This window comes from Rhizorhabdus sp. P4_G5, from assembly GCF_056401065.1.
Genome location: NZ_JBFUKB010000007.1, coordinates 112,955 through 169,257 on the forward strand (window position 1 = coordinate 112,955; position 56,303 = coordinate 169,257).

General features: G+C 66.4%; 55 protein-coding genes (2 of these 55 running past the window's edge). 30 read left to right on the forward strand and 25 right to left on the reverse strand.

The window, feature by feature from the left end:
- The 6 genes from AC1DQK_RS14330 to AC1DQK_RS14355 all read right to left on the reverse strand — a co-directional run.
- A protein-coding gene (locus AC1DQK_RS14330; RefSeq protein ID WP_477871628.1) for an enoyl-CoA hydratase-related protein crosses the window boundary here: on the reverse strand, positions 1-377 show its 5' portion. 361 nt of this gene lie to the left of the window's left edge; only the first 377 of its 738 coding nucleotides appear in the window; it begins with the start codon at positions 375-377; its stop codon lies off the left edge, out of view.
- A 14-nt stretch (positions 378-391) separates the two neighbouring features.
- Positions 392-1,960, reverse strand: coding sequence for an AMP-binding protein (locus AC1DQK_RS14335; RefSeq protein WP_477871630.1), 1,569 nt, complete (start codon positions 1,958-1,960; stop codon positions 392-394).
- Positions 1,957-2,094 (reverse strand): hypothetical protein, encoded by a 138-nt coding sequence (locus AC1DQK_RS14340; protein WP_477871632.1) that lies wholly within the window; start codon positions 2,092-2,094, stop codon positions 1,957-1,959. Before AC1DQK_RS14340 ends, AC1DQK_RS14335 begins: the two co-directional genes overlap by 4 nt.
- A complete protein-coding gene (locus tag AC1DQK_RS14345; RefSeq protein WP_477871634.1) occupies positions 2,091-2,222 on the reverse strand; it encodes a hypothetical protein in 132 nt (43 codons plus the stop codon). The genes AC1DQK_RS14340 and AC1DQK_RS14345 overlap by 4 nt, the downstream gene beginning before the upstream one ends.
- Positions 2,219-3,694, reverse strand: a complete 1,476-nt coding sequence (locus AC1DQK_RS14350) for an aldehyde dehydrogenase (RefSeq protein ID WP_477871636.1) — start codon at positions 3,692-3,694, stop codon at positions 2,219-2,221. Before AC1DQK_RS14350 ends, AC1DQK_RS14345 begins: the two co-directional genes overlap by 4 nt.
- 83 nt (positions 3,695-3,777) lie before the next feature.
- Positions 3,778-4,578: an SDR family NAD(P)-dependent oxidoreductase gene (locus tag AC1DQK_RS14355; protein ID WP_477871638.1), complete on the reverse strand. Its 801-nt coding sequence runs from the start codon at positions 4,576-4,578 to the stop codon at positions 3,778-3,780.
- Between the two features lie 178 nt (positions 4,579-4,756).
- Here AC1DQK_RS14355 and AC1DQK_RS14360 point away from each other — a divergent pair, with 178 nt between their 5' ends.
- Positions 4,757-6,442 carry a GMC family oxidoreductase gene (locus AC1DQK_RS14360; RefSeq protein WP_477871640.1) on the forward strand — a complete coding sequence of 562 codons (1,686 nt, stop codon included), beginning with the start codon at positions 4,757-4,759 and terminating at the stop codon, positions 6,440-6,442.
- Between the two features lie 7 nt (positions 6,443-6,449).
- On the opposite strand, the gene AC1DQK_RS14365 is transcribed toward AC1DQK_RS14360, so the two are convergent.
- Positions 6,450-7,211, reverse strand: a complete 762-nt coding sequence (locus tag AC1DQK_RS14365) for an SDR family NAD(P)-dependent oxidoreductase (RefSeq protein ID WP_477871642.1) — start codon at positions 7,209-7,211, stop codon at positions 6,450-6,452.
- 151 nt (positions 7,212-7,362) lie between these two features.
- On the opposite strand from AC1DQK_RS14365, the gene AC1DQK_RS14370 reads away from it, so the two are divergent.
- Genes AC1DQK_RS14370 through AC1DQK_RS14385 form a run of 4 tightly spaced genes read left to right on the forward strand, consistent with a single transcriptional unit; the run spans position 7,363 to position 12,213 of the window.
- Entirely contained in the window at positions 7,363-8,562 is a 1,200-nt protein-coding gene (locus AC1DQK_RS14370) for an acyl-CoA dehydrogenase family protein (RefSeq protein ID WP_477871644.1), read from the forward strand.
- A gap of 10 nt (positions 8,563-8,572) precedes the next feature.
- Complete coding sequence (locus AC1DQK_RS14375) at positions 8,573-9,700, forward strand: acyl-CoA dehydrogenase family protein (RefSeq protein WP_477871646.1); 1,128 nt, start codon at positions 8,573-8,575, stop codon at positions 9,698-9,700.
- A gap of 45 nt (positions 9,701-9,745) precedes the next feature.
- Positions 9,746-10,957 (forward strand): sulfotransferase, encoded by a 1,212-nt coding sequence (locus AC1DQK_RS14380; protein WP_477871648.1) that lies wholly within the window; start codon positions 9,746-9,748, stop codon positions 10,955-10,957.
- The gene (locus AC1DQK_RS14385) at positions 10,954-12,213 is read left to right on the forward strand and encodes a hypothetical protein (protein ID WP_477871650.1); all 1,260 of its coding nucleotides are present in this window, start codon (positions 10,954-10,956) and stop codon (positions 12,211-12,213) included. Before AC1DQK_RS14380 ends, AC1DQK_RS14385 begins: the two co-directional genes overlap by 4 nt.
- Before the next feature lie 6 nt (positions 12,214-12,219).
- On the opposite strand, the gene AC1DQK_RS14390 is transcribed toward AC1DQK_RS14385, so the two are convergent.
- From AC1DQK_RS14390 to AC1DQK_RS14400, 3 genes are all read right to left on the reverse strand, one after another.
- Entirely contained in the window at positions 12,220-13,206 is a 987-nt protein-coding gene (locus AC1DQK_RS14390) for an alpha/beta fold hydrolase (RefSeq protein WP_477871652.1), read from the reverse strand.
- A 31-nt stretch (positions 13,207-13,237) separates the two neighbouring features.
- Positions 13,238-14,203: a TauD/TfdA dioxygenase family protein gene (locus AC1DQK_RS14395; RefSeq protein ID WP_477871654.1), complete on the reverse strand. Its 966-nt coding sequence runs from the start codon at positions 14,201-14,203 to the stop codon at positions 13,238-13,240.
- 102 nt (positions 14,204-14,305) lie between these two features.
- Positions 14,306-15,049, reverse strand: a complete 744-nt coding sequence (locus AC1DQK_RS14400) for an enoyl-CoA hydratase/isomerase family protein (RefSeq protein WP_477871656.1) — start codon at positions 15,047-15,049, stop codon at positions 14,306-14,308.
- 92 nt (positions 15,050-15,141) lie between these two features.
- Here AC1DQK_RS14400 and AC1DQK_RS14405 point away from each other — a divergent pair, with 92 nt between their 5' ends.
- The 11 genes from AC1DQK_RS14405 to AC1DQK_RS14455 all read left to right on the forward strand — a co-directional run bounded on the left by AC1DQK_RS14405 (position 15,142) and on the right by AC1DQK_RS14455 (position 27,037).
- Complete coding sequence (locus tag AC1DQK_RS14405; RefSeq protein WP_477871658.1) at positions 15,142-16,296, forward strand: serine hydrolase domain-containing protein; 1,155 nt, start codon at positions 15,142-15,144, stop codon at positions 16,294-16,296.
- The gene (locus AC1DQK_RS14410; RefSeq protein ID WP_477871660.1) at positions 16,293-17,888 is read left to right on the forward strand and encodes a GMC family oxidoreductase; all 1,596 of its coding nucleotides are present in this window, start codon (positions 16,293-16,295) and stop codon (positions 17,886-17,888) included. Before AC1DQK_RS14405 ends, AC1DQK_RS14410 begins: the two co-directional genes overlap by 4 nt.
- A gap of 31 nt (positions 17,889-17,919) precedes the next feature.
- Complete coding sequence (locus tag AC1DQK_RS14415; protein WP_477871662.1) at positions 17,920-18,567, forward strand: TetR/AcrR family transcriptional regulator; 648 nt, start codon at positions 17,920-17,922, stop codon at positions 18,565-18,567.
- Positions 18,568-18,749: 182 nt separating this feature from the next.
- Positions 18,750-19,973: a cytochrome P450 gene (locus tag AC1DQK_RS14420; protein WP_477871664.1), complete on the forward strand. Its 1,224-nt coding sequence runs from the start codon at positions 18,750-18,752 to the stop codon at positions 19,971-19,973.
- Between the two features lie 42 nt (positions 19,974-20,015).
- A complete protein-coding gene (locus AC1DQK_RS14425) occupies positions 20,016-20,549 on the forward strand; it encodes a MarR family winged helix-turn-helix transcriptional regulator (protein WP_477871666.1) in 534 nt (177 codons plus the stop codon).
- A 74-nt stretch (positions 20,550-20,623) separates the two neighbouring features.
- On the forward strand, positions 20,624-21,916 hold the full coding sequence (locus tag AC1DQK_RS14430) for a cytochrome P450 (RefSeq protein ID WP_477871668.1): 1,293 nt from the start codon (positions 20,624-20,626) through the stop codon (positions 21,914-21,916).
- 26 nt (positions 21,917-21,942) lie between these two features.
- Positions 21,943-22,800: a metal-dependent hydrolase gene (locus AC1DQK_RS14435; protein WP_477871670.1), complete on the forward strand. Its 858-nt coding sequence runs from the start codon at positions 21,943-21,945 to the stop codon at positions 22,798-22,800.
- Between the two features lie 3 nt (positions 22,801-22,803).
- Positions 22,804-23,910 carry an epoxide hydrolase family protein gene (locus tag AC1DQK_RS14440; RefSeq protein ID WP_477871672.1) on the forward strand — a complete coding sequence of 369 codons (1,107 nt, stop codon included), beginning with the start codon at positions 22,804-22,806 and terminating at the stop codon, positions 23,908-23,910.
- Positions 23,911-24,021: 111 nt separating this feature from the next.
- On the forward strand, positions 24,022-25,755 hold the full coding sequence (locus AC1DQK_RS14445) for an N-acyl-D-amino-acid deacylase family protein (protein WP_477871674.1): 1,734 nt from the start codon (positions 24,022-24,024) through the stop codon (positions 25,753-25,755).
- A 36-nt stretch (positions 25,756-25,791) separates the two neighbouring features.
- Entirely contained in the window at positions 25,792-26,346 is a 555-nt protein-coding gene (locus AC1DQK_RS14450) for a nuclear transport factor 2 family protein (RefSeq protein ID WP_477871676.1), read from the forward strand.
- A gap of 10 nt (positions 26,347-26,356) precedes the next feature.
- Entirely contained in the window at positions 26,357-27,037 is a 681-nt protein-coding gene (locus tag AC1DQK_RS14455; RefSeq protein WP_477871678.1) for an SDR family NAD(P)-dependent oxidoreductase, read from the forward strand.
- A 9-nt stretch (positions 27,038-27,046) separates the two neighbouring features.
- On the opposite strand, the gene AC1DQK_RS14460 is transcribed toward AC1DQK_RS14455, so the two are convergent.
- The gene (locus tag AC1DQK_RS14460; protein ID WP_477871680.1) at positions 27,047-27,940 is read right to left on the reverse strand and encodes a LysR family transcriptional regulator; all 894 of its coding nucleotides are present in this window, start codon (positions 27,938-27,940) and stop codon (positions 27,047-27,049) included.
- Positions 27,941-28,127: 187 nt separating this feature from the next.
- Here AC1DQK_RS14460 and AC1DQK_RS14465 point away from each other — a divergent pair, with 187 nt between their 5' ends.
- Positions 28,128-29,300 (forward strand): DUF1214 domain-containing protein, encoded by a 1,173-nt coding sequence (locus tag AC1DQK_RS14465; protein ID WP_477871682.1) that lies wholly within the window; start codon positions 28,128-28,130, stop codon positions 29,298-29,300.
- Between the two features lie 55 nt (positions 29,301-29,355).
- On the opposite strand, the gene AC1DQK_RS14470 is transcribed toward AC1DQK_RS14465, so the two are convergent.
- From AC1DQK_RS14470 to AC1DQK_RS14485, 4 genes are all read right to left on the reverse strand, one after another.
- A complete protein-coding gene (locus tag AC1DQK_RS14470) occupies positions 29,356-30,258 on the reverse strand; it encodes an NADP-dependent oxidoreductase (protein ID WP_477871684.1) in 903 nt (300 codons plus the stop codon).
- A 2-nt stretch (positions 30,259-30,260) separates the two neighbouring features.
- Entirely contained in the window at positions 30,261-30,566 is a 306-nt protein-coding gene (locus tag AC1DQK_RS14475) for a hypothetical protein (RefSeq protein ID WP_477871686.1), read from the reverse strand.
- A 3-nt stretch (positions 30,567-30,569) separates the two neighbouring features.
- Positions 30,570-30,800, reverse strand: coding sequence for a biotin/lipoyl-containing protein (locus AC1DQK_RS14480; RefSeq protein WP_477871688.1), 231 nt, complete (start codon positions 30,798-30,800; stop codon positions 30,570-30,572).
- 88 nt (positions 30,801-30,888) lie between these two features.
- Positions 30,889-32,070, reverse strand: a complete 1,182-nt coding sequence (locus AC1DQK_RS14485; protein ID WP_477871690.1) for an acetyl-CoA C-acyltransferase — start codon at positions 32,068-32,070, stop codon at positions 30,889-30,891.
- 154 nt (positions 32,071-32,224) lie between these two features.
- Here AC1DQK_RS14485 and AC1DQK_RS14490 point away from each other — a divergent pair, with 154 nt between their 5' ends.
- From AC1DQK_RS14490 to AC1DQK_RS14515, 6 genes are all read left to right on the forward strand, one after another.
- Positions 32,225-32,995: an enoyl-CoA hydratase/isomerase family protein gene (locus AC1DQK_RS14490; RefSeq protein WP_477871692.1), complete on the forward strand. Its 771-nt coding sequence runs from the start codon at positions 32,225-32,227 to the stop codon at positions 32,993-32,995.
- Entirely contained in the window at positions 32,992-33,360 is a 369-nt protein-coding gene (locus AC1DQK_RS14495; protein WP_477871694.1) for a Zn-ribbon domain-containing OB-fold protein, read from the forward strand. The genes AC1DQK_RS14490 and AC1DQK_RS14495 overlap by 4 nt, the downstream gene beginning before the upstream one ends.
- Positions 33,357-34,508: a thiolase gene (locus tag AC1DQK_RS14500; RefSeq protein WP_477871696.1), complete on the forward strand. Its 1,152-nt coding sequence runs from the start codon at positions 33,357-33,359 to the stop codon at positions 34,506-34,508. The genes AC1DQK_RS14495 and AC1DQK_RS14500 overlap by 4 nt, the downstream gene beginning before the upstream one ends.
- Before the next feature lie 200 nt (positions 34,509-34,708).
- Complete coding sequence (locus AC1DQK_RS14505; RefSeq protein ID WP_477871698.1) at positions 34,709-35,479, forward strand: SDR family NAD(P)-dependent oxidoreductase; 771 nt, start codon at positions 34,709-34,711, stop codon at positions 35,477-35,479.
- A complete protein-coding gene (locus AC1DQK_RS14510) occupies positions 35,479-36,357 on the forward strand; it encodes an SDR family NAD(P)-dependent oxidoreductase (RefSeq protein WP_477871700.1) in 879 nt (292 codons plus the stop codon). The genes AC1DQK_RS14505 and AC1DQK_RS14510 overlap by 1 nt, the downstream gene beginning before the upstream one ends.
- Positions 36,294-37,307 (forward strand): SDR family NAD(P)-dependent oxidoreductase, encoded by a 1,014-nt coding sequence (locus AC1DQK_RS14515; RefSeq protein WP_477871702.1) that lies wholly within the window; start codon positions 36,294-36,296, stop codon positions 37,305-37,307. The genes AC1DQK_RS14510 and AC1DQK_RS14515 overlap by 64 nt, the downstream gene beginning before the upstream one ends.
- 18 nt (positions 37,308-37,325) lie before the next feature.
- On the opposite strand, the gene AC1DQK_RS14520 is transcribed toward AC1DQK_RS14515, so the two are convergent.
- Positions 37,326-37,541 carry a hypothetical protein gene (locus AC1DQK_RS14520; RefSeq protein WP_477871704.1) on the reverse strand — a complete coding sequence of 72 codons (216 nt, stop codon included), beginning with the start codon at positions 37,539-37,541 and terminating at the stop codon, positions 37,326-37,328.
- 206 nt (positions 37,542-37,747) lie between these two features.
- Here AC1DQK_RS14520 and AC1DQK_RS14525 point away from each other — a divergent pair, with 206 nt between their 5' ends.
- Entirely contained in the window at positions 37,748-38,680 is a 933-nt protein-coding gene (locus AC1DQK_RS14525; protein WP_477871706.1) for an SDR family NAD(P)-dependent oxidoreductase, read from the forward strand.
- Positions 38,681-38,715: 35 nt separating this feature from the next.
- Here the strand turns inward: AC1DQK_RS14525 and AC1DQK_RS14530 are convergent, their stop codons facing one another.
- Complete coding sequence (locus tag AC1DQK_RS14530; protein ID WP_477871708.1) at positions 38,716-39,798, reverse strand: phosphotransferase; 1,083 nt, start codon at positions 39,796-39,798, stop codon at positions 38,716-38,718.
- A 31-nt stretch (positions 39,799-39,829) separates the two neighbouring features.
- The gene (locus AC1DQK_RS14535) at positions 39,830-40,648 is read right to left on the reverse strand and encodes an SDR family NAD(P)-dependent oxidoreductase (RefSeq protein ID WP_477871710.1); all 819 of its coding nucleotides are present in this window, start codon (positions 40,646-40,648) and stop codon (positions 39,830-39,832) included.
- A 114-nt stretch (positions 40,649-40,762) separates the two neighbouring features.
- Between AC1DQK_RS14535 and AC1DQK_RS14540 the strand changes: the two genes are divergently transcribed.
- Entirely contained in the window at positions 40,763-41,746 is a 984-nt protein-coding gene (locus tag AC1DQK_RS14540) for a GlxA family transcriptional regulator (protein WP_477871712.1), read from the forward strand.
- Between the two features lie 26 nt (positions 41,747-41,772).
- On the opposite strand, the gene AC1DQK_RS14545 is transcribed toward AC1DQK_RS14540, so the two are convergent.
- From AC1DQK_RS14545 to AC1DQK_RS14555, 3 genes are read right to left on the reverse strand one after another with little or no spacing between them, the layout of a single operon-like run.
- Positions 41,773-43,425 (reverse strand): FAD-binding protein, encoded by a 1,653-nt coding sequence (locus AC1DQK_RS14545; RefSeq protein ID WP_477871714.1) that lies wholly within the window; start codon positions 43,423-43,425, stop codon positions 41,773-41,775.
- Complete coding sequence (locus tag AC1DQK_RS14550) at positions 43,425-44,747, reverse strand: aromatic ring-hydroxylating oxygenase subunit alpha (protein WP_477871716.1); 1,323 nt, start codon at positions 44,745-44,747, stop codon at positions 43,425-43,427. The genes AC1DQK_RS14545 and AC1DQK_RS14550 overlap by 1 nt, the downstream gene beginning before the upstream one ends.
- Before the next feature lie 26 nt (positions 44,748-44,773).
- On the reverse strand, positions 44,774-45,967 hold the full coding sequence (locus AC1DQK_RS14555; protein ID WP_477871718.1) for an acyl-CoA dehydrogenase family protein: 1,194 nt from the start codon (positions 45,965-45,967) through the stop codon (positions 44,774-44,776).
- Between the two features lie 164 nt (positions 45,968-46,131).
- On the opposite strand from AC1DQK_RS14555, the gene AC1DQK_RS14560 reads away from it, so the two are divergent.
- The 4 genes from AC1DQK_RS14560 to AC1DQK_RS14575 all read left to right on the forward strand — a co-directional run bounded on the left by AC1DQK_RS14560 (position 46,132) and on the right by AC1DQK_RS14575 (position 51,197).
- Positions 46,132-48,243, forward strand: coding sequence for a 3-hydroxyacyl-CoA dehydrogenase NAD-binding domain-containing protein (locus AC1DQK_RS14560; RefSeq protein WP_477871720.1), 2,112 nt, complete (start codon positions 46,132-46,134; stop codon positions 48,241-48,243).
- A gap of 48 nt (positions 48,244-48,291) precedes the next feature.
- A complete protein-coding gene (locus AC1DQK_RS14565; RefSeq protein ID WP_477871722.1) occupies positions 48,292-49,125 on the forward strand; it encodes an enoyl-CoA hydratase/isomerase family protein in 834 nt (277 codons plus the stop codon).
- Positions 49,126-49,130: 5 nt separating this feature from the next.
- Positions 49,131-50,099 (forward strand): 3-hydroxyacyl-CoA dehydrogenase NAD-binding domain-containing protein, encoded by a 969-nt coding sequence (locus tag AC1DQK_RS14570; protein ID WP_477871724.1) that lies wholly within the window; start codon positions 49,131-49,133, stop codon positions 50,097-50,099.
- A 111-nt stretch (positions 50,100-50,210) separates the two neighbouring features.
- Positions 50,211-51,197 (forward strand): phytanoyl-CoA dioxygenase family protein, encoded by a 987-nt coding sequence (locus AC1DQK_RS14575; protein WP_477871726.1) that lies wholly within the window; start codon positions 50,211-50,213, stop codon positions 51,195-51,197.
- A 37-nt stretch (positions 51,198-51,234) separates the two neighbouring features.
- Here AC1DQK_RS14575 and AC1DQK_RS14580 read toward each other — a convergent pair whose 3' ends face one another.
- From AC1DQK_RS14580 to AC1DQK_RS14595, 4 genes are all read right to left on the reverse strand, one after another.
- Entirely contained in the window at positions 51,235-52,368 is a 1,134-nt protein-coding gene (locus tag AC1DQK_RS14580) for an acyl-CoA dehydrogenase family protein (protein ID WP_477871728.1), read from the reverse strand.
- Positions 52,369-52,374: 6 nt separating this feature from the next.
- Positions 52,375-53,559 (reverse strand): acyl-CoA dehydrogenase family protein, encoded by a 1,185-nt coding sequence (locus AC1DQK_RS14585; protein ID WP_477871730.1) that lies wholly within the window; start codon positions 53,557-53,559, stop codon positions 52,375-52,377.
- Between the two features lie 73 nt (positions 53,560-53,632).
- Positions 53,633-54,607 carry a zinc-dependent alcohol dehydrogenase family protein gene (locus AC1DQK_RS14590; protein ID WP_477871732.1) on the reverse strand — a complete coding sequence of 325 codons (975 nt, stop codon included), beginning with the start codon at positions 54,605-54,607 and terminating at the stop codon, positions 53,633-53,635.
- Between the two features lie 15 nt (positions 54,608-54,622).
- A complete protein-coding gene (locus AC1DQK_RS14595; RefSeq protein ID WP_477871734.1) occupies positions 54,623-55,465 on the reverse strand; it encodes an IclR family transcriptional regulator in 843 nt (280 codons plus the stop codon).
- 135 nt (positions 55,466-55,600) lie between these two features.
- Between AC1DQK_RS14595 and AC1DQK_RS14600 the strand changes: the two genes are divergently transcribed.
- Positions 55,601-56,303, forward strand: partial view of an IclR family transcriptional regulator gene (locus AC1DQK_RS14600; protein WP_477871736.1) — the 5' portion only. Its footprint extends 116 nt past the window's final position; 703 of the gene's 819 nt are visible here — the first part of the coding sequence; the start codon lies at positions 55,601-55,603; its stop codon lies beyond the right edge, outside the window.

Sequence of the window (56,303 nt, forward strand, 5' to 3'; positions counted from 1 at the left end):
TCGGCGAAGCGCGCATCCTCACTCGCCAGGATGAAGTCGCAGCCGAGCGCCAGTTCCAGGCCGCCCGTGTAGGCCGCGCCGTTGACGGCAGCGATGATCGGCTTTCCGAGTTCGGGGATGGAATTGATCAGCGCGGTAACGCGATGGCGCGGTGCGTCGGGTGCGGCGAAAGCCTTGAGATCGAGACCCGCGCAAAAGGCCGGCGGTTGCCCGGTGATGATCGCGGCGCGCCAGCGCGGCTCGTCGCGGAAGGCGGCCAACGCTCGGGAGAGGGCGTCGCACAATTCCCGGTCGATGGCGTTGCGTTGGGCCGGCCGGTCGAGGGTCAGCAGCAGTACGGCCTCGCCCGCAGGCTCGATCAGCAGCGTCTGGGACATGCCGGGCTGATTCCCTATCTCAGCAACTCGCGAAGCGCGAACTTGATCACCTTGCCGGTGGAGTTCATCGGCAATGCATCGACGAAGGTGATGCCGCGCGGCACCTTGTAATTTGCGAGGTTGGCCTTGCTCCAGCCGATGATCTCCTCGGCGGTGATGGTCGACCCAGCCGATCGCACGATGAACGCATGGCCGACTTCGCCGAGCCGGGCGTCCGGCACGCCGATGATGGCGGACTGGTGGATGCCGGGCAGGCCGGTCATCTGTTTCTCGATTTCGGCCGGATAGACGTTGAACCCGCCGACGATGTACATGTCCTTGAGCCGGTCGGTCAGCTTCAGATAGCCTTCGGCATCGAATATCCCGACATCGCCGGAGCGCAGCCAGCCATCGGCATCGAGCGTCGCCCGCGTCGCCTCCGGATTGTCCAGATATTCGATCAGCAGCTTGTCGTCGCGGATCAGCACCTCGCCTGGTTCGCCCACCGCCGCCGCCCGGCCATCCGCGCCGACGATCTTGATCTCGGTGCCGGCAATGGCGGCGCCGACGGTGTAGGCCACGCGCTCGACCGAATCGCCGGGACGGGTATGGGTCGCCGATCCAGCGCATTCGGTCATGCCATAGCCGGTGGTGATCTCCGCGATCCTGGTCTCGGCCCGCAGCCGCTTGATCAGCTCGATCGGCACCACGGTCGCCCCGGTCGAAAGGAAGCGATAGCTGGAAATATCCCAGTCGCGCCAATGCGGATGCGCCAGCACCTCCTGAAAGACGGTGGGCGGCGCCGGCATCACCGAGATGCGGTTGTTCGCGATCAGGTCCAGGATCGACGCGGCATCATAGGCGTCGGGCCAGTAGACGGTGCTGCCGGTCATCAGCCCCGCCACCCAGCCCGCCTTGTATGACGCGTTGTGCGAGAAGGGGCCGAACACGCAATAGCGGTCTTCGGCGGTCTGGCGCGAGATGTTCACCCAGGCGCGGCCGCCGCCCAGCGAGCGACGATGGTCGAACAGCGCGCCCTTGGGGGCTCCCGTCGTGCCCGAGGTGAACATGATGTCGGCCAGCGTGTCGGGCGTGACGCCTGCCTCCCGCTCGGCGAGGGCCGCGTCGCTGGTCGCATGGCCGCGCGCGATGAAGTCGGCCCAGCTTTCCTCGCCCGCCCCCAACTGGTCCGGCGCGCCGCGCAGCACGATGATGCGGCGCAACGAGGGCATCGTCTCGCTGCGCAGCATTTCCGGATAATAGCGGCCCAGGAAATCGCCGATCGCAAAAAGACGGGAAACCCCGCCTCGCCGGATGATGTCGGCCACCTCGCCGCCCTTCAGCCGCGTGTTGAGCGGTACCATAACGCCGCCGGCGCGCTGGATGCCCACCGTGGCGGCGACCCATTCCCACATGTTCGGCGCCCATAGCGCGGCGCGGTCGCCCGGCACGGCGCCGTCCGCCATCATCGCCTTCGCGACCTCGTCGGCGCGGCGGTCGAGATCGCGGTAGCTGATGGCCCCGTCGACGGAGGACGACAGCGCTGCCCGGTCCTTGTAGCGCGCTGCTGCGTCGCGCAGCAGCGCGGTTATGGTCCTGCTCACAGTCGCACCTCATCCAATGTCGAGACGGCGACCGCCAGCGGCTGCCGCATCGGGCCGAAGGCGAAGCCGAACAGGTTCGAGGACAGTATCGTCGGGGCGCCGAAGCGTCCGCGCATCGCCGGCGGCGCGATCATCTGCACCGCCGCCAGCGTCGGATCCGGAGATCGTTGACGCCCAGATCGGCGCGCATTTCGAGTATCAGCACCGACACATGGTTGTCGGGCCAGCCGTCATGCGCCTGTGGTGCGGCGGGGGTGCTCATACCCGCAGATGCGAGGGCAGCTCGGACATGAAGATCGCCTTGACTTCGGTCAGCCCGTGCAGGCCCTCGATCCCGCCTTCGCGGCCGACGCCCGATTGCTTGAAGCCGCCATAGGGCAGGGTATAGTCGATCACCCGTCCGTTATGGCCGAAATTTCCGGTCCGGATGCGCCGCGCCATCGCATAGGCGCGATCGGGGCTGTCGGTGAACACGCCGCCGGACAGGCCATAGATGCTGTCGTTGGCAATCGCGATCGCCTGCTCCTCGCTGTCATAGGCGATGATCGTGCCGACCGGGCCGAATATCTCTTCCCGGGCGATCGCCATGTCGTTGTTCGCATCGGCGAACAGCGTCGGTTCGATGAACCAGCCTATGTCGAGATTCGCAGGGCGGCGGCCGCCGGTCACGAGCCGGGCACCCTCGGCCTTGCCCTTGTCGATATAGCCGAACACGCGGCCATGCTGGGCACGGGTCACCAATGGCCCCATCTGCGTCGCCTGATCGAACGGATCGCCAACCTGCACCGCCTGCATGGCGGCGGCGATCGCCTCGGTCAGCTCGGCCTTGCGCGCCGCAGGGACGAGGATGCGGCTGAACGCGGCGCATTGCTGCCCGCACAGGCCGACGAGGTTCGGCATGATGCCGGCGACCACCGCCTCGACCTTCGCGTCATCGAGGATGATCGCCGCCGACTTGCCGCCCAGTTCGGTGGTGACGCGCGCCATGCGGCTGCCGCAGACCGAGGCGATGTGCAGGCCCGCCGCGGTCGACCCGGTAAAGCTGACCTTGTCCACCTCGGGCTTGCGGACCAGATAATCCGAAACGTCGCGGTCCGCGGTCAGCACGGAGAAGACACCCTCCGGAACGCCGGCAGCGGCGATGCACTCGGCCAGGATCAGCGCCTCGAGCGGGCTTTCCGGCGACGGCTTGGCGATCACCGTGCAGCCGGCGGCCAGCGCCGGGGCGACCTTGAGCAGCATCGTCGCCAACGGCGCATTCCACGGCGCGATGGCGACGACGACCCCTGCCGGCTCGCGCACCACGATGCAGTGGCCGCCAAGGATGGACGGGCGGACGTCCTCGAAGCCTTGTTCGGCGAGGTCGGCATAATAGGTGAAATAGCCGGCGAAAAAGGGCGCGCTTTGCGACGACTGGGCATAGGGGATGCCGACCTGCAGCGACCAGGCCCGCGCGAAATCATCGGCGCGTTTCAGCACTTCATCGGCGATCCGGCGCAGCACCGCCGCGCGCTCGGGACCCGACGTCCGCGGCCAGGGCCCATGATCGAATGCATGGCGGGCGGCCGCGACCGCACGATCCATGTCCGCCGTCGTCGCCCTTGCGACCCGCCCGACGATCTGCTCGGTCGACGGCGAGACGATGTCGATACCGCCTTCGCCCGATGACAAAGCCCAGTCGCCGCCGATGAACAGCTTCTCGGGATTGGCAAGATTTACCAGCATGTCGGTCATCGGGGGTCCTTTTTGGGCAGGCGAGGCTGTGAGGCGGCGCAGGGCCGCGATCTCCGCCGCATCACGGGATAGGGTGCCGGTGCTCACTCCAGCGATCCGCCTTCGACGAGCACCGGCAAAGACAGGATGTTGGCGATGCCGCCATCGACCGGCAGCATGTGGCCGGTGACGAAGCGCGATGCTTCCGAGGCGAGGAACTGCACCGGGCCGACGATCTCGGAGGGATCGCCGAAACGGCCGAACGCGATGGCATCGCGGAAGATCTTGGCGCGCTGGGGATGGCCGGCGGTCGGCGCCGCCATGTCGGTCTCGAAGATGCCCGGCGCGATGGCGTTGCAGGTGATGCCGTGCGGTGCCAGATCGGCCGCTACCGCGCGTGTCAGGCCGAGCACGGCATGCTTGCTGGCGACATAGGCCGACAGGTTGGGGCGCCCGGTGTCGGCCACATAGGAGGCGAAATTGATGATCCGCCCCCATTTCCGCGCGACCATCGGCTTGGAGAGCTCGCGGCACAGCAGGTAGGCCGCCGAGACGTTGACGTCGAAGGTCCGCTCCCAGTGATCGAGCCGCGATCCGTGCAATGCGCCCCATTCGGCGATGCCGCCATTGTTGACGAGGATGTCGATCGCCGCGTCTTCCCCCAGCAGTCGGGCCGCCGCCGCTTCGACCGCCGCGAGATCCGCGAGATCGAAGGCGATGAAGCGCGCCTTGCCGCCCCGCGCCAGGATTTCATCGGCCACGCCCCGGAGCTTCCCCTCGTCGCGCGCGGCGAGGACCAACGAGGCACCCGCATCGGCCAGGCCGAGGGCGATCGCCCGCCCCAGCCCGCGCGACGCGCCCGTGACCATCGCAGTCCGCCCCTCGAGCGAAAAAAGCCCCGTCATGCGCCTCGTCCCAACTCATCGAATATACCAGCGGGGTCCGACATAGCGTTCCCTTCGTCAACTTGCAGATGGCCCCGGCGCATCCATCATATTGGCGATGTCCGCAGCCGCGCGCTCAATATGCTTGAGCATTCCCGCACTCTCGCGGCACACCGCGTGCGGATAAGGAGAACGGGGCATGGCGGGCGGAGCCGTTGGGCGCGTCGAGGCTGAAGCCGAGGCAGACTATGTGATCATCGGCGCCGGATCGGCGGGCTGTGTCCTGGCCGATCGCCTGAGCGCCGGCGGCCGCTATCGGATCGTCGTGCTCGAAGCCGGCGCCGACGATCGACCGAGCCGCAACCTGCTCGATCCGGCGCAGGCGATCGCGGACGTCAACATCCATCTTCCGGCCGGTTTCACCCGGATGCTGAAGGACCCGAAGGTCAACTGGAACTACATGTCCGACCCGGACCCCGGCACCAAGGGGCGGCAGCATGCCATCCCCCGCGGGAAGGTGCTGGGCGGTTCCTCCTCGATCAACGGAATGCTGTGGGTGCGCGGCCTTCCCGAGGACTATCAGGGCTGGCGCCAGCTCGGCTGCGACGGCTGGTCGTGGGAAGATGTGGAGCCCTATTTCCGGCGTATCGAGCATCAGCATGGCGAAGGCCAGGTGGCCGAGGCGGAGCCGGGCCCACTGCACATCAGCGACGTGCCGATCCGGCATGCGATGCTCGACGTCATGACCCGCGCGTTCGAGGAGGCGGGTGCGCCGGTCAGCAACGATCTCAACGGCACGACTCGCGAGGGAGTCTCGCGCGTGCGGCTCAACACCCGCCGCGGGGTGCGCGTGTCGACGGCGGTCGCCTATCTCCATCCCGCGATGAAGCGGGCCAATCTCTCGGTTCTGACCCGCGCGCACGTCTCCCGCATCCTGTTCGAAGGCAAGAAGGCGGTTGGCGTCGAATATGTCCGCGACGGCCTGTGCCGGCAGGTGCGCGCACGGCGCGAGGTGATCCTGGCGGGCGGCGCGATCGCTTCTCCCCAAATGCTCGAGCTGTCGGGAATAGGCGATGGACGGCGGCTGCGCGAGCTGGGCATCGAGGTGATCGTGGATCGCCCGCAGGTGGGCGAAAACCTGCAGGATCATTATGCGGCGATGGTGCGCGCCCGGCTCAAGCCCGGCACCGCCGGCTTCAACGAAATGTCGCGCGGGCTGCGCCTGATGGGGCAGCTGGTGCGCTATGCGTTTACGCGCAGCGGCCTGCTCGCGCTCGGCGGATCGAACCTGACCGCCTTCCTCAAGTCCGATCCTGCGCTCGACCTTCCCGACATACAGTTCTTCGCCAGCCCGGCGACGGTCGATTTCGAGGGGCTGGCGAACAATGGCGTGATGTCGATGGAGCGCGAGCCGGGCATGACGGTGGGCGGCTATGTGATGCGCCCGCGGTCGCGCGGGTCGGTTCACCTCAAGACGCCGGAGTTTCGCGATCACCCTTCGATCCGGCCGAATTTCCTGGCGGACGAGGCCGACCAGCGCGCCCAGGTCGCATCGCTGCGCTGGGCGCGGCGGATCATGCACAGCCCCGCTCTCGCGCCCTATTTCGGGCATGAACTGACTCCGGGAGCGGCGATCGACAGCGATGCGGCGCTGTTGGCCTTCGCGCAGTCCAGCGGATCGACCGGCTATCACCAGAGCTGCACCTGTGCGATGGGGCCCGGCGCGGATGCGGTCGTCTCGCCGGCGTTGCGGGTCAACGGCGTGGAAGCGCTGCGCGTGGTCGATGCGTCGGTGATGCCGAATATCGTTTCCGGCAACACCAATGCCGCCACCGTGATGATCGCCGAAAAGGCAGCGGACATGATCCTCGCCGCCGCACGCTGATCCGGGTTCAGGTCGCGCCGCCAAAGCGTTCGGCCTGGACCTGTTCGCCGAACAGCAGCAGCGACTGATCCGTCGGAAGCGCCGCCCAGATCTGCCGCGCGGCCGCATCGATATCGAGCACACCCTCGCCGCGCTCGATCCGCCCGCGCAGCGCCGACGCGACCGGATAATCATGGTCGGCCAGCGCTGCGACCTGTCGCGTCAGGCCGGTGTCGACAAAGCCGGGCCTGACCGCCGTCACCCAGATATTGTGCCGTTCGCGCTGGATGAGTTCGCGTCGAACGACCCGCACCCACATCTCGAGCGCCGCCTTGCCCGCGCAATAGACCGACTGGCCTTCATAGGGCGACCGTGCGGACGCCGAGGACATCATCACCAGGCCCGCCTCGCCGTCGAACCCGCTGTCGATCACGGCGCGCACAAAGGCTTCGCCAAGGCGGATCGGTGCCGCCATGTTCGCGGTCACGTCGCGGGCATAGTCCTCGGCGGGCACTTCGCCGGCGAAGCCGGTCAGCCCCTTGAGGTGAGCATTCTGGATGAAGATCGCGCGCGCACCGCGAAAGTCGCGCAGCGTTGCGGCGAAATGGGTGCCGGCCGCGTCCCAGCTCGATGGTTCGGCAAGATCGAGATAGCGGCTCTCGATCGCAGGGTGGGCGCGGCGCGACAGGTTGATCACTCGCGCGGAGGGGTAGGGGACATTGCGCGACAAGCCGAGGCCGATCCCCTCGGTCGCGCCCGAAATCCACACAAGGCTGTCCTTGTCCTGCATCAAGCCATTGCGCCGGTCGCGACGGATTCTGTCAAACCACGGGCGCGCTCCATCGCATTGATGATGGAGCTGGCCGCTCGCCTTGCGTGGCGATGGGGCCGGCGGCATGTGCAGGGATGCACATGTTCGCGTCCAAGCGCCGGAGTATTCGATGGAACTGCGTTACGATCCGCAACTGGAGGATTTCCGCAAGGAGGTCAGGGGGTTCATCGACGAGGTCCTGCCGCCGGAGATCAAGCAGCGCCAGCGCACCAAGATCCAGAACAACGCGACCATCGAGGACCAGCAGGAATGGATGCGCATCCTCAATGCCCATGGCCGCGCGGTGCCGCACTGGCCGGTCGAGTTCGGCGGATGCGGCTGGACGCCGCAGCAGCTGTTCATATTCAACGAGGAGCTCTACGCCGCGGATGCACCGGAGTTCGACTGGGGCGGCACCCACATGCTGGGACCGGTGATCTTCACCTATGGATCGCAATATCTGCGCGATCGCTTCCTGCCGATGATCCGCGAGGGCCAGACCTATTGGGCCCAGGGCTTCTCCGAGCCAGGTTCGGGTTCCGACCTCGCATCGCTGCGCACCTCGGCCGAACTCGTGGGCGACAAATATATCGTCAACGGGCAGAAGATCTGGACCAGCGGCGCCGCCCATGCGCGCTGGGGCTTCTTTCTGGTTCGCACCGACAAGACGGTGAAGCCGCAGCGCGGCATCTCCTTCCTGATCATCAGCATGGACAGTCCCGGCGTCACCGTGCGCCAGATCCCACAGATCAATGGTGAAGCGCATCTCTGCGAGGTGTTCCTGGACAATGTCGAGGTGCCGGCCGACCAGCTCGTCGGCGAGCCCGGCATGGGCTGGAGCTATGCCAAATTCCTGCTCGAGCATGAACGGACCACATCGAGCTTCATCTACTGGAGCAAGCGCGAGCTCGATCGTGCGAAGCAGATTGCCCGGTCGGAAAGCACTGGCGGCCGCAGGGCCTGCGACGATCCCGCATTCCGCGCACGCTTCGCCAGGGTGCAGGCCGACCTGCTGGCCCTCGAATGGTCGGTGCTGCGCGTTCTCGCCCATGAGGATATCGGATTCCCCGAGGCCGCCGCCGCCTCGGTGCTGAAGATCCGCGGCTCGGAGTTGCAGCAGGAGATCACCATGCTGCAGGTCGACGCGCTCGGCGCCCAGTCGCTGCGCTATTTCGAGCCGACGCCGCAGGCCCCGGCGCCGAGCGAAATCTGGCCTGATTATGTCCCTGGCCGGACCACCGCAGCGCTGATCGCACGCGCCGCTACGATCTACGGGGGCTCGAAACAGGTGCAGAAGAATATTCTCGCCAAGCTGGCCTACGGGCTGTGAGGTCCGCTCGATGAACTTCGCCAAGTCCGACATCCAGACCATGCTGCTCGACAGCGCCGAACGGCTGCTCGCCGACAGCTCCGGCGTCGAATATTGGCGCGAGCAGCGCCATGGCCCGCTCGGCTTCGATGAGGCCCGCTGGGCGCAGTTCGCCGAACTCGGCTGGCTCGCGCTGCCGCTGCCGGAGGCGGCGGGAGGGCTCGATGGCAGCATAGAGGACGTTGCCCTGCTCAACATCGCGCTCGGCAAGGCGCTGGCCACCGAGCCCTATGTCAGCGCGGTAGTGCTGGTCCCGCAGATCCTGCGGCATGCCGCCGACGAGGCCCGCGCGACCGAACTGATGGGCGAAATCGCCGCCGGCACGTTGCGGATCGCCGTCGCCCATCTGGAGCCTGGCGCCGACCCGCTGGCGCCCGGAGTGGTCGCAACCGTCGCGCATCGCGCGGCGGACGGTTTCGTCCTGTCGGGTACGAAGCTGATGGCCCTCGATTGGGCGGGCGCCGCTCAGCTCATCGTCTCGGCCAGCATCGATGGCGAGGATGGGACCGCGCTGTTTCTGGTTCCAGCCGACGCGCCCGGCCTCGAATCTGACGGCTATCCGCTGATCGACGGTACGCGCGCGGCGGATATCCGCCTTGCCGGGATCGCTGTTCCGGCGGATGCCCTGCTGGTCGGCGGCAACCGCGGCGAGGCGGTGCTCGACGAGGCGGTCCATCGCGCCAGCGTGGCGCTGATGGCGCAGGCGGTGGGCGCGATGGAGGCGTGCATCAAGATCTGCGGGGATTACGCCAAGGAGCGCAAGCAGTTCGGCGTCGCGATCGGCTCGTTTCAGGCGATCCAGCACATCCTGGCGGACATGTTCGTGGCGGCGCACCAGGCGCGCTCGATGCTCTATCACGCGATCGCCAACAGCGACCGGCCGAGCGCCGCGCGCGCCGCCGCCCTGTCGGCCGCCCGCATCGTCGTCGGCGAAGCCGGGCAGCTCGTGTCGCGCAACGGCATCCAGGTGCATGGCGGTTACGGACTGACCGACGAATATGCGGTCAGCCATTATTTCCGGCGGCTGATGAGCCTCGAGAAACACTATGGCGACCTGATCCGCCATGTCGAAAGGTTCGGCGACAGCCTCTTCGCGTGAAGATGGCGACGCGGCGAGGATCGCCGCGATGAAGGAATGCCCGTGATGCGAAGCAGATCACCCGGGAACAAGGCTGGCGCCGACGATGCCGGCGCTGCGATCGACATCGAGCGGCTTTTCCACAGCGCGCAGATCATCAGCGGCTCCTTCGACACGCTGGATGACGGATTGCGCGGGCGCGTCGGCAAGCTGGTGTCCTGGCTCAACGAACAAGGCCCCCTCGACGAGGGGCGCAGGGAGGACGTCGAACTCCAGCTGCGCAAGCTGCTCGTTACCCGGCTCCGCCTCGCCTCCGACCGCAAGCGGCTTCCGGCCATCGCCGACGAGCGGGTCGAAAGGCCGATCTTCGTGATCGGCTTCGCCCGGACCGGAACCACGCTGATCCATTCGCTGCTGGCGGAGGACCCGAATGCGCGCGCGCCGCTCTGGTGGCACACCCACGATCCCTCGCCGCCGCCGGGCGAAGTGCCGGTCGTGGACGAGCGGATCGAATATACCGCCAGGGATCTCGATAAGCTGATCGCCCAGACGCCAGGCCTGCTGACCATGCATCCTTATTGGGACAAGCGCGGCCACTGCCTGATCGAGGACGAGGAAATCTTCACCCTCGATTTCCAGAACGCCTATCCGACCCTGCTCTATCGCGTGCCCGCCCTGGCGATGATCCTCGATGCGGGCAATATCGGCGGGGCCTATCGGTTCCACCGCGAGTTCCTCCAGCATCTCCAGTGGCGGCAGGAGCCACGGCACTGGGTGGTGAAGGGCACCTACCATCAGTTCGTCCTGGAAGAGCTGTTCGAGGCCTATCCCGACGCCCTGTGCATCTGGCCGCATCGGGATCCGATGGAAGTGCATCCGTCGACGATGGCGATCACGGCGGTACTCTATGGCGGCATCACCAACTGGACCATGGATTTCAGGGAGCTCGGCCCTGCCTTCGTCCAGAGCATCGCCCAGTCGGTCGCCGCGGCGATCGAAAGCCCGTTGATCGATGACCCGCGCATCCTGCACGTCGATTTCCGGGCGCTGACGCGCGATCCGATCGCGATCGTCCGCAAGGCCTATGCCGAATGGGGGCTCGACTATGGCGAGGCCTTCGAAGCGCGAATGAAGGCGTGGCTCGCCGATCCGGCCAACGCCCCGGACCGCTACGGCCGCTACCGCTATGCGATGGAACCCTATGGCCTGACGCCCGAACTGATCGAGACGGCCTTCGAAGGCTATTCCCGGCGTTTCCGGCTGGGGAAGTTCGCGTGACATCGGCAGGCCCGGTCAATCCGATCGCCAATGCCGGGCAATTCGCCGCCGAGGAGGAGGTGCGGCAGATGTGGGCGTTGCCGCAGACGCGTGACGCGCGCGATGCCGCCGCCCGGCTCTGGCGCGTCGGCCATGGCACCGACATTCCCGAGGGCCTGCTCGGAAGCTTCGATGCCGCGATGGATGGCTGGATCAGCAACTATCTCTTCAAGGCGGCGGCGATGGACCCGATTGCGCCGCGCCTCGTCCGCAATTTCATGCCGGGCTATCGCTGGCAAGGCGGCGATGTGCCCGACGCGCGGATGGGCGGCGACAATCCCGACAATTGCTACCGGCTTGCCGGCATCGCCCATGGCGGACGCTATTGCATCATCGGCCGCGTGGTGGAGCGGCAGCCGGCCCATGCCTCCTTCACCCTGGTGGAGAACTGGGGAACATCGAGCACCCTGCAGACCCTCGAGCTGCCCGGGATCGACATCGACGAGGAAGGCCGTTTCACGATCACCATCGACGACCAGCCGGCCGGCGGCCGTCGCAACCACATGACCACCAGCCCCCGCGCCAAATTCCTCTTCATCCGCGACAGCATGATGGACTGGGCGCGCGAGACGCCGCTCGATCTCGCGATAGAGCGGCTGGACAGGCCGGTCGCACAGCCGATGTCGCTCGAACAGCGGCTCGACGAGGCGCTGCGGCGGATGCGCGAGGATGTGCCGCTCTACTACTGGTTCTTCCGCCTTTCAGCGGGCAAGCCGATCAACAGCATGGCGCAGCCCGCCGGCGTCGCGGGCTATGGCGGCCTCGTCACCCAGGCCAGCAGCCTGGGGCGGTTGCATCTGGAGGACGACCAGGCGGCGATCGTCCGGTTCGATCCGGCCGGCGCCTGCTACAGCAGCTTCCAGATGGCGATGTGGTGGTATCGTTCGATCGACGCGCACCGGCTCCAGACCGGGCTTTCCGCCGCCCAGGCGGAGCCGAACGCCGATGGCACGATCTCGCTGCTGGTGTCGGCCCGCGATCCGGGGGTCGCCAATTGGGTCGATACAGGCGGGTGCAAGGACCTGCTGCCGATGATCCGCTGGCAGGGCATTCCGGCGACGCCGCTGCGCGAAGGCCCCCGCCATTGGCTCGACATCGTCGCGTTCGGTGAGATCGATCGGCATTTTCCCGCTGCGGCAGGGCGGATCGACGCCACCGAGCGGGCGGCTCGGCTGGCGATGCGGCGGCGCGACTGGGATCGCCGGACCACCGTCTGACCGGCGCTACCGTTCAGTCAGCATTCGTGTCCAGAGGTGGAGCCGTGCCCACAGCATCGCGCGCGTCGAGGCGAAGTTGTGCATGTGCGCCATGCGCGGCACGATATAGACGCTAATGTCGGGCGAGGCCGCATAGGCGGCAGGCTCGGCGCGCGGGTCGGGGCAGGTGTCGCGCTCGCCCAGCCCGACCAGCACCGGTACTGTGATGCGCGCTGCGTCTTCGGTAAAGCAGCCCGGCGTCATCATCTGCACCGCACAATGCGGGATGGTGAGGCTACCGAACACAGGCGCGGTGCGGCGGATCGGATAGCCGCCGACCATGTCGGCTTCCAATATATCGGCCGGCACATCCTCCCAGTGGAAGGGATAGACATAATCCACGCCCTCATGGCTGGTGGTCAGGTGGCTCTGCGTGCCGTCTCCAACCCGAATGGCCTCGAAGCGCGCCTTGCCGCGCTCGAACGCCTGGGTGTCCGGCTGCGGCAGGGCCGTGTGGATCGCGCTGACGCCGCAGGGCGCGATCGCGTCGAAGGTGGCGAAGCGTCCCTGCGCCAGGATCGTGACGCCGCCGCCCATCGACTGGCCCATGCCCATGCGGAACAGGCTGGGACAGGCCGGGAAGCCCGAATCGAGGCTGCCCTGCTCTAGCATCGCCGCGATCTGCCTGACGCAGCTGTCATGGGTGGCGGCGAGGGTCTGGAAGCTGATGCTCGAGAGGTCGGGAATGCTGCTCTCGCCCACGCCGACATGATCGATCGCGACGTAGATCGTCCCGCGCGCGGCGTGCCAGGCGGCTTCGTCATAGCCGGCATGGCCGGGAAAGCTCAGATAGTAATAAGCGCGCGAATAGCCGCCGCCCGGTACCGCGAAGATCGCCACCGGACGCTTGGGCAGCGCCGCCGGATCGGGGAGGAAGATGGACACCGCCATCTCGATCGGCTCGCCCAGCCCGGCCGCTTCGCTTATGTCGATCCGCCGCTCGATCCGCTTCATGCTGTCTCTCCCGACGCTCCCTGGTGCGGCATCAGTCGACCAGCCGCTTCACCGCGCGGTCGCGATCGAGCGTGGGATCGAGATAGCGGCCGACCTTGTAGTCGCCCATGATCGTCGTGCGCCGGGCGCGGCGCGCGCAGTGCAGCGGCACGCCATTGGCGCCATGGATCACCCGCCAATTATCCCAGACCACCATGTCGTTCTTCTGCCAGTCGTGGAAATAGGCATGGGTCGGATCGACCAGATGCGCGGCGACTTCCTTGAGCAGCGCATCGCTTTCGTCCGGCGCCATGCCCAGGATGTAGCGGGCGTGCATCGGCGACAGCTTCAGCACCTTCCGCCCCGTTTCCACCTGGCTAATCACCATCGGATGGACGACCGGCGGAAAATCATAGGACGGTTCCTTGGACGGCCGGTCGCGCGGCAGCGCCCGGATGTCCTCGGGAAATCCATATTGGCCCGACACGAAATCCGGGTTGAACTGATAGACGACCTCGAGCCCCTCGATCCGCTCGCGCAGTTCGGGCGACAGCCGTTGATAGGCGCCGATCGCATCGATGAAGCCGGTCTGACCCATTTCGGGCGACGGCTGCTCCATCCGCAGCACCGCGCCGCGTACGATGGTGGGCATGAACGACTGGTCCCAATGCCAGCCCAGCCAGCCGGCCCGGTCGATCCCGCCGACATTGTAATGCTGCTGGAAACGGGGCGCGCCGTCATTCGGATCATAAGCCAGCGTCATCATGAACTTATTGTTCGGATCGTTCATGTCGCCGGTGGCCGCGGGCTCCATCTCGCCGAAGATCCGGCTCAGCCGCATCTGTGCCTCGTCGTCCTGGTCTGCGCCGCGGAACAGCAGGATGCCGGCATCGATCCAGACATCCCGTATCGCCTGTTCCGTCTCCGCATCGATGGGACGGCTGAGGTCGACGCCCATGATCTCCGCGCCGAAGCCCGGCGCGAGCGGACGAGTCGACAATTTTTCCCGGGTAAGCATGCGACGGCCTCTCTCTCTTTTATCTCGAGCGAAGTATATCATCTGCGGTTTGGCGGTATAATCCCCTGTCTTCCGAAGATACTTTTCACGGATGCTGAATAATTAGTCGCGCCCGGCGAGGATCGCCATGCCCTCGAGCATGAGGCCCGGCCCGAGATCGCGCGCCACCTGCTCGCGCAGCCTGGTGGTAAGGGCGATCCGCGCATAGCGCATCGCCAGTGCCGGCCGCGCCGCGATCGAGCGGGCATGTTCCCACGCCCGGTCGAGCAGGCGCTCGGGTGGGAGCACTTCGCCGACGATGCCGAGCGTCAGCGCTTCCTGCGCGCCGATCTCCTGTCCCGTCAGCAGGAAATAGCGGCCGCGGTTCGGCCCGAGCAGCATCGGCCAGATCGTGTGGACGCCGTCGCCCGGCACAACGCCCGCGATGCCATGGGCCTTGTCGGCGAAGATCGCGGTGTCCGAGGCGAGTACGATATCCGCGAGCACCGCCAGCTCGGCATGAATGAAGGCCGGGCCGTTGACGGCCGCGATCACCGGTACCTCGATCGCCAGCAGATTGTTCAGCAGGCTGCGTCCTTCGCGATAGATCACGTCCCAGGTCGCCGCCGACATGGCAGGCGGCGTCTCCCCCTCCGTGTCGAACTCGGCGCAGAAGGCGTCGCCGGTGCCGGTCAGGATCAGCGCCCGCAGGCTGGCATCGGCGGCAATATCCGCGAAGGCCAGGCCCAGTTCGCGATGCAGCCCGCCCCAATATCCCCAGCGCGCCGCTTCACCCTTGTGATGGATTCGCAATTCCAGGATGTCGTCGACCCGGCGCAGCGCGATTGTGCGGTAATTCTGGTCCATGGCGTCGTCTCCCCGGCCGTTCGGTCGCTGTACTATGTAGTAATTACTTGATAGTTGCGCGCAAAGGAAGACAAGCCAGAGGAGAGGATCGGATGGCCGTGACGAACGCCGTGACGAACAAAGTCAACGATGCCGTGCAGCGCACGCTCGATTCGCTGGTCGCCGATGGCAGGGAGATCGGCGTGCAGGTGGCGGCATGGCTCGGCGAGGAGCAGGTCGTCGATTGCTGGTCGGGGCTCGCCGACCGCGAGACCGGCCGCCCGGTCGACGGCGACACGCTGTTCAACGTCTTCTCGGTGTCCAAGGCGGTCACCGCCACCGCGCTCCACATCCAGGCGGAGCGTGGCCTGGTCGATTATGACGCGCCGGTCGCCAGCTACTGGCCCGATTTCGCCCAGGCCAGGAAGGCCGGCGTCACCGTCCGCCAGGTTCTCAGCCATGTCTCGGGCGTCCTGCGCATGCCGCCGGACATAACGCCCGAGCTGATGACCAATTGGGACTGGATGTGCGCGCGCATCGCGGAGATGCCCGGAGCCTATCCGGCCGGGAGCCGATCCTCCTACCAGTCGATGACCTTCGGCTGGCTGATCGGCGAGGTGGTCCGCCGCACCGATCCGAAGCGCCGGCCGTTCGGACAGTTCATCCGCGAGGAGATCGCGGAGCCGCTGGGCGCCACCGACCTGTGGTTCGGTATCCCGGCCGAGGCCGAACCGCGCATTGCCAGACTCGATGATGTCGCGGTCTATGTCGCGCCCGACGGCAATGCGATGCGCGAGGCACAGCCGCTGATCGTCGATCTGATGCCCGATCCCTTCGAACGCCCCTATGTGCGGCGCGCCTGCATCCCGGCAGTCGGCGGCATTTTCAACGCCCGCAGTGCGGCGCGCTTCTGGGCGATGCTCGCCAATGGCGGGCAATTGGGCGGCGTCCGCCTCCTGTCCGAGCAACGGGTTGCCAGCTTCGCGGCGCCGCGTCCGCATTTCGAGGATCCCGATCCGGTCTTCTTCGGGATGAGGGTGCCGATCGGCTGGGCCGGCTACTGGCTGGGCGGCGCCGATGCTCCCCCGGTGTCGAGCCCGCGCAACATGCGTGCGCTGTGCCACCCGGGCATGGGCGGATCGATCGGCTGGGCCGATCCCGACCTGAAGCTGGCGGTCGCCTTCTGCCATAACCGCATGTTCGACACGGTCGAGATCGACCAGGACAGCCGAACGCTGATCGGCGACGTGATCCGGGGCATGCTGTGAGCTGGGATTATATCATCGTCGGGGCGGGTTCGGCCGGCTGCGTCCTTGCCGAGCGGCTGTCGGCGGATTCCCGCAACCGGGTCCTGCTGCTCGAAGCGGGGCCGGAGGACCGCAGTCCCTTCATCCACATGCCGCGCGGCGCGGCCAAGCTGTACGGCGATCCCCGGCATGTCTGGTATTTCCCGACGGAGGCGCATGGCGACATACCCGCCGAAGTCTGGATCCGCGGCAAGATGCTCGGGGGTTCCTCCTCGGTGAACGGGATGATGTATTTTCGCGGGCAACCGCAGGATTATGATCATTGGGAGGCGCTCGGCGCCAAAGGCTGGGGCTGGGACGCGATGGGCCCGGCGTTTCGCGCGATCGAGCGGCACGAACTGGGCGGAGACGAGGTCCGCGGCGGCGAGGGCGCGCTCGGCATCAGCATCGAGCGCGAGCGTAGCCCGCTGACCGAGGCATTCATCGCGGCGGGCGAGCAGATGGGGTTGCCCCGTGTCGAGGATCTCAACCGGCCCGAGCAGGAAGGTGTCGGCTATGCGCCGCGCACGATCTGGAAGGGTCGGCGGCAGAGCAGCTCGCAGACGTTCTTGAAGCAGGCGCGGCGCCGCCCGAACCTGCGCGTCGTCACCGATGCGACGGTCGATCGGATCCTGTTCGAGGGCCGTCGCGCTGTCGGGGTGGAGGCGATCGTCGGCGGCCGTGCGCAGGTCTTCGCTGCGGAAGGCGAGGTCATCCTGTCGGCAGGGGCGCTGATGTCGCCGCAATTGCTGCAGCGGTCCGGCGTGGGCGACGCCGGCATGCTGCGCGGTCTCGGCGTGACGCCGGTCGCCGACAGCCCGGGCGTCGGCGAGCATCTGCTCGAGCACCGGCTGATGATGATGCAATATGATATAGCCGTGCCCTACAGCCATAATCCGCGCCTGCGGGGCCTGCGTCTCGTCGGCAATGTGCTGCGCTATTATCTGAACCGCACCGGTGCGATGGCGGTCGGCTATGGCACCGTCGGCGCCTTTGCCCGCGTGCTGGCCGAATCCGACACGCCCGATATCGAGCTTCTGCTCTCGCCGGTGGTGGTGACGCCCGATGCCAAGGGCAATTTCATCCCCGATCGCGGGCACAGCATCCAGCTGTTCGGTTATCCGTTGCGCTCGCGCAGCGAAGGCTGGGTGCGGATCGCCTCTGCCGATCGCGACCAGCCCGCGCGCATCCAGGCCGGATATCTGACCCACCCCTATGACTGCGCCGTCACCGTCGGGATGCACCGCTATATCCGGCGATGGATGGAGCAGCCCGCGATCAGGTCCATGGTGGTCGGCGAGCGCGAGCCGAGCCGGTCGCTGCAGACCGACGAGCAGATATTGTCCGCCTTCCGGCGCCAGGGCCAGGCCGGCTATCACGCCTGCGGCACCTGCCGGATGGGCGATTTCGACGATGCGGTGCTCGACCAGCGGCTGCGCGTCCGCAACACCGAAGGGCTGCGGGTGGTCGATGGCTCTATCATGCCGGCCATGGTGTCGGCGAACACCAACGGCCCGATCATGGCACTCGCCTGGCGCGCGGCCACGCTGATTCTCGAGGATGGCAAGCGGTAAGCTGCTGGACTTGGCCCGGCCGGAACTGTTTATGGCCACCATGACCGAGACCGCGACGATCGAGCCATCCGAACCCAGGCCCCGCCGCCGGCGGCGGACGCGCGAGGCCGTGACCGAACGCATCCGCGATGCCGCGCGGCAGCTGTTCGCCGAACGCGGTTACGCCTTCGCCACGACAAAGGAGATCGCCCGCCTCGCCGACGTCAGCGAGACGCTGCTGTTCCGCTATTATGGCGACAAGGCGAGCCTGTTCGAGGATGTCGTGACGGCACCGTTCAACCGGCTGATGGAAGAGTTCGTCGCCCGTCACCCCGATCCGAAGGATCCGGGTCGCGACACCGATGCGCGACGCTTCGTCCGCGACGTCTATGCGCTGTTCGAAGAGAATCGGGAGATGTTCCGCGCGCTGCTGTTCCAGATGCCGGGGGACAATCGCGGACAGCCTGAGATGCTGTTCAGCGGCCTCGACGATTTTTTTGCGAAGTCCAGCGCCTATGCGGCCGAGGACGGCAGGCCGGGGATGGATTATCCGATTTCGGTCCGTCTCGGCTTTGGCATGATCGCGTCGGCGGTGCTCTTTCAGCCTGCGCTCTTTTCAACGGGAACCGACCGGTCGGAGCTGATCACGGCGCTGGAGCAGATGATCGCTCATATGATGTGGCAACGGCCTTCCGATTGACAGGCGCTCCGCGCTGGATTCATGTAGTGTTCACTCCATATGGATGTGTGAGCCATGGGAGTCGCGATCATCACCGGTGCCGACAACGCCCCTGGGGCGCGGCTTGGCCCCGGTCAGCTGGCGCTGCGCAGGCGCGATGAAAGCGCCAGAGCTGCGGCCTGAACGAAGGCAGGAGGAAAAGCATGCAAGACATGATGGACAGCGGCCTCGCCCCCCGACCAGACCATGTCCCCGCCGAGCTTGTCCGCGATTTCAACTTATATGATATCCCCGGCGCCGGCGACGACGTGCAGGCGGCGTATCGCGCGGTGCAGCAGGCCTCGCCGGATATTTTCTGGACGCCGCGCAACGGCGGCCATTGGGTTGCTACAAGGGGCGAGGACATCGTGGCCATGCAGCGCGACTACGCCCGCTTTTCGCACAAGCACATCGTGCTGCCGCCGATGCCGGAGGGGACTCCGCGGCAGATCCCGCTCGAGATGGATCCCCCCGAACACGCCCGTTATCGTCGCCCGCTGATGCAGGCGCTGCTGCCGTCCATCGTGTCGGAACTGGAATCGACGGTGCAGCAGGTGGCGATCGACGCCATCGAGCGGCTGCGGCCGCTGGGCGGGTGCGAATTCGTCGAGGACTTCGCCAAGGTCCTGCCGATTCATGTCTTTCTTCAGCTTGTCGAGATACCGCTCGACGACAAGGCCTATCTGCTGGAGCTCGCCGAGGATTCGGTGCGCGGGCGCGAGGCCGAGACGCGCACCCGGTCCCAGCAGCTGATGGGCGCCTATCTGCTGCCATGGATCCGCGCGCGCCGCGACAATCCGGGCAAGGACCTGCTCAGCAAGCTGGTCAATGTCGACATCGGCGGCGGACGCATCTCCGAGGCGGAAGCGATATCCTATGCGTCGCTCGTCCTGTTCGGCGGGCTCGACACGGTCGCCGGCATGATCGCCTTCATCGCCCGCTTCCTGGCGCAGAACCCCGAGCAACGCCGCCAGCTCGTGGCGCGGCTGGACGACGAGGCCTTCGTCAAGGCCGCGATCGAGGAACTTATCCGCCGGCATGGCCTCGCCAACACGGCGCGTGTCATTGCCGGCGACTTCGACTATAAAGGGGTCCGGTTCCGCGCAGGCGATCGCATCCTGCCCGCCAACCTGCTGGTCGGCGTGGACGATCGGCTCAACCCCGATCCGCTGACGGTCGATTTCACGCGCGAGAATCCTGTCCATGCCGCCTTCGGCAACGGCCCTCATGCATGCCCCGGCGCCGTGCTTGCCCGACGCGAGATTCGCATCTTTCTGCAGGCATGGCTGAGCCGGATACCCGAGTTCCGGATCAAGCCGGGTACCCGGCCGGTGCTGGCGACCGGGCTGGTCAACGGCGTATTGCGGCTCGACCTGGTCTGGCCCTGAGCCGGGCTGACATGCGCATCGGGGGGTGGCACAACCGGGTGCATGCCTAAGAAGCCGATCGATGAACTGGAGGCAGGGCGCGACTATTATGCGCGGCTTCTGCCGCAGCTCGATGTCGAATATTTCGCGACGATGTGGCACCTGTTCACCGTCGGCCATCTGGTCGCCACCGATCTCGACCAGATCGCGCGCACGCTGGGATACAGCATCGCCGACATTCTATTGCTGGGCTCGCTTGGCCGCGACCGGAGCCGGGCGCTGCGCGCAACCGACCTGACATCGATCCTCCACGTTTCGAACGCCGTGCTGTCGATCCGGCTGGTCCGCCTCGAGAAGGCCGGCCTCCTGACGCGCGACCGCAGCAACGCCGATCGCCGCGCCTTCGAGCTGCAGCTTACCGATAAAGGGCGCAAAGTCATCGCAGATGCGATATTGCTGATCGCCCGTGAAGCGAAGATCGTGCGTATCTTCCGCCGCCTCCGCCCGGCAGATAAGGCCGTTTTCAGCCGGATATTGGGCGACATGCATGAAAAGCTCGACCGCGACTTCATCGGCGTGCCGCATTCGGATGATTAGGTCCCTAAACAACATCCCGTTCAGTCGGCGCCCCTGACGGCGTAAAAATCTCGCCAGCTTCGAAGGATGACGAGATGACGGGAGTAGCGCAGATGACAGTACCGGAATCCGCAGAATCGCGGTTGAAGACGCGCGCGGATCTCGCTTTCGATCCGCTCGATCCGGAAACGGTGCGCGATCCGGGACCAGCTTACTCCAAGCTGGCCGAGAAATGCCCATTCTATCATTATCAGGGCGACGAATATCAGTTTTACATCACCAGCGACTATAAGGAGATCCGCGACAAGATCCTGTCCGACAATCCCTATTGGTCGTTCAAATGGGGTGATGGGCCGGTCGACTGGAGCGAGTTCAGCGATTTCGGCATCCTGACCGATCCGCCCTTTCACCTCGAATATGTCTCCGCCCTGCGCAAGGGCATGACGCCGTCGCGGATGAAATATTACCAGCCAGAAGTCGAGCAGATCGCCGAGGAACTGGTCGCGGATCTCGAGCGCCGCGAGGACAAGAGCGGCAATTTCCACGACCTCTTCGCGCTCCCCCTGCCCGCGCGCACGATGTGCTTCATGCTGGGCGCGGATCAGGCGATGTACGCCAATTACAAGCGCTGGGCCGACGAGCTGCAGTCGCTGCTGTTCAACGACAAGAACCCGAACGCCGAACAATCGCTGATTGCCGAGATCATGCCGCACTTCACGGGGCTGATCGAGCAGCGCAAGCAGCTGCTGCGCGAGGCGGGCATCACCGATCCGACCCTTGAGCATTGGGGTACGGTGCTGCCGTTCGATTATATTTCGCTTGGCCTTGTCAGCAGGGTCGAAGGGCGGCGTTTCGACGATCAGGAACTGTTCCAGATCTGCACCGCTTTCCTGACCGGCGGTCAGGAGACCACCACCAGCCTGCTGACCAACGTCCTGTGGCGGCTGCTGGAGGTGCCCGAGCGCTGGGAGCAGCTGAAGGCAAATCCTGATCTGGTCGAGAACGCCATCGAGGAAAGCCTGCGCTTCGATCCGCCGATCAACGCGCACTTCCGGACCAGCCTGTGCCCGGTGACCATGCATGGCGCCGAGCTGCCGGAGCGCAGCAAGCTGATGTTTTCGATGATGGGCGCCAATCGCGATCCGGCCATCTTCGAGGATCCCGATATGTTCAAGATCGATCGCCCGCTCAACCAGGTCAAGCGGCATCTCTCTTTCGGCTATGGCGTGCATTTCTGCCTCGGGGCGCCGATCGCCCGGCTGGAAGCCCGGATCGGCCTGCGCAAGCTGATCGAGCGGCTGCCCAGGCTACGTCTGACCGGCGAGACCGAGCGGATCGATAGCTGGATGTACTGGGGGCGCCGCCAGCTCCCCGTCGCCTGGGGTTGAGCGGCGGACATGACAGGAAAGAGAGCATGGCGATGAAAGCCCGCTTCCCCAAGATAGATTATTCCGGGATCCGCCCGCATTGGGCGCCGAACCGCGAGTTCGCGCATAATGTGAACGCCTCCTCGACGATCCCGGTCTTCGTCGAGCCCTGGCTTATCAAGGTGATGATGAAGGCGAAGGCCGTGCTGCCGGCCAGCGAGACCCGGCTGCACCGCGAGATCGACATCTTCATCGCGCAGGAAGCGCAGCATTACCGCCAGCATGCCGGCTTCAACCGCAACATCCGCGAAGCCTATCCGGAGATCATCCCGCACGAACAGCGGATCGAGCGCGAATATGACGAGATGCTGGAGCATCGCTCGCTGAAATATTGCGTCGCTTACTCCGAAGGTTTCGAGTCGCTGGGCGCGCCCGCCGCCAAGATGTGGTTCGAGAGATATGATCCCTATCTCGAAGGCGCCGACTATGAGGCCGTCGCGCTCTGGAAGTGGCACATGGCCGAGGAATATGAGCATCGCGAGGTCTGCTTCCGGCTGTTCCGGGCGCTCTATGCGCGCAGCTTGTGGGGGCGTTTCTGGAATGGCTGGCTGTACCGATGCTATGGCTTCGTCCGCGTGGTCCGCCATCTCGGCGACTATAGCAGGCGCGTCTCGCAGTCGATGATCGACGCGGACCGCCGCGCCATGAGCGCCGAAGAGCTGGAGCGGTCGGAAGCGAGCCTGAAAGCCTTCCAGGCTTTCATGAAGCGCAACACCGGCCCCGAGCTGCTGAAGATTTTCTCGCCCTTCTACGATCCGGCGCACAAGCCCGAGCCGCGGGGCCTTCGCGACTATCTGAAACGATTTGAGAAAGGCGGCGACATGGGCCGGCAACAGGCGGCCTGATCGGTGGAACCCTTCCGCATCGATGTCCCCCAGGCGAAGCTCGACCGCATCGCCGCGAAGCTGGCGCTATGCGAGGTCGGCTATGCGCCAGCCGATGATGCCGATTGGCGTTACGGCACAGACGCGCGATGGCTGGCGGGGCTGCTCGACCATTGGCGCACCGGCTATGACTGGCGCCGCTGCGAGGCGGAGCTCAACAGCCTGCCGCATTTCCGGACCCGGATCGACGATGTCGATGTCCATTTCATCCATGTGCGCGGCACCGGGCCGGCCATGGCCTTCCCGATCCTGCTAACCCATGGCTGGCCTGGATCGGTGCTGGAGTTCATGGGCGTGATCGAGCCGCTCACTGCAATGGGCTTCGATCTCGTCATTCCGTCCCTACCCGGTTACGGTTTCTCCAGCCGCCCGCCTCGCCCGATCGGGCCGGCCGGCGTCGCGCGCATGTGGCGAGAGCTGATGATCGACAAGCTCGGCTATGCCCGCTTCGGCGCACAGGGCGGGGACTGGGGATCGGCGGTGACGGCCTCGCTGGGCGCCGATCATGGCGACGTGGTCGCCGCGATCCATCTCAACCTGTTCATGGCCCCCGCATCCACGGAGGGCGATGATGCCGAGACGACTGCCTATCGCCAGGCGATGTCCGCGGTACAGCTGCGCGAGTCCGCCTATATGATGGAGCACGCGACCAAGCCGCAGACGATCGGCCTCGCCCTGGCCGACACGCCGATCGGCTTCGCCGGCTGGGTGGCCGAGAAATTCCATGGCTGGGGCGACACGGGCGGCGCCATCGAGAGCCGTTTCTCCAAGGACTGGCTGCTCGACAACATCATGGTCTATCTGGTGAACGACGCCGTCCAGTCGGCAATCTGGATGTACCACAGCATCTTCACGGAGCAGCGGCCGCACCGGCGCATCGAGGTGCCGACCGGCCTGGCCCTCTATCCGCGCGAGTTCATGCCTTATCCTCCGCGCAGTGCTGCCGAACGCGCCTTCAACGTCGCCGACTGGCAACAGATGGCGTCGGGCGGCCATTTCGCGGCGCTGGAGGAGCCGGTGGCCTTTGCGGCGAATGTCGGAAGCTTTTTCGCGCAGTTATCACAGGGCTGAAGGCTGAACTGATGCGTTTGTGCGGTGGTCGAACAAAGAATAGTCTTGGCGCAAAGCGTGGCGGCCGCGGCGATGATCCGATGGGCCGCCTTGACATGAAGGAGCGGAAACATGCCTGATTTCGATATCGTCATTCGCGGCGGAACGCTGTTCGACGGCAGCGGTGGGGCACCCTTCATGGCCGATGTGGCGATCGCCGACGGGCGCATCGCGGCCATGGGCACGATCGATGGCCTGGGCGCCGAGGAGATCGACGCCCGCGGCAAGATCGTCACGCCAGGCTTCGTGGACATCCACACCCATTATGATGGACAGATCACCTGGGAGAACCGGCTCGCCCCCTCGTCCGACCATGGTGTGACCACGGTCGTCATGGGCAATTGCGGGGTCGGCTTCGCACCCGTGAAACCCGGCGACCATCAGCTTATGATCAAGCTGATGGAAGGGGTGGAAGACATTCCCGAGGTCGTCATGGCCGAAGGCGTGCCGTTCAACTGGGAAAGCTTCCCCGACTATCTCGACGCGCTGGAAAAGCGGCATGGCGACATCGACTTCGCTGCCCAGCTGCCGCACAGCCCGCTGCGCGTTTATGTGATGGGCGAGCGCGGCGCACAGCTCGAACCGCCGACCGATGAGGATCTTGCCGAGATGCGGCGGCTGACCCGCGAAGCGATCGAAGCGGGTGCGATCGGCGTCACGACATCGCGCAGCTATGCGCACCGTTTCCGCTCCGGGGAGCTGGCACCTTCGGTGCCGACGGAAGACCAGGAAGTGCTGGCGCTGGCCGCCGGCCTGCATGACGCCGGCAAGGGCGTGTTCCAGATGGTGCCCAGCTATGACATCACCGCGCGCCAACGCTTCGACCTGCTGCGCGAGATCGCCACGACCTCGGGCCGCCCGGTCTCGTTCACCTTCATGCAGACGCCGCAGAACCCCGGCGACTGGCGCGAGATCCTCGACGATCTCGAACAGGCCAACAAGGAAGGGCTCGAAATCCGCGGCCAGGTGATCCCGCGCCCGACCGGCGGCTTGCTGGGCCTGGAATTGTCGCTCCATCCCTTCTCGCTCAACCCCAGTTTCCGCGAGATCGAGCATCTGCCGCTCGACCAGAAGGTGGTGCGGATGCGCGACCCAGAGTTCCGCCGGCGGTTGATCGCAGAATCGCCGGAAGATCCGCAGCCCTTCTTCAAATATATCGTGTCCGATCTCGACGCGCTGTTCGTTCTCGGCGATCCGCCCAACTATAACCCTCGTGCGCAGGACAGCATCGCCGCCCGCGCCCGCGCCCAGGGAGTCGATCCCAGGGAACTGATCTACGACGCGCTGCTCCAGCGCGACGGCCATGAAGTGCTCTATCGCCCGATGGGCAATGCCGAGGGCGAGAAATTCGAAAGCTCCGGCCGCCATCTGCTCAACACCCCGCATACCGTGCCGGCGCTCGGCGATGGTGGCGCGCATTACAGCATGATCTGCGACGCCGCCTATACCACCTATATGCTCACCTACTGGGTGCGCGACGCGGAGCCCGACCGCAAGATCGAGCTGCCCTACGCGATCCGCAAGCTCGCCTATGAGCCGGCGCAGACGGTAGGCCTCGGCGACCGCGGGCTGCTGAAGCCGGGCTACAAGGCCGATGTCAACGTGATCGATATGGAACGGCTGCACCTTCATGCACCGCACGCCACCTATAATCTGCCGGCCGGAGGGCGCCGGCTGTCGCAGCGCGCGGATGGTTATGAGGCGACGATCGTCAGCGGAGTCGTCACCTATCGCAACGGGGTGGCGACCGGTGCCCTGCCGGGGCGGCTCATCCGCGGCGCCCGCGCGGCGCCTGCCGCCGCCTGACTGTTGCTCCTACTGCCTCCCATCGAAGGAAACGCCATGTCCGATACGCAGCTGACGCCCGAACTCATTGCGTTCGTGCGCGAGCAAAAGGATCGTGCCGATATCCTGCAATGCCTGCACCGCTACACGCGCGGCGTGGACCGCCACGACCGCGAACTGATGCTGTCCGCATATTGGCCCGACGCGTTCGACGAGCATGGCGTGGCAGAGGGAGGCGCGGCCGAGTTCGTCGACTGGGCGCTTGGCTGGCATCGCGAATATCAGACCCTGCATCAGCATATCATCGCCAATCATGTGCTGGATCTCGATGGCGATACCGCCCATGGCGAGACTTATTATATCTTCTGGGGCGAGAATCGCATGGGGCCGCCCACCCTCGCTTTCGGCCGCTATGTCGACCGGTTCGAAAGACGCCACGGCGAATGGCGGATCGCGCACCGCGTCTGCGTGAACGAGAAGGCCGGTCTTTTCATGGAAAACCGGCTGCCCGAAGCTGCCGAGCAGCTGCTCCACAAATCCGGTCCCAGCCGCCGCGACAAGGGGGACATATCTTATGTCCGGCCGTTGACGCGCCAGCGCGGTGGCGAATAAGAGAGCGGCCATGGCACGATCAATCATAGTCACCGGCGGGTTCGGCACCTTGGGACGCGCGGTTGCGGCCGCGTTCGCGGCACAGGGCGATCAGGTCGCCCGGATCGATTTCGCGGCCTCCGCGCCGGAGCAGCTGGATGGCGCGCTGGACCTGGGCGGAATAGACCTGACCGATCGTGCGGCGGCCGAAAAGGCCGTGGCGGCGGTGGCCGATGCGTTCGGCGGGATCGACGTGCTCGTCAACATCGCCGGCGGCTTCGTCTGGCAGACGCTGGCGGATGGCGGCAGCGACACCTGGAACAGGATGTTCGCGATGAATGCGACCACCTGCGTCACCATGACCAAGGCCGCTCTTCCCGAATTATCCAAGTCCAAGCAGGGGCGCATCGTCAACATCGGCGCAGGCGCTGCGGTGGCCGCCGCCGCCGGCATGGGCGCATATGCCGCTTCGAAGGCGGCGGTCCACAAGCTGACGGAGAGCCTGGCCGCCGAACTGGATGGCAGCGATATCACCGTCAACGCGCTGCTGCCCAGCATCATCGACACGCCCGTCAATCGGGCCGACATGCCCGATGCGGATTTCGGCAAATGGGTTCAGCCTGCGGCGCTCGCCGAGGTGATCCTGTTCCTTGCCTCTCCCGCTGCCCGGGCGATCAGCGGAGCGCTGATCCCCGTAACCCGCGGCGGCTGAGCCGACCGTTCAAAGGCGCCAGTCGACCCGCTCGGTCAGGAAATCCATCACGGCGCGGACATAGGGCAGCGCATAGCGGTCCTTGGCACTCATCAGCACCACTGGCAGGGTCGGCCTGGTCCAGCTTTCCAGCACCGGCTGCAGCCGGCCTGTCCGCAGCTCCTCATGCGCGAGCATCTCCAGATTCTGCGCGATCCCGAGCCCCGCGCAGGCGGTCGCCATGATCGCCGCGCCATCGTTGAAGGTGAAAGCGGCCGGCGGCCTTATCCGCAGGCGCTTTCCGTTCTGGATGAAGCTCCAGGGATCGCCGCCCGGCCCCTCGACGCTGGCATAGAGAATGCAACGATGATCGTTCAGATCCTCGGGCGCCGCGGGCGTGCCGTTGCGCTCCAGATAATCGGGCGCGGCCAGGCAGACGAGCCGGGTCGCGCCCAGCGGCACGCTGATCCAACCCGATAACGGGGCCTCGCCGACCCGCAGCAGGATATCGAAGCCGTCGGCGCGGAATACCGTGCCGCGATCGCCCAGGCTCAGGTCGATCACGATATCCGGGTATAGCCGGTGGAACAGCTCCAGCGCCGGAACCACGAAGCCGTGCCCGATCGAGGCCGGCGCATCTATGCGCACCCGGCCCGTCAGTCCGCTGCCGGGCTTCAGCGCATTTTCCGCAAGGGTGAAGGCGTGGAGCGCGGCGCGGGCATGATCGAGCAGCTGTCGCCCATCCTCGGTCAGGTCGACACGGCGGGTCGTGCGGTTGAACAGGCGGACGCCGAGCTTCTCCTCGAGCCGCGCGACATGCAGCGTCATCATCGCTGCCGACATCCGCATCCTGGCCGCCGCGCGGGTGAAGGATCCCAGCTCCGCCACCGCCACAAAGGCTTCCATCGACGTCAGCCGGTCCACCGCTATGTTCCAATCCCAAATAATCGTTGCATGTGACCGCGACATTATCACGCTTTGTCGAACGATGGGAGGAAGCCGCCATCATGGATGCGTTGGTTCGTCCGGCGGCAGGCCGACGATATCGGGCAGCTGGCTTCATTGGAGCCGATCCGCCACCTTGAACGAAACTGACGGCAGGAGAGACGGGATGAGGAACTGGGCCGACTATGCGGAACTGTTGAAGCCCGCGGAAGAGCTCCTCGCCCGCACAGCCTTTCCCGCCAGCGAGGCGATGAAGGCCCAGCTCTGGCGCCAGTTCGCCATGAACCTGTCGCAGGGCTATTTCCTGCTGTTCCAGTCGACGCCGGATCATCCGGAATTTGCGCCGTTCGAGAATTCCGTGTTCCTGGCGCAGCCCAATCCCGACGCGGTCTATTATTATGCTCCCGTCGACGGGCACGGCGTCTATCGGGTGATCGGCGAGCGTGGCGATGCGCCGGTCGCAGGCTTCGCGCTGGGCAACCGGATCATCGGCATGGACGCCGCTCCGGGCCAGGGCCTCGGCAATTACGATCTCGATGATCTGGACATCGATCCCGATGGCCGTTTCGAGGTGATCTTCAGCACCGAGCGGCCCGCGGGCCATGACGGCAACTGGCTGTCCCTGCCGCCCCAGGCCGACTTCATCCTGGTTCGGCAATTCTCCTATGACTGGGGCAAGGAGCGCGACCTGCGCCTCGCCATCGAGCGGCTCGACGCGCCGGCCATCCGCCCGCCGCTTACCCCGGAACAGACCGATGCCCGGCTATCGCATCTGTTCGGCGGCTATGTGCGCAACCTGTCGCAGATCTCGATCGGCGCGGTCGCCCGGTGCGCCGAGCACGGCTTCGTCAACCGCTTCAATCTCACCAGCTTCCAGGAGCTCGGCAATGGCCAGGATTGGCCGCAGGCCTATTGGGAGACGGTGTTCGACATCGGCGAAGACGAAGCGCTTATCATCGAATCGGAGCTGCCCGAACAGCGGCCCTATTGGAACATCCAGGTGATCGATGGCCTCTGGAACCAGGTCGACTATGTCTACCGCCAGTCCAGCCTCAACGGCCTCCAGGCCCGGGTCGACGCCGATGGCAGGTTCCGTGCCGTGCTCGCGCATCGGGATCCCGGCGTCGCCAACTGGCTCGACAGCGGCGGCCATTGCTACGGCATGCTGATCGGCCGCTGGTATCGCTGCTCGAGCCATCCGACCCCGAGCATCACCCGGGTGAAATTCGCCGATCTCGCCGATCATCTGCCCGCGCCCTTCGCACGGATCGGTGAGGCGGAACGGCAGGAGGCGCTGCGCCGTCGCCGGATCGGCGCGCAGCTTCGCCGCAAATGGTGACGCCACGCCCATCGCCGCATTGATCGGCGATGGGACGATGCCGACGGTGGGGCGGTCAGGCCATCAGGATGATCTTGCCGCCCGCGCCGCCCGCATCGGTCAGGCGCTGCGCCTCCGCCGCCGCATCCAGCGGCAGCATCTTCGCGATCGGCACCTCGACGTCGCCATTGGCGACGGCCTCCAGCAATCGCGCGAGCCGCACGGCATCCGTCGTGACCCCGTGGAACTGCGGGATAGCAGCCAGGCCCTCCGGATCGATCGGCGTCGTGGCCGCCGTGGCGATCTTGCCGCCGGCGCGGAGGTGTCGGCACAAGGCGGCGACCGACGGGCCGCCGACGGTGTCCACGACATGATCGAACGGCTCGCCCGACCAGCCATGCTCGCCCAGCATGATCGCCTCGTCGGCACCGAGCGCCATCGCTTCGGCTTTCTGGGCGGCGCGCACGGCGGCAACGACGCTGACGCCACGCAGCCGCGCCGCATGCAGCGCGAACCGGCCCACCGCGCCCACCGCGCCGGTGAGCAGGATGCGCTGGCCCGCCCGCGCATCGACGGCATTTTCAACCAGCTGGCAGCCGGTGAGGCCGGCGGTGGGCACCGCGGCCGCACGTTCGAAGGAAAGGCCATCGGGCAGGACGGCCAGCCGATCATGGCGCACGGCGGCATATTCGGCATATCCGCCCTTGGTGAAGGGATCGAGCATGGCCGCAACCCGGGTGCCTTCCGGAAAATCGCTCGCACCCTCGATGACGCCGGCAATGTCGTAGCCCAGGACATGGGGAAAGCCGATCGGCGCGAAATCGGCGAACATCCCCGCCCGCCATTTGCCGTCCGCCGGATTGACCGCGGCTGCCCGGATCCGGACCAGCGCTTCGCCCGACTGCGGGTTCGGCCGTGGAATGTCGCCGAGTTCCAGCACATCCGGGCCGCCATATCGGTGCATCACGATGGCGCGCATGCTCAGCCGTGCGGTTGGAGGAAGGAGCAGGAGACGCTGGCGTTATCGATCGAGTCGGTTAGCCGCATCGTCGGCGCCGCGGCAAACAACGCCTGCAGCAGGGCCGGTGGATCGTCGGTCTCCACCTCATATTGAGCCACGAAGACGCCGTCGGGCTGGCCATCCACGCCAAACTGCCGGTAGCGCTTGCACGACAGAAATCCGGGGAGCGCAAGCACCTCGCCGACATGGGTCTCCCCATACCAGCGATCATATTCGGCTTCGCGGGCGGGCAGTGCGCGTGAACTTATATGCAGGATCCAGCGCATCGCTCAGCCGATCCGCGCAAGGACGGTGCCAACGTCATAGGTCTCGCCGGCCTGCGCGACGATCTTCAGCGTGCCGGTCACGGGGCTTTCGACCTCCTGGGTCGATTTCTCCGATTCCAGCGTGAAGAGCGGCGCGCCTTCGATCGCCTGTCCGCCGTCCTGGCCCAGCCATTCGGCCAGGACGCCCTCGTTCATCGGAAATCCGATTTTCGGGAGCAGAACTTCAACAGTCACCTGCAAACTCCTTCAAATGTCCTCAATGCGTAAAGGCCATGATGGCGGCAACGATATCGACGGACGCGCCTTGTGAATGCTCTTTCCGCTAGGAAGCCAGCTCGAACAGGGCCGCCGCGCCCATGCCGCCGCCGATGCACATCGTCACCACCGCGTTGCGGGCGCCCAGCCGGCGGCCGGCCAGCAGGGCGTGGCCGGTCATCCGCGATCCCGTCATGCCGAACGGATGGCCGAGCGCGATCGCGCCGCCATCTACATTCAGGCGGTCCTGCGGGATGCCCAGGCGATCACGGCAATAGAGCGCCTGGCTCGCATAGGCCTCGTTGAGCTCCCAGAGGTCGATGTCCGAGACCGACAGCCCGGCCCGCGCCAGCAGCCGGGGCACGGCGAACACCGGCCCGATCCCCATCTCGTCGGGCTCACAGCCGGCCACCTGCATGCCCTTGTAAAGGCCGAGGATCGGGATGCCGCGGCGCGATGCCTCGTCCGCATCCATGAGTACGCACACGCTCGCGCCGTCGGACAGCTGGCTGCAATTGCCTGCGGTGACGGTGCCGCCCTCGAACAGCGGCTTGAGCTTTGCCAGCTGTTCCACGGCGGTGCCGGGACGATTGCATTCGTCGCGATCGAACAGGACCTGCTCCTGGCCGGTCACCGTCAGCGCCTTGTCGACGATGTTCCGCGTGGCGGCGATCGGCACGATCTCCGCGTCGAACAGCCCCTGCGCCTGCGCCGCGGCGGTGCGCGCCTGGCTGATCGCCGAGAATTCGTCCTGCGCCTCGCGGCTCACCCCATAGCGGCGCGCGACGATGTCGCCGGTGAGGTTCATCGCCATGTAGATTTCCGGCTTGTGCTCGAGCAGCCATTCGTCCTTGTTGCGGAACAGGTTGCGATGGGGATCGACCAGCGAAACGGTCTCGACCCCACCGGCGACATGCACCCCGCCTTCCCCGCTTCTGATCCGCTGTGCGGCAAAGGCGATGGCCTGCAGGCCCGAGGCGCATTTCCGGTCGAGCGTCACGCCGCATACGCTGACCGGCAGGCCGGCCCTGAGTGCCGCCTGGCGCGCGATGTTCGAACCGACCGCGCCCTCGCACCGCGCAGAACCGAGCAGGACATCGTCGATCTCGCCGGGATCGATACCGGCGCGCGCGACGGCCGCGGCGATCACATGCCCGGCCAGGGTTGCGCCATGGACATTGTTGAGGGCGCCGCGATGGGCCTTGCCGATCGGGGTTCGCGCCGTGGCGACGATCGCTGCTTCCTTCATGACTGCCCTCCCTTGGGTCCGGATGCGGGGATAAAGGCGGCGTCCCGCGCTTTCCATGCGCCGCGGAGGTCATCATGCTTGCGATGTTTGCTGCGTCGCTTGACCGTCGGGTCTTCCGCCAACACACCGGGGGAACACCGGCTTGGAGCGCCTGATGAGCATAGATATCGAAAAGCATGGATCGGTCGCGACCGTGACGCTGAATCGTCCCGAAACGAAGAACGCGATTACGCATGAGATGCGCGGCCAGCTGTACCATGGGTTCGAGGAGATCGCGCTCGACCCTGAGGTTCGCGCCGTCATCCTCACCGGCGCGAACGGCGCCTTCTGCTCGGGGATGGATGTCGGTGCCCTCGGGGTCGGCGGCGTCGTGGGGTCGATCGACCGCATGCATACGCTCAACCGCATCGCCCGGGCGATCTATGCGCTCAAGAAGCCGACCATCGCGGCGGTGCCGGGCGTGTGCGTCGGGGTCGGCTGGTCCTATGCGCTGGCCTGCGACATCGTCCTGGCCGGCGAAAAGGCGAAGTTCGCGGCGATCTTCCGCAACATCGCCCTCGCGCCCGACGGCGGGATGGTATGGCATCTGCGCCAGCAGCTCGGCGCGCAGAAGGCCAAGGAACTGATCTATTCGGGTCGCATCATCGGGGCCGAGGAGGCGATGTCGCTCGGACTGGTGTATGAAAAGGTGGCCGACGACAGGCTGATGGAGCGGGCGATGGCGCTTGCCGAGAGCTTTGCCGCAGGCCCCACCGTGGCGATGGGCCTCGCCAAGCGCCAGTTCGACCTCGCCTGGAACAGCAGCTTCGAACAATATCTCGACATGGAGGCGACGATGCAGCCGATCGCGAGCCGCACCGACGACCATGAGGAAGGGCTTCGCGCCTTCCGCGAGAAGCGCAAGCCCGTGTTTGCCGGGCGATGACCACGATGATCCAGCCGGAAGCGGAGTGGCGCGCACACCTGGCCGAGGGGCGCTTCATGATCCAGCGCAGCCGATCTACCGGCGGGCATGTCTTCTACCCCCGCATCGTCGAACCCGGCACTGGCGCCGATGACCTGGAATGGGTGGAGGCGTCGGGCCGCGCTATTGTTCATGCCGTCACCGTCGTCCGCAAGAAGGACCCGGCCGACAGCTATAACGTCGTGCTGGTCGATCTGGCCGAAGGTCCGCGGCTGATGAGCAGGGTCGACGGCGTCGATGCCGACGCGGTTCGGATCGGCATGGATGTGCGCGCGCGCATCGTTCGCGACGGGGAGACGCCGTTGCTCGTCTTCGTGCCGGCATGAGCATCGCCCGCGGATTTCCCAGCAGAAGCACCGCCATCGTCGGCGCGGCCACCTATGGCATCGGCAGGTGCCCCGGCGTTTCGGCGGTCGACATGGCCGCGCGCGCGGGGATGCTGGCGCTTGCCGATGCCGGCCTGACGCTGTCCGACGTCGACGCGCTCTACACCTCGGCACCCTATGAGGCGCTCGGCGGCATGGAGCTGGCCGAATATCTCGGCCTCACGCCGAAGGTCGTCGATTGCAACCGCACCGGCGGCTCGGCTTTCGAGGTCTATGTCCAGCAGGCCGCGCTGGCACTGGAGGCGGGGCTGATCGACTGCGCGCTGATCGCCTATGGATCGAACCCGGCAAGCAACCCGCCGCTGTCCGTCGGGATGACGCGCCAGAGCCCCTGGGAAGCGCCCTACCGGCCACTCGCGCCGATCTCCTCCTATGCCCTGGCCGCGAGCCGGCACATGCATCTCTACGGCACCACCCGTTCGCAGTTGGCCGAGGTGGCGGTGGCGGCGCGGCGCTGGGCGCAGCTCAACCCCGAAGCCGCCATGCGCGATCCGCTGGGCATCGACGAGGTGCTCTCGGCACGCATGGTTTCGGATCCGCTGACGGTGCGCGATTGCTGCCTGTTCAACGATGGCGCTGCCGCCGTGGTGATGGTGCGCGCGGATCGGGCGAAGGACTGCGCCAGGCGTCCGGTCGAGGTGCTGGGCGCCGCGCACGCGGTCACCCATCGCGAGATCAGCTCGATGCCCGACCTGACGGTGACGGGCGCGGCGATCTCGGGCCCGCAGGCCTTCGCGCAGGCTGGCGTCGGCCCGGCCGACATCGATCTCGCGATGTTGTACGATGCCTTCACGATCACGCCGATCCTGTTCCTCGAGGATCTCGGCTTCTGCCCGAAGGGCGAGGGCGGGCGCTTCGTCGCCGAGGGCGCGATCGGGCCGGGCGGCCGGCTCGCGGTGAACACCAATGGCGGCGGCCTCTCCTGCGTCCATCCCGGCATGTATGGCCTGTTCCTGCTGGTGGAAGCCGTCCGGCAGCTGCGCGGCGAAGCGGGCGAACGACAAGTGCAGAATGCCGAACTCGCGGTGGCGCATGGCAATGGCGGCGTGCTGTCGAGCGAGGCGACCGTGGTTCTCGCGCGCGGCTGAACGGTTGCCGGCCAGCCCTCGGGGGTGCGCGCCCGCACGCTAGCCGGCTGCCGCCGAACGAGACGTAGCCTTGCCCGCCGCCGCGATCCTGGTGGCCGAACCGATCAGACTGGTGATGACCCGGCGCCCAACCCTGCTGCGGCATTGACGTGGACCGGCCGCCGCTGTCCCCTCCATCCACCTCGGGAGAGGGTGAAGCGATGGAGACGGCAGACATGGGCAAGCTGAGCGGCAAGACCGCGATCATCACTGGCGGTGGTCAGGGCGTCGGCTTCGGCATTGCATGCACCTATGCACGCGAGGGAGCGGCGGTCCTCATTACCGGCCGCGACGCTGGCAAGCTGGAAGCTGCCGTCGCCGAGATCGGGAAGCTCGGCGCCAGGGCGGCGTTCGTCACCGGCACCGCGGGTGTCCGCGCCGATGCCGACGCGGCCGTTGCGAAGGCCGTCGACCTGTTCGGCGGGCTGGATATCCTCGTCAACAATGCCCAGACGTCGAAGCCGGCGACGATGTTCGAGGATCTCGACGACGCGACGCTGGCGCTGACGATGGAGTCCGGTCTCTACGGCACCATCCACCACATGCAGGCTGCGGTCCCGCACATGAAGGCCAGGGGCGGCTCAATCATCAACCTCGGGTCGCGCGAAGGCATCTATGGCGGAGTGGGCTTCTCGTCCTATGCGGCAACCAAGGAGGCGATCCGGGGGCTTTCGCGCTCCACCGCGCGCGAACTCGGCAAGTACAAGATCCGCGTCAATGTGATCTGCCCGGCGGCGCTCAGCCCGGTTGCGGTGCAGTATCTGGCAGCGCATCCGGCCGAGGCCGAGGCGTATCGCAAGGATATCTCGCTGGGCTATTTCGGCGACTGCGAGGGGGACATCGGCCCCGTGGCGCTGTTCCTTGCCGGCGACGACAGCCGCTATGTCTCCGGCCAGACGATCAACGTCGACGGCGGACAGACGATGCTGTGATGGCGGACATCGGCTTTACCGGCCGAACGGCCATCGTCACGGGCGCGGCGAAAGGTCTCGGCCGTGCTTATGCCCACTGGCTCGCCGCGCGCGGCTGCGCGGTGGTCGTCAGCAACCGGCTATCGCCTGATGGCCGGTCGGCGGCGCAGGCGGTGGTCGACGAGATCATGGCGGCCGGCGGACGGGCGGTTGCCCATGATGGGCCGGTTGAATCCGAGCAGGCAGCGGCCGGGATGGCCGCGCTTGCCCTGCGGCACTTCGGCGGGATCGACATCTTCGTCAGCAATGCCGGCGTGGTGCGCTGGAGCAATTTCGGCACGGTCACGATCGACGCGATGCGCGAGGTGGTGGACATCAATCTGTGGGGCTGCATCTTCGGGCTGAAAGCGGTCTGGCCGGCGATGCTCGCCAGCGGCTACGGCCGCGTCGTCCTCACCGCTTCGAGCGCCGGCCTGTGGGGCCAGACGCAATCGGCCGCTTATGGCGCGTCCAAGGCGGCGATGATCGGGCTCGCGCGTTCGGTCGCGCTGGACGTTCCTTATGCGGCGGACATCCGCGTCAACGTGGTGGCGCCTGCCGCCTACACGCCGATGTCGGCGGCACATTTCGGCGAGCAATGGGCCGAATATGCCTCGGCCGACAAGGTGGCCCCCGTGGTCGGCTGGCTGAGCAGCGATCGCTGCCGGAGCTCGGGCGGCATCTATCACGCCGGCGCCGGCCATGTGCGCCGGGTGCAGATCCTCGAAGGACCGATCCACGACCTGGCGGATGGAACGCTCGACGAGGTGATGACCCGGCTCGAGCACCAGCCCGAATGGACCAGCTCCTTCGCATCGGCCGCGGAGATGATGCCCGAGTTCGCCAAGGCCGCGCGGTGACGATCGGCTTCCATGATCAGGTCGCGATCGTGACCGGCGCCGGCGGCGGCATGGGCCGCGCCTATGCCCTCGAGCTTGCGCGGCGCGGTGCCACTGTGCTGGTCAACGATTATGGCGGCAACGTGCTCGGCGAGGGGGCGGGAGAATCGGGCTCGGCCGTCGCCGTCGCCGCCGAGATCGTCGCGGGCGGCGGCCACGCCGTGGCGAATGGCGAGGCGGTAGGCTCGGCGGATGCCGCCCGTTCGATCGTGGAGGCGGCGATCAAGACGTTCGGCAGGGTCGACATCCTCGTGAATAACGCCGGGACTGCGATTCCCGGCCCGTTCACCGCCCACCGCGACGACCAGGTGGAGCGGCATTATGCCGTCAACCTGATCGGCGGCCATCATCTGATGCGGGCGGTGTGGCCGTCGATGGCCGCGCAATCCTATGGCCGCATCCTCAATGTCAGTTCGAACGGCGTGCTCGGCGTCGGCGGCAATGCGCCCTATGCCGCAGCGAAGGCGGGCATGCTCGGCCTTACCCTCGATGCCGCGATCGAGGGCAGGCCGCTCGGCATCCTGGTCAACGCCGTCATGCCGACCTCCTATTCCCGGATGATAGAGCAGATCCCGGACGGCGCCACCGTCGCATGGTTCCGCGACAATCTTGCGCCGGCGCAGGTGGCGGCGGCGATGAGCTGGTTCCTCAGCCGCGACTGCACCGAGACGGGGCGTATCCTGCTGACCGGCGGCGGACGGTTGTCGAGCCTCGTCATGGCCGAGACCGGCGAGATCTGCGACCCGGCGATCGATGCCGAGCGCGTTGCCGCCGCCCTGGCCGATATCTTCGACGAGAAGCGCCTTACGGTGGTCCACAGCCAGGCCGAGGCGGGCGCGCGCTATTTCGGGCATTTCCCCTGGACCGGCGGAACTGCCGCCGATTTCGGGCCCGACCTCGAACGCGGCTGACGGCGCGGCCGGAGGGCGTCAGTCCTCGTCCCGCTCCCGATGGATATTCTCGAGCGGGCGCATATTGGCGGCAAGCGCCATGATGGCCTTGCTTTCCGCGCTGGTGACCGGCCGGCCGCGCGCAATCGGCGCAGGCCGGAGCGCCGGATCGTGGTGCACATTCTCATCCGGCCGGACATCGGCCGCCGTCGTCATGATCCGGCGGCTTTCCTCGTCGCTGATATCTTCGGTCAAGCATCGCTCCTTTCCGGCCTTGCAGGCTCCCGCCGAGTGGTGGAGAGGACGGTCACCCGTCTCCGCTGCTGAGTCTTCGCAGCTGGAGGCAAGATATCACGCCGCGTCGGCGGCAGGAACTTATCATCAGCATGATCGCGTCGGCTGCGACGTTGGCCCCGTCTCGCCCCCCGTCTAGATTGTTGCCGCTATCGGGGAGAGACGGAATGACCGGAAGACTTGCAGGAAAGGTGGCGCTCGTCACAGGTGCGGGCCGCAACATCGGCCGGGCCGAGGCGAAGCTGCTCGCCGCGCAGGGGGCGAAGGTCGTGGTCAACGACCTCGGCGGCGGCCCCTATGGCACCGAGGCCGGCGATGCGACACTCGCCGAGGCAGTCGCCCGTGAGATATGCGCTTCCGGCGGCGAAGCCGTTGCGCAAAGCTCGAACGTGGCGACCCGCGAAGGCGCCGAGGCATCGGTGCGCAAGGCTGTCGATAGCTGGGGTCGGATCGATATCCTCGTCAACAACGCCGGCATCGTGCGCCCGGCCAGGATCGACCGGATGACCGATCAGGACTGGCATCTCTGCCTCGATGTCAGCCTGGCGGCGAGCTTCTACACCTGCCGGGCGGCCGCGCAGCATATGATCGCGCAGCGCTCCGGCGTCATCGTCAACACCGGCTCGCCGTCCGGTTTCGGCCATTGGGGGATGGGCAATTACTCTGCCGCCAAGGAAGGCGTGCTGGGGCTTACCCGTTCGATCGCCCGCGACCTGGGCGAGTTCGGGATACGCTGCAACATGATCCGGCCGGTGTCGCACGTGACCGCTACCCACACCCCGGAGATTAACGAGACGATCGCGGAATCGGCGCGGCTCGGCATCCCGCTGCTCTGGAACAAGCCGATGGCGAAGCCGCGCATGACCGCGCTGCCCGAGCATGTCGCGGCCCTGGTCGTCTGGCTCTGCACCGACGCGGCCGGCCATGTCAGCGGCCGCGACTTCTATATCCAGGGGGACGAGGTCGCGCTGATCCCCGAGCCCGAGGCGATCCGCACCAGCGTCCATCCCGGCGGCTGGACGCTCGACGCGTTCGACGACGAAGCCAACCGCGCCTATATCTTCGGGGACATCCCCAATCGCTTCGTCAAGCCTGGCTGACGTGCCGGCATCCGTGAAGAGGTGGCGGAAAGGCGCTACAGCGCCGCCACCGGCGGTGCCTGAAGGTCGACGGCTGCCCACCCGAATCGTGGCGCGACGGCGGCGTTGTTTTCCTCTGCCTGCCACTCTACTGGATTCACCATCCAGTAGAAGAGGCCGTAGACGATGTGCGCGCGGATCGCCGTCCACGCCGTCGCGTCGTCAGGTACGTCACCTGCGCCATGACGCGACAGCGCCGAGAGATAGCCGGCGATGAGATCCCGCTCCCATGCGCGGCGATCGAGCGGATCGAGTGCCGACACATAGAAATAGGCTAAGTCCTGCGCCCAATGACCGCGCCGCGCCGTCTGCCAGTCGAGGAAGCCCGGCCGTCCGTCGGCGGACAGATACATGTTGCCGAGATGGGCGTCGCCATGGATCACGCAGGTCGGTCCGGCGGGGGCGAAGCGGCGCAACTGCTGAAGCGCACCCTTTATAGTGTCGCGATCGCGGCAGACGGCGGGGATAGCGAGCGCCCGGGGGAGGCCCATATAATGGGCCCAGGTTTCGGGTTCGAGCTGGCCCCGCCCGAAATCGCCCCACGCCGCATCGGGCAGCGGGTCATGGCGCATCAGCCAGCCGAGTTCGCCATCGTCGTGGAGGGCGTCGCTGTTCCACCAGCGCGCATGCAGCGCTGCCAGATCGTCGAGGAAGGCCGTCGCCTCCTGCCGGGTCAACGTCTGCTGCACACGGCAGATGCGGGCACCCGCCGGGCGTAGGTCCTCCATGATCACCACGCCCTGATCGGCGTTGGCGGCAGCAAAGACGCAGCGTGGCAGTCCGATCGAGAGATGCGGTGCGATCTCCGCGAAGAAGCGTGCCTCGGTCTGGTAGCAGAATTTGACCAGTTCGCGATGTTCAGCAAGCCCGGCCTTGACGCATAGACGTTCGGGCAGGCCGGCAGCGCGGCCGACGGCGTTGTAACGGGCCGTTACCATCATCTTGGTTCCGGTGCCCCACAGGATGTCGGTCACGTCCAGGCTTTCGACTTCTATCCCTGGCCATTGCGCGGCAAGTGCCTTGCCCAGCCATTGCGGGGTGACGTCGTCCGGCACGAGCGGGAGCCACTGGTCGGTCAAGATCTCATCCTCCACAACGTCTCCATCGCGATCAGGATTCGGAAACGAAGGCGTGGCCCACCAGCGGGCCGATCCCCTCGACCCCGCCGTCGACCGCAAGATGGACACCGTTGATGAAGCGCGCCTCGTCGCTGGCGATGAACAGCACCGCCTGGGCGATGTCCCATGCGTCTCCTTCTATGCCGAGCGGGCCGACCTTGCGCCGCGCCTCGCGCATGCTGGCGGGCAGCTTGCTCATCGCATGCGGCGTCATGACATGGCCGGGCGCGACGGTGTTGACGCGAATGCCCTGCCGGCCGTGGAGGACCCCGATTTCGCGCGACAGCTGCGCCATCGCCGCCTTGGACGGACCGTAGGCAAGCGCGCCCATCGCCCGCATGCCCGCCAGGGAGGAGATGTTGACGATCGATCCGCCGCCGCCCCGCGCCATGTGCGGCACGGCGAACTTGCACATCAGCATCACGCTGGTCAGATTGGTGGCGATCGTCCGGTTCCAGAGATCGAGGGTGATCGTCGCAAGGTCGGTCGGGGCCGAGATGCCGACATTGTTGACCAGGATGTCGAGCTTTCCAAAGGCCTGGCCTGCGGCCTCGACCAGCGCCTGGCAGTCCTCCGGGGTGCTGACGTCAGCTGCCACCGCGATCGCTTCGCCGCCCTCCGCCCGGATCCGGGCGGCCGTGGCCTCGGCGCGCGCGCCGTCGAGATCGGCGCAGGCCACGCGCGCGCCTTCCCGCGCCATGATGAAGGCGATGGCGCGGCCGATCCCGATCTCATCGGCCGCAGCGCCGGCGCCGGTGACGATCGCAACCTTGCCGGCGAGGCGCCCGAGATAGCGGGAGGGTTCGGGCATCGTGATACTCCGCGTGGCGTTATGGCATGGGGTATAGGGCGCGAGCCGGGACGGCGCTTGCCCCGGGCAGGATGTTATCTTGCATGATCCGGTTGTTTTCTGTCAGCACGGGTCATGTCCGATTTCGCCCTCGTCGCGCTCGACGGCGCCTATCATGCCAGTGTCGGAGCGCTGACCGACAGCTTCATTCTCGCCCGCGACCGGATCGAGCAGATCTTTGCCGGTACCGACCCGATGCGCATGGAAACCCGCCTGCGCATAGTGTCGCTGGACGGCGGCCCGATCCGGATGAGCGACGGCCGGCGCCTGGAGGTCGACGGCGCGATCAGCAGCAGCGACGAACATGCCTTCGTCTGGCTTCCAGCCTTCCGGGTCATGGGCGTCGCGCGCCTGGAGGAGCGGATAGCGCGCAGCGCCGAGCTGTTCCGCTGGCTGCAGCGCCAGGCCGACCGGGGCGCCATCATCGGCGCGAGCGGCGCATCGGCGCTGCTGCTGATGGCGGCGGGGCTGACCAAGGATATCGCGGTGCCGGTCGCGCGGGCGCTGCAGCCGGTCGCGCGGGCGATGTTCCCGCGGCACAGCGCCGAGGAACGGCTGGGCCTGGCCGATTACGGCTCGCTGTTGATCGCCAATGGCATGGCGAATGATCTGGCGCTGATCGTGCGGGTGATGGAGCGCACCTTGTCGCCCGATGTCGGACGCTGGCTGACCTCGGTCATGGGGCTCGCCCGCGAGGACGAGGAAGTGCTCGCGGGCGACCAGCTCGTCGCCCGCGCCCAGATCTGGCTCGAGCAGCGCTTTACCGGCCCGATCGGCATGCAGGAGCTGGCCGAGGCGCTGTCGACCAGCCAGCCCACGCTGGTACGGCGTTTCCGCAAGGCGCTTGGCGCCACCCCGAAGGCCTATGTCCAGCAACTGCGCCTGCAGGCGGCCATCAAGATGCTCGAACGGTCGAATCGGTCGATCGACCGAATCGCGGAGCTGGTCGGCTTTTCCGACAGCCGCCTGTTCCGGACGATGTTCCGCCAGCACACCGGCATGACCGCGACGCAGTGGCGCGAGGCGGCGCAGGCGCGGCAGACGCCGCCGCGGCGCTGAGCGCGCGCAGGCCGGCGGCGCGACGCTCAATCGTTGCGCCCGGTGGCGTGATGCGCCGCGATCCAGGCGAATACGAACGACGCGGCGATGCTGGCACCCGCCGCCGGATAGCAGCGGCCCATCACCGATGCCGTCGAATTCCCAGTGGCGTAGAGGCCCTGGATCACCGAGCCGTCCGGGCGCAGCACCCGGGCATGCTCGTCGGTCAGTATCCCGCCGCTGGTGCCGACATCGCCGGGAACCATTTCCATGACGTAGAAGGGAGGCTTGTCGATCTTGCCCAGGTTCGGGTTGGGCTTCACCGTGGGGTCGCCGAACCAGTTGTCATAGCCGCGGCCGCCGCGATTGAAGTCCAGATCCTTGCCGGTCTCGCAATAGCGATTGAACTTTTCGACCTCGGCCTTGAGGCCTTCCGGGTCGATGCCGGCTTTGCGCGCCAGCTCCTCGATCGAGTTCGCGGTCTTGACCATGCCGCTGTCGAACCAGGACTGCGGCGTCTTGCCCGGCGGATAATAGCCCCAGGCGTAGCGTTTGCGGTGACGGCTATCGAGGATGACATAGGCCGGCACGTCGTTCCGGTAGAGCCGCTGGCCATTCTCCATATAGGAGCCGCTCTCGTTCAGGATCCGCCGGCCATGGCGGTTGACGATGATGCAATGCGGCTTCGAGATGTCGGTGTTGTGCATGTTGGCCGGTCCGCCTTCGGGCACCAACGTGCCGGGCACCCACCAGGCCTGGTCCATCAGGTCGAGCGCCGCGCCATGCCGCTCGGCGATCTGGATCATCTCGCCGGTGTCGCCGGGATTGGCGTTGGTCCATTCCACCGAACTCGGCTGCGGGCCGTATTTCCGGCGCATCTCGGCATTGTGGGAAAAGCCGCCGGCGTTGATGAGCACGCCGTCTCGCGCGCGGATGCGGATCTGCTCGCCGTCATGTTCGGCGATGACGCCGGTGATCCGGCCATTCTCCTCGATCAGTTCGACGACGCCATGGCCGGTGCGCATGTCGATGCCGGCCTTGTCGGCGAGCATCAGCATGCGGCCCTGCAGCGCGCCGCCGAAGCTGAGCAGCGGCTTGCCGCGCTTCTTCACCAGCCACATCCGGAACAGCAGCTTCATGCCTTCGAGCATGCCGCGCGGCGTGCGCGTGGCGAGGCCGATAATGCCCGCCTTGTCGGTGGGCAGAGGCATGAGCATCGGGCCGAGGCGCAGCTTGTCGAACAGCGGCCCCATGTCGCGCGCGTCGAGCATCTGGGCGCCGACCGAGCGGCTGCGCGTGCAGCCACCGGGCCGATCGTCATAATAATCGGCCCAGCCTTCGGTCCGCAGCCATTTCATCCCCTGTTCCTCGAGCCATCGGAGCAGGGGTGGACCGTTGCGGAGATAGGCTTCCTTGCGCTCGGGCGACGCCGCCGGGCCGGCATCGTTGCCGACCGTCGCATCCATATAGGTGCGGCCCGCCTCATGGCTGTCCTCCACGCCGTCGCGCGCGAGGAGGTGGTTGTTCGGAACCCACAGGACTCCTCCCGACATCGCGGTGGACCCGCCGAGCTTGTCGGTCTTTTCCAGGATCAGCGGCGTCTTGCCGATCGACTTGAGATAGAGGGCGGCGGCCATCGAGCCTCCACCCGAACCGCATATGATGAAGTCGACCGTCTCGTCGCTAGCACCTTCCGGCATCACCGGCCCTCGTGCAGATAGTCGAGCAGGGTCGCGTGGAAATTGCTGATCTCGATTTCCTGGACCGGGCTGGGCCGCGCGCCTTTGAAGGCCCGCGATTTCATGCCCTTCTGCACCGCTTCCATATTCTGGAAATCCTGCGCGAGGATAAGGCCCCAGTCGACGGCGCGCCAATCCTCGGCGGTCTCGACCTCGACATTCTTCGGCTCGGCCCCCGGCGCGAAGCGCTCGAGCACGCTGATCTCGAAGACGCAGCTGTCCGGATCGTCGCCATTCGGTCGCGATCGGTAGAACAGCACGTTGGTCGGCTGCTGCAGGAAGACGAGATTGGGAAAGATGTTCCAGTCGGTGCCCGCGGCCATCTGCTGCTCTGGGGTGATCGCCGGCCAGGGCCGGCCCGCCTTCTCCGATTCCTCGCGGTGGAAGCGGGCGAAGGCGACATAGACCTCGAACGGGGTCGCCGTCTCCGGCAGCTCCATCAGCCGCCGTCCGGCCGCCAGCATTTCCTCGGTCGTCGTCGCCTTCAACGTGTCCCAGATCTCCTTGTTGAACTCGGCCAGGCCCTTGCGGACGTCGCCGCTCTGGTCGCTGATCCGAGGGCTGGGCAGGCCGAACAAGGCCGTCGGCGCATAGCCGAACATCGCGTGCCGGCCGAAGGCGCGCGAGAAAGTGTAATCCTCCTGATAGGGCAGCAGCTGGCGATGCGTGGTCTGGACATGATAGCCTTCCATGAAGGCCTCCTGCGCGGTCTTCCAGTTGCATGGCATCACGATGCGCTTGCGCCAGACATAGCGCATCCTGTCGATCTCGAACGGATCCAGCAGGGTCTTGGCCTCGCCGAGATGGGCCTCGAGGCTCTCGCTGTCGGGATCCATGTTGATGAACAGCCAGCCGCCCCAGCTGCCCACCTTCACCGGGTGCAGCGTTATCTCGCTGTCCTGGAGCAGCGGGCCCCAGTCATGGCGATCGACCACCTCGGCGGGCTTGCCGTCGAGGCTCCATTGCCAGCCATGATATTTGCAGTGGAACTTGCCCATGCGGCCGCAGCCGGCGGTCAGGCGCCGCCCGCGATGCGGGCAGACATTATGGTAGGCCACCACCACGCCGTCGGTGCCGCGCACCACGGTAATCGACTCGTCGGCGATGTCATAGGTGTAGAAATCGCCCGGATTGGGGATCTCCTCCTCGCGGCAGGCCATCTGCCAGATGCGCGGCCACAGCCTGTCCTTCTCCAGCCGGACGAATTCGGGCGAGATATAGCCATCGGCCGGCACATAGTCCTGGCGTACCGCGTTCGTGGACAGCTTGCTGATCTCGTTCATCTCTTCATCCTCTCCCCGTCATGCCTTCAGGACTTTGCCGGCCCTTGAGGAAACCGCATGTCGAACACGCCCTCGGCAATGCGATTTAGCAAGATCTCGATGGCGCCGCCGGCGATCATCCACCCGCGCGTCCTGCGCAGGCAATATTCGACGAGGCTGTCCTGGCTGTAGCCCGCGCCTCCCATGACCTGCATCGCCTCATTGGCGCAGTCGAAGCCTGCCCGGTTGCAGGCGACCTTGGCTATGGCGGTCTCGTCGGGCGAGGGCAGGCCCTTGTCGGCGTTGGTCGCGGCCCGATAGAGCAGCAATTGCGCGGCATCGAGTTTGAGCTTCATTTCCGCGAACTTCCACTGCAGCCCCTGGAACTCGCACAGGGCGCGGCCGAATTGCTTGCGCGTCTTGGCATGTTCGACCGCCGCGTTGAAGGCATAGCGGCCCAGCGCCAGGCTGCGCGCGGTATTGCCGATCCGCTCGACGTTGAAACCGGACATCTGCTGCTTGAACCCGCCCGGTCCGAGCAGGACCTTCTCCCGGGGGACGAAGACATTGTCGAAGAACAGTGGGTTCCACTCCTCGCCCGACAGGAACCGGACCGGCTTGCCGAAGCTGAACCCTTCCTGCCCGCGCTCGATCAGCACCGACCCGATATTGCCGGTGCCGGGGCCATAGCGGACATAGACCAGAAAAACGGTGGCGTGGGTGCCGTGCGTGGTGAAGATCTTTTGCCCGGTCACGCGGAAGCCGTCGCCGTCGGGGACCGCGGCGGTCGTCAGCTCGGTGACGGCCGAGCCGGCATTGGGTTCGGTCATCGCGACCGAGATCAGTCCGTCGCCCTTCAGCAGCGGCGCAAGATACTGCTCCTTCTGCGCGTCGCTGGCGAACTGGGCGAAGGTACGGATCGCACCGAAATTGCCGGCCTGCACGACGTCTGCCGAGCGCGGGCAGATCGACGCCACCGTCTCGATGGCGATGACGGCATCCATCAGCGAACCGCCAAGACCGCCCTTGTCCTCGGGGATGGTGATGCCGATCAGCCCCTGTTCGGACATCAGCCGGGCGATCTCCCAGGGATAGTCGTCGCCATGCGCCCGTTCGACCGCGCCGGAGGCGAGATGCCGCTGGGCGAAAGCGGCCACGGAATCCCGGAACATGGCTTGTTCTTCGGTCAGATCGAACTGCATCAAGAAGCTTCCCTTGTAGCGCGCAGCCACGCGCATCATCGCTCCATCCGCCTAAATCGCGAAGGACGCGATGCGAAGCCGGGTCCTCAAGGGTTCACATCCGCGATGCCTCCGGGCACGCCCTGCGCTTTGCTTGACAGTTCGGGCCCAGAATCGCTTGTGCAAGGCTGAAACAGCAGTAGCGGGGGCTCGACCGAGCGGTCATGACTCAGATCAACGAGAAGATCACAACGCGTGTCGAAGGCGATATCGGCTTCATCTGCAGCAACAATCCGCCAGTCAATGCGCTGGGGCAGCTCGTGCGCGCGGGGATCGTCGAGGCGGTCGATAGGCTGAACGCCGATCCCGCGGTCAAGGCGATCGTCCTCCACTGCGACGGACGCACCTTCTTCGCGGGCGCGGACATCACCGAGTTCAACAAGCCGCGCCTTTCCCCCGCGCTGCAGGACATGATCGCCAAGCTCGAACGCTCGTCCAAGCCTGTGATCGCCGCGATCCATGGCACGGCGCTGGGCGGCGGCCTCGAAACCGCGCTGGGCTGCCCCTTTCGCGTCGCCAATCCGGCCGCCAAGGTAGGCCTGCCGGAAATCAATCTCGGCCTCTTTCCCGGCGGCGGCGGCACCCAGCGCCTGCCGCGCATCATCGGCGCGGAAAAAGCGCTGGAGTTCGTGCTGTCGGGCAAGCCCGTCGCGGCGGCCGAAGCGCTGACGCTCGGCATCCTCGACGCCGTCGAGGAGGGAGACCCCGCGACCATCGGCGCGGCCTTCGCGCGGCGCGTGATCGACGAGAAGCTCATGGTCGTCCCGGTCAGCGACCGGGAGGACAGGATCGCGCCGACCCGTGCCGATCCGGCCGCCTTCGACGCGCTCGCCGCGAAACTGACCGCGCGCGCCAAAGGCCAGGCCGCGCCGCTCGCCTGCGTCGCGTCGATCCGCCGCTCCTTCACGATGGATTTCGACGCGGCGATGGCGATCGACGGCACTGCCAATCGTGAACTCATGGCCGGCAGCCAGTCGCGCGCGCTGCGCCATCTGTTCTTCGCCGMGCGCGAGGCGGCCAAGATTCCCGCGCTGCCCGAGAGTGCCCGCGCCCGCGAAGTCGTTGGCGCGGCGATCATCGGGGCGGGGACGATGGGGGGCGGCATCGCGATGTGCTTCGCCGGCGCGGGCATCCCGGTCGCCCTCATCGATACGACGCAGGAGGCGCTCGACCGCGGCATGGACCGGGTTCGCGCCAATTACGCGACGTCGGTGAAGCGCGGGTCGATAACCCAGGCGCAGATGGACGAACGCCTGCGCCGCATCACCCCGGCCACCGATCGTGGCGCGGCCGCCGACGCCGACCTCATCATCGAGGCGGTGTTCGAGGACATGGCGGTGAAGAAGGAGATCTTCGCCGATCTCGAGCGGCGGGTGAAACCGGGGACGGTGCTCGCCTCGAATACCTCGGCGCTCGATGTCGATGAGATCGCGTCGGTGCTCGAGCGGCCGCAGGATTTCGTCGGCATGCACTTCTTCTCGCCGGCCAACGTCATGAAGCTGCTCGAGGTCGTGAAGGCGAAGGACAGCAGCGCGGACGCGATCCTCACCGCGATGGCGGTCGGCAAGAAGATCGGCAAGGTCTCGATTCTCGCCGGCAACTGCGACGGCTTCATCGGCAATCGCATGGTGGCGAAGCGGTCTGCCCAGGCCGAACGGCTGCTCCAGCAGGGCGCTTTCCCGAAGCAGGTGGACGCGGCGCTCACCAATATGGGGTTCCCGATGGGGCCGCTGACGACCAACGACATGTCCGGTCTCGATGTCGGCTATTCGATCCGCAAGCGGCGCGGCACACCTTTCCCGATCGCCGACGCCATCGTCGAGAGCGGGCGGCTGGGCCAGAAGACGGGTGCGGGCTATTATCTCTACGAAGCCGGCGACCGCACCCCGCGCGCCAACCCCGATACCGAGGCGCTGATCGTCGCGACCTCCGAGAAGCTGGGCATCGTCCGGCGCGAGATCCCGGAGCAGGAGATCGTCGAAAGGCTGCTCTTTCCGCTCATCAACGAAGGCGCGCGGATCATCGCGGAGGGCATCGCGCTGCGCCCGTCGGATGTCGATCTGGTGTGGATCAACGGCTATGGCTGGCCGCGACACCTGGGCGGGCCGATGTTTTACGCCGACGAGGTCGGCCTGTCGCATATCGTCGCCCGGCTGCGCGCCTTCGCCGCGGATACGCCTGGCGATCCGTCGCTCGAGCCGGCGGCGCTGCTGGTCGGGCTCGCCGACAGGGGACAGAGCTTTGCCGACTGGCAAAAGAGCGGCGCCGCCGCCTGAAATATTCGCCGGGTGACCGGCGCATCGCGAATCTAGGAGTATATATATATGAGCGACAACGAGTTTTCCCGCCCGGCCGATTATAGCGACCTGGAATTCTTCAAGGTCGAGATCGGCGAGGATGGCGTTACCGTCGTCACCATGAACGATCCCGACAAGCTCAACGCCGTCGGCCCTCACAATCATTGGCAGCTCGAGGACATCTGGCTGAGGATCGCCCGGGACGAGCGGATCAAGGTGGTCGTGCTGACCGGCGCAGGACGCGCCTTCAGCGCGGGCGGCGACGTGAAGCTCATGTCGGAGCGCGCTCAGACCGAGTTCGGACTGAAATATGCGCTGCGGGTGCCGCAGAATACCCTGCGCCTCTGGGAACATTTCCTCCTCTGTCCGCAGCCGATCATCGCGGCGGTCAATGGCGATGCGCTGGGCCTCGGTACCTCGCTGCTGCTGTTTTGCGACATGAGCATCGTCGCCGACGATGCCAAGCTGGGCGACACCCATGTCCGTGTCGGCCTCGTCGCGGGCGATGGCGGCGCGGTGATGTGGCCGCTGCTGGTCGGCCCGCAGAAGGCCAAGGAATATCTGATGCGCGGCAAGATCCTGAACGGCAAGAAGGCGGAAGAGATCGGCCTCGTCAACTACGCCTTCCCGCGGGAGCAGGTGCTGGAAGAATCGATCAAGATCGCACGCGAGATCGCCGCGCAGCCGATGTGGGCGGTCCGCTGGTCCAAGGCGTCGGTCAACAAGCAGGTCAAGGCGCAGGTCAATGCTGTCCTCGAACTGTCGATCGCTTATGAATCGATGACAATGGTGACCAACGACTACAAGGCGGCGACCACCGCCTTCGCCAACAAGGAGAAGCCCGAGTTCAAGGGCTATTGAGCGTGATGACGGCGTACCGCGCCAAGGACGGCATCGCCACCGTCGCCGCAATCGGCGCCGGCGTGATCGGCAGCGGCTGGGCCGCCGCCTTCCTTGGCGCGGGCCGGGCGGTGCGGCTGTACGACCCTGCCACCGCCGCGGCCGCGCGGGTGCGCCATCATGTCGAGCAAGCCTGGCCGCAGATGACGGCACTCGGGCTTGCCCGCGACGGTGACGATTGGTCCGGCCGACTCACGCTGCACGATCGGCTCGATGAGGCCGTGGACGGTGCCGATTTCATCCAGGAAAGCACGCCCGAACGGTCAGAGATCAAACAGGCGCTGTTTGCGGATCTCGACCGGCTGGTCCCGGCTGACGTGCTGATCGGCAGCAGCACGTCGAGCCTGCCGATCAGCGAACTGCAGGCGGGGCTCGGCACCGCCTCTCGCTTCGTGCTCGGTCATCCGTTCAATCCGGTCCACCTGATCCCGCTCGTCGAGGTCGGGGGGGGCGAGGCGACTGATTCGCTCGCCATCGACCTGGCGCTCGACTTCTACGCTGCTCTGGGCAAGGAGCCGGTGCGCCTCAACCGCGAGATCTTCGGCCATATCGGCAATCGGCTGACCAGCGCAATGTTTCGCGAGGCGGTGCGGCTGGTGGCCGAGGGCTATGCCAGCGTCGAGGATATCGACAAGGCGATCCGTTTCGGCCCGGCGCTCAAATGGGCGATCCAGGGCCAGTTCGCGACCTTTCATACATCGGGCGGCGCGGGCGGCCTGGCGGAATTCCTGCCCAAATTCACGCCCGGCATCGTCCAGCGCTGGAAAACCATGGCCGATCCGCCGCTGGGGGACCCCCGGCTTCAGGCCGAACTGGTGCGGCAGATGGCGGCCGCTGCGGCAGGCCGCAGCGTTGAAGACATCGCCCGGCGCCAGGATACGCTGCTGATGCAGATGCTGGCGCTGCTGTCATCCGGCGAAGACGGCACGCGCTGACTATTTACATCCGGCCATTGCTCGAAAACATCCCTTACTTTCGGCGCCGGAAGGTATCTTGTCGGTGCTGACGCGCACAAGCGCGACTCTTGCATGAGAACGGAGAGGATGATGACTGTCGCCGCCCTTAGCCGGCCCGATGCCGAGGATCTCAAGGTCCTCGATGTTAAGCCCGATCGCGAACTCGAAAGTTGCAATCACCTGCTCGGCGAACATGCCGCGCTCGAGCGTTTCTACGACGATAACGGTTATCTCCTGCTGCGCGGCGTGCTCGACCCGGGATCGGTGGCCGAGGCGCGCGATGCGATGCTCGCAGTCGCGGCCAGGCTCGGCCTGACCAGCCCGGGCGATCCGGAGGGCAAATGGACCGGCGGCTCCTTCGACGGCGGGATGGAAGAAAACGACATCTATGCCGGGATCGCGGCGCGGCTGATCGAGCATCCCGCCAATCTCGCGGTGATGGAGAAGGTGTTGGGCGAGCCCGCCTGCGCCGTTCCGATCGTCCAGTATCGCACCTATCCGCCCAACGGTCCGATCACGACCGTCCATCAGGACGGTTTCTACAGCCCCGGTATCCAGGATTATAAGCCGGTATGGATCTCCCTGACGCCCTGCACGCGCGCCATGGGCGGGCTGGCGCTGGCGGTAGGGCAGAACAAGCGCGGCTATTTCCATAATGTCGCCAAGCCGGCGCCCTATCCGATCCCGCGCGATGCCATTCCCGACGAGGCCTGGGCCACGACCGACTATCTGCCCGGCGACGTGCTGATCGTGCATCCCTATACGCCGCACTGCGGCATGCCGAACCATTCGGACCGGCTCCGCATCTCGTTCGATTCCCGCGTCCAGTCGGCGACCAATCCCAGCGCCATCGCCGCAACGGTGCGGGCGGTCACGCCGAACAGCATCACGGTCGACGCCGGTCAACGCGGCGAGATCACGCTGACCGTGGACGAGAATACGTTCATCCGTGTGCGCTATCCCGGTCGTCGTGAGCCGTTCGCGGAATTTGCGGATACGACCAAGCCCGGGATGCGGCTGGTGGTCGTTCGCGATGGCGACCACGCCGTGATGCTGCGCAAGGCCTCCGAAGGCTGACGCCCGCGCTTGATGGCGCGGCGGGCTGCGTCAGCGGTCAGGCAACGGCCGGATAGACGCCGCCCAGTTCGACAAGCCGCGCCAGATGATGGTCGCGGTCGCCCAGCAGCGCGTCGATCGCGGTCAGCCGCTTGAACGCGTGGCCCACCTTATATTCGGCCGTGATGCCGATCGCGCCGTGCATCTGCACGGCCTCCTGCCCGACGATCCGGCCGGACTTGCCGATCTGCGCCTTCGCGGCGGCGACGTTGCGACGCCGCTGGGCCGGATCGCCGTCGAGCGACAGCGCCGCCAGCACCGCCATGCTGCGCGACAGTTCAACCTGCATCAGCATGTCGACCGCGCGGTGTTGCAGGGCCTGGAAGCTGCCGATCGGGACGCCGAACTGCTGGCGGGTCTTGAGATAGTCGACGGTGACGTCGAGCGTACCGGCCATTGCGCCGACCGCTTCGGCGACCAGCGCGGCCCGCGCCTCGTCGAACACCGCGTCGAGGATCGTCGCCCCGCCGCCGACCTGGCCGATCAGTGCATCGCCGCCGACAGCTGCGCCCGACAGCCGCACCGCGGCAACGGCAATGCCGTCATAGCCCCGCGCCGGTTCGATCGTGACGCCTGAGGCCTTCGCGTCGACCAGGAACAAGGCCGGGCCCTGCGCTGTCATCGCGCTGACGATCAGCGTGTCGGCGCTCTGGCCATGGATCACCGCGACCTTGTCGCCGTCCAGCACCCAGCCATCTGTGGACGGACGCGCGCTGGCGCGCATCTCGAGCGTGTGGCGCGGCATGCCGGGCTCGTCATGCGCGAGCGCCAGGATGCGTTCGCCCAGGATCAGGCCGGGTACGATCGCGGCGCGTTGCTCCGCCGAGGCGGCGTGCCGGAGCACCCCGCCGGCGAGCACCACGGTCGCGAAATAGGGTTCCACCATCAGGCCGCGGCCCATCGCTTCCATGATCAGCATCATTTCCACGCCGCCGCCGCCGAAGCCGCCGTCCTCTTCCGCGAAGGGCAAGGCCAGCAGCCCCATCTCGGCCAGGCCGGCATAGGCCGCGCGGCTCCACCCGTCGCGGCTGCGCAGCGCATGTTCGCGCTTGTCGAAGGCGTAGGTGTCCGCGACGAAACGGGTAACGCTGTCGTTGAGCATCTTCTGCTCGTCGGTGAGTTCAAAATCCATCGTCGGTCACAATCCCAGCATCGACTTGGCGATGATATTCTTCTGCACCTCGTTCGATCCGCCGAAGATCGAGACCTTGCGCATCGTGAAGTAGAAGGGCGCAGCCGCCGCGATCCAGCCATCGTCCGGATCTTCCTGGCCGCCATGGCCGGCGGTCGCGAGGCCGGCCGGTCCCGCCAGTTCGAGCACGAGCTCGGTCATGCGCTGCTGTATCTCGGTGCCCTTCACCTTGAGGATCGAGGCCGCGGCATTGGCGCCGCCGCCATGGGCATCGGCGGAGACGACCCTGAGCTGGGTCAGCTCCAGCGCGCGCAGTTCGACCTCGACGTCGGCGAGCCGATAGGCCAGCCGCGCCTGCTCCGGCGCCGTAAGCGTTCCGTCCTCAGCAAGGCGCCGCTCCAGGCTGCGGAGCTGCGACAGGCGTTCCTTGGACAATCCGATGCGCGCGATGCCGCTGCGCTCGCTACCCAGCAGATGCTTGGCCACGGTCCAGCCCTTGCCCTCCTCGCCGACCACATTGGCGACCGGAACGCGGACATCGTCGAAGAACACCTCATTGGCGTCATGTCCGCCGTCGATCGTTTCGATCGGCCGAATGGTGATGCCCGGCGTGCGCATGTCGAGCAGCAGGAAGGTTATGCCTTCCTGCTTCCTGCCGCTGTTGTCGGTACGGAACAGGCCGAACATCCAGTCGGCATGCTGCGCCTGGGTCGTCCAGATCTTCTGGCCGTTGAGCACAAAATCGTCGCCGTCGCGGACCGCGCTGGTCTTCAGACTGGCGAGATCCGATCCGGCGCCCGGTTCGGAAAAGCCCTGGCACCACCAGATGTCGAGATTGGCGGTAGCGGGCAGGAAGCGCGCCTTCTGTTCCTCGGTGCCGAACCGGCACAGCACCGGGCCGATCATGTTGACGTTGAACGGCGATCCTTCGGGCGCGTGCGCCAGTGCCATTTCCTCCTGGAAGATGTAGCGCTCGGCGGGCGTCCAGGCCTGACCGCCATATTGCGGCGGCCAATGCGGCACCGCCCATCCCCGGGCGTTGAGCAGGCGCTGCCAGCGGACCGTATCATCCTTGCCGAGATGTTCCCGATTGATCATCTTGCGGCGAAGATCCTCGGGCAGCGTCTCCCGAAAGAAGGTTCGCAGCGCATCGCGAAACGCGATCTCCTCGGCCGTGAAGTCAAGATTCATCGTGATTTTCCCGTTCGTCGAAGCCATCCCCATCAGGGTTTGCGCCCGACTGTCAACGCGATGGCCGCAGCGTTCACATGCCCGATATTGCCTCGACGTCGAGCAGCACCCGGCCGCGGCCCGGCGTGCGGGCCAGCGCGACCGCGCGATCGGCCTCCGCGAGCGGGATGACGGCGCGCGCCGGTGGGCCCACGCTTCCGCTCTGCGCCAGTGCCCAGAGCTCGGCGAACATCGCGGCGTGCGCCGCCGGGGTCATCCGCGCTTCGGCCGGCCGCAGGCTGAATCCCCGCACCGTCAGTTCGCGGCCGGTCAGCAATTGCGATCGGATGCGGGCCGGTTCTCCCGACAGGTGGCCGAAGGTGAGCACGATGCCGAGCGGGTCGACACAGGCGGCAAGGCGGCCGGTCGCATCGCCGGCGACGCAGTCGAGCGCCGCACCGAGCGGCCGATCGCCATGTGCGGCCCGCACCGCTGCTTCGAGCCGTTCGTCGTCGGATATGGCACCGGTTTCCGCGGCTTTCGAACCCGGGCGCGCGACATCGATCACGGTGATGCCACGGCTGGCCGCCAGCACCCGGACCCAATGCGCGACGGTCGACGAGCAGGCGTTCTGAACCAGGCAGCCGTCCCGCGCGACGCCGCTTGCCTCCAGCAGCAGCCAGGCCGTTGCCGGGTTTATCCGCATCACCGCAGCCTGGAGCGGCTCGATTCCCGGGGGAACGGCGATGACCCGGCTGCGCGCCAAGGTCCGATAGCGTGCCCAGTTTCCCCGATCCAGCGGGAGGACCATGTCGCCCCGGTGCAGATCGGAGACACCAGATCCCAGCTGCTCCACGACGCCGACGCCCTCCGCTCCCAGCGGCGCATTCGCGTCGATGGAGAAGGCATAGCTGCCGTCGATAGCGAGGATGTCCGCCGCGTTGATCGGCGCCAGCGCCATGCGGACGAGGATCTCGCCGGGTTCCGGCTGGCGGGGCGCAGGCAGCCGTTCTAGCCGGATGGCGCCGGCCTCACCGGCCAATATGGCGATATTGGCCGGTTCGGTCATTGCCGCGCGAGCGGGTCAGGCGAAGTAGCGGCGATAGCTCATGATCTTCACATTGTCGTTCAGGCGGGCGAGGTTGCTCTCGGCAATGTCGTTGACCGGATCGACGCGCTCGGCGGCATCGATCTCCTCGCGATGATCAAGCAACGCGGCGATGATCTCGCCTGAGCGCTGTTCGATCACCTCGCGTGGCGCAAGGACGCTGATGACGAGCCGGTCGGCGCCGCGCCGCGCGGGCAGCAGCGCCGCGATGCACCCGGAGCCGTCCGCCTCTTCGGTGATGATCCAGCCTCTTTCGCGCAGGGCGGCGATCTCTTCCATTATGTCGACGAGCCGCACGTAGCGCGACGTATCGACTTCCTCGGCGTTGAGGCGGTGGAGCGCCGCGCGGATATGGTCGTCCTTATAGCTCGACAGCAGCAGCTTGCCCTGTGGGCTGTGCAGCAACGACAGCGTGTCGCTGACATGCGCCTCGACGGCGTTCTCCGCGGGGCCGTGGACGACATGGAGATGCTGGACCACATAGTTGGCCGCGGTGGACAGGATCACCGTCTCGCCGATCAGTTCGGCCACGCGATCGACCGCCGACAGTACCGGCCCGCCGCGGAACAGCGACGGCTTCACCCAGGCGCCCAACAGCGCGACGCGCGCCGTCGGGCTGTAGGTGCGGCGGAAGCGGTTGTAATGAAGATAGCCCAGCCGGGTCAGGCAGCGCAGCAGCTCCGAGGTGCTCGACTGCGGGTAGGAGAGCGTGCGGGACATATCCATGACCGTGGCGTAGCGCCTGTCCTGATCGAAATATTCGAGAATTTCGAGCACGCGGTGCGCAGACTTAATGGTCCGGGAATCGCTGGTGGCCATCGACAAATCCTTCTCCTGAGACTCGCTGATTTTCACATGGGGTAGCATCACAAGCATGATCGGTAAAGTTTTTTCGAATTGTGTTCGAATATCCGAACGGATAAGAGATCGATCCGAGCACAGGGAAGATCAACGATGAAGACGTCAGGGGTGGGGGAGGCGCGCACCACCAAGGGTCCGAGGGCGATCGGGCGCGTGCTCGATCTGCTGCTGCTGCTCTCGCGGAATAGAGAGGGGCTGGGCTTGGCCGACATCAGCGCGGCGATGGCGGTGTCGAAGAGCACCTTTCTCGATACGCTGCGGGAACTCTGCGATCTGCGCTATCTGGTCCAGGAGGAAGGCCGCTACCGGCTGGGACCGGTGGCCTATCGCCTGGCCAGCCAGGTTCTCGCGACATGGTCTGCGCCGGATGTGGTGCGGCCGCCGGTGAAGATGCTGGCGAGGGATACCCGTGAGTCGGTTGGCTTCGCAATTGCGGACTGGGAGATCGGCCAGGCGATCTACATCGAAGCGATCAACAGTACCCAGGCCGTGCATTATGCGATGCATGTCGGCATCCGCGCGCCGCTCTACGCGAGCGCGGCCGGACGGGTGCTGCTGGCCCATGCGCAACCCGAGCGGCTGAAGGCCTATCTGAAGCGGGCCAAGCTCAGGGCGTTGACCGAGAATACGCGGACCACGGAAGCGGCGATCATGGCCCACCTCGATGAGATCCGGCAGACCGGATATTGTGCGAGCTTCGGAGAGATGCTGAGCGACACGGCGGCGATCGCCGTGCCGGTATTCGGCCCGGACGACGACAATATCGGGGCGATGATGCTGGCTGCGCCACTCGATC

Bases quoted from the DNA above. Each gene is read 5' to 3' on its own strand.
- AC1DQK_RS14495 (WP_477871694.1), top strand. From the start codon at position 32,992: ATGACCACGATGATCCAGCCGGAAGCGGAGTGGCGCGCACACCTGGCC.
- AC1DQK_RS14415 (WP_477871662.1), top strand. From the start codon at position 17,920: ATGGCCACCATGACCGAGACCGCGACGATCGAGCCATCCGAACCCAGG.
- AC1DQK_RS14430 (WP_477871668.1), top strand. From the start codon at position 20,624: ATGACGGGAGTAGCGCAGATGACAGTACCGGAATCCGCAGAATCGCGG.
- AC1DQK_RS14405 (WP_477871658.1), top strand. From the start codon at position 15,142: ATGGCCGTGACGAACGCCGTGACGAACAAAGTCAACGATGCCGTGCAG.
- AC1DQK_RS14590 (WP_477871732.1), bottom strand. From the start codon at position 54,607: ATGACCGAACCGGCCAATATCGCCATATTGGCCGGTGAGGCCGGCGCC.
- AC1DQK_RS14455 (WP_477871678.1), top strand. From the start codon at position 26,357: ATGGCACGATCAATCATAGTCACCGGCGGGTTCGGCACCTTGGGACGC.
- AC1DQK_RS14515 (WP_477871702.1), top strand. From the start codon at position 36,294: ATGGACCAGCTCCTTCGCATCGGCCGCGGAGATGATGCCCGAGTTCGC.
- AC1DQK_RS14345 (WP_477871634.1), bottom strand. From the start codon at position 2,222: ATGAGCACCCCCGCCGCACCACAGGCGCATGACGGCTGGCCCGACAAC.
- AC1DQK_RS14340 (WP_477871632.1), bottom strand. From the start codon at position 2,094: ATGATCGCGCCGCCGGCGATGCGCGGACGCTTCGGCGCCCCGACGATA.
- AC1DQK_RS14555 (WP_477871718.1), bottom strand. From the start codon at position 45,967: ATGATGCGCGTGGCTGCGCGCTACAAGGGAAGCTTCTTGATGCAGTTC.
- AC1DQK_RS14575 (WP_477871726.1), top strand. From the start codon at position 50,211: ATGACTGTCGCCGCCCTTAGCCGGCCCGATGCCGAGGATCTCAAGGTC.
- AC1DQK_RS14435 (WP_477871670.1), top strand. From the start codon at position 21,943: ATGGCGATGAAAGCCCGCTTCCCCAAGATAGATTATTCCGGGATCCGC.
- AC1DQK_RS14580 (WP_477871728.1), bottom strand. From the start codon at position 52,368: ATGGATTTTGAACTCACCGACGAGCAGAAGATGCTCAACGACAGCGTT.
- AC1DQK_RS14380 (WP_477871648.1), top strand. From the start codon at position 9,746: ATGCGAAGCAGATCACCCGGGAACAAGGCTGGCGCCGACGATGCCGGC.
- AC1DQK_RS14585 (WP_477871730.1), bottom strand. From the start codon at position 53,559: ATGAATCTTGACTTCACGGCCGAGGAGATCGCGTTTCGCGATGCGCTG.
- AC1DQK_RS14350 (WP_477871636.1), bottom strand. From the start codon at position 3,694: ATGACCGACATGCTGGTAAATCTTGCCAATCCCGAGAAGCTGTTCATC.
- AC1DQK_RS14535 (WP_477871710.1), bottom strand. From the start codon at position 40,648: ATGCCCGAACCCTCCCGCTATCTCGGGCGCCTCGCCGGCAAGGTTGCG.
- AC1DQK_RS14510 (WP_477871700.1), top strand. From the start codon at position 35,479: ATGGCGGACATCGGCTTTACCGGCCGAACGGCCATCGTCACGGGCGCG.
- AC1DQK_RS14470 (WP_477871684.1), bottom strand. From the start codon at position 30,258: ATGCGCGCCATCGTGATGCACCGATATGGCGGCCCGGATGTGCTGGAA.
- AC1DQK_RS14355 (WP_477871638.1), bottom strand. From the start codon at position 4,578: ATGACGGGGCTTTTTTCGCTCGAGGGGCGGACTGCGATGGTCACGGGC.
- AC1DQK_RS14395 (WP_477871654.1), bottom strand. From the start codon at position 14,203: ATGCTTACCCGGGAAAAATTGTCGACTCGTCCGCTCGCGCCGGGCTTC.
- AC1DQK_RS14465 (WP_477871682.1), top strand. From the start codon at position 28,128: ATGAGGAACTGGGCCGACTATGCGGAACTGTTGAAGCCCGCGGAAGAG.
- AC1DQK_RS14565 (WP_477871722.1), top strand. From the start codon at position 48,292: ATGAGCGACAACGAGTTTTCCCGCCCGGCCGATTATAGCGACCTGGAA.
- AC1DQK_RS14365 (WP_477871642.1), bottom strand. From the start codon at position 7,211: ATGCAGGACAAGGACAGCCTTGTGTGGATTTCGGGCGCGACCGAGGGG.
- AC1DQK_RS14475 (WP_477871686.1), bottom strand. From the start codon at position 30,566: ATGCGCTGGATCCTGCATATAAGTTCACGCGCACTGCCCGCCCGCGAA.
- AC1DQK_RS14595 (WP_477871734.1), bottom strand. From the start codon at position 55,465: ATGGCCACCAGCGATTCCCGGACCATTAAGTCTGCGCACCGCGTGCTC.
- AC1DQK_RS14505 (WP_477871698.1), top strand. From the start codon at position 34,709: ATGGAGACGGCAGACATGGGCAAGCTGAGCGGCAAGACCGCGATCATC.
- AC1DQK_RS14570 (WP_477871724.1), top strand. From the start codon at position 49,131: ATGACGGCGTACCGCGCCAAGGACGGCATCGCCACCGTCGCCGCAATC.
- AC1DQK_RS14400 (WP_477871656.1), bottom strand. From the start codon at position 15,049: ATGGACCAGAATTACCGCACAATCGCGCTGCGCCGGGTCGACGACATC.
- AC1DQK_RS14375 (WP_477871646.1), top strand. From the start codon at position 8,573: ATGAACTTCGCCAAGTCCGACATCCAGACCATGCTGCTCGACAGCGCC.
- AC1DQK_RS14490 (WP_477871692.1), top strand. From the start codon at position 32,225: ATGAGCATAGATATCGAAAAGCATGGATCGGTCGCGACCGTGACGCTG.
- AC1DQK_RS14360 (WP_477871640.1), top strand. From the start codon at position 4,757: ATGGCGGGCGGAGCCGTTGGGCGCGTCGAGGCTGAAGCCGAGGCAGAC.
- AC1DQK_RS14445 (WP_477871674.1), top strand. From the start codon at position 24,022: ATGCCTGATTTCGATATCGTCATTCGCGGCGGAACGCTGTTCGACGGC.
- AC1DQK_RS14540 (WP_477871712.1), top strand. From the start codon at position 40,763: ATGTCCGATTTCGCCCTCGTCGCGCTCGACGGCGCCTATCATGCCAGT.
- AC1DQK_RS14450 (WP_477871676.1), top strand. From the start codon at position 25,792: ATGTCCGATACGCAGCTGACGCCCGAACTCATTGCGTTCGTGCGCGAG.
- AC1DQK_RS14485 (WP_477871690.1), bottom strand. From the start codon at position 32,070: ATGAAGGAAGCAGCGATCGTCGCCACGGCGCGAACCCCGATCGGCAAG.
- AC1DQK_RS14545 (WP_477871714.1), bottom strand. From the start codon at position 43,425: ATGCCGGAAGGTGCTAGCGACGAGACGGTCGACTTCATCATATGCGGT.
- AC1DQK_RS14425 (WP_477871666.1), top strand. From the start codon at position 20,016: ATGCCTAAGAAGCCGATCGATGAACTGGAGGCAGGGCGCGACTATTAT.
- AC1DQK_RS14390 (WP_477871652.1), bottom strand. From the start codon at position 13,206: ATGAAGCGGATCGAGCGGCGGATCGACATAAGCGAAGCGGCCGGGCTG.
- AC1DQK_RS14525 (WP_477871706.1), top strand. From the start codon at position 37,748: ATGACCGGAAGACTTGCAGGAAAGGTGGCGCTCGTCACAGGTGCGGGC.
- AC1DQK_RS14500 (WP_477871696.1), top strand. From the start codon at position 33,357: ATGAGCATCGCCCGCGGATTTCCCAGCAGAAGCACCGCCATCGTCGGC.
- AC1DQK_RS14420 (WP_477871664.1), top strand. From the start codon at position 18,750: ATGCAAGACATGATGGACAGCGGCCTCGCCCCCCGACCAGACCATGTC.
- AC1DQK_RS14370 (WP_477871644.1), top strand. From the start codon at position 7,363: ATGGAACTGCGTTACGATCCGCAACTGGAGGATTTCCGCAAGGAGGTC.
- AC1DQK_RS14550 (WP_477871716.1), bottom strand. From the start codon at position 44,747: ATGAACGAGATCAGCAAGCTGTCCACGAACGCGGTACGCCAGGACTAT.